The organism is Streptomyces sp. NPDC054841 (assembly GCF_053611045.1).
Window position 1 is genome coordinate 1 of sequence record NZ_JBSGZO010000009.1, and the last position, 51,354, is coordinate 51,354.

The window sequence follows — 51,354 nt, forward strand, 5'->3', positions numbered from 1 at the left end:
CATCAGCCCCGGCCCTCGGCGTACCGGTTGTAACGGTTGTACCAGCTTCAAGCGCCGGCCCCGGCGTACCCGGGTGTCGGCGCGTACCCGGGTTTCGGGGGTTTCGGCCGCCCCGCGGCGCCGCTGGAACCTCAGCTCCGGGCCCTGGCGGAACCTCAGCCTCAGGCCCTGGCGGAGCCTCAGCCCCAGGCCCTGGGCGTACCCCGCACCTCGAACCCCCCGAGCCCCTCGGGCTCCTCCTCCCGCACCTCGACCCCGCTCACCTTCGCCGTCGGCGGCCCCTGCCGAGCCCACCGCACCAGCGTCTCGACGGCGTCCGTCTCCCCCTCGAACACGGCCTCGACATCCCCGTCGGCCAGATTCCGCACCCATCCGGACACCCCGTACTCCAGAGCCACGCGCATGCACGTGTCCCTGTAGAACACGCCCTGGACCAACCCTGAGACGATCACGCGCTTCCGCACCATGACTCCGGATCGTACGAGCCACCGGGCCGACGGCGAGGACGACGCGGCGCGAGCCTCGGGTCTGCCCCGCGTGCTCGTCCGCCGTCAGGCCGCCGTCATGCTGCCGTCAGGGCCAGAGCTTGTACGTCACCTCTTGCGGCGCGTTCGCCGGCTTGCTGTCGGTGGTGAATTCGATGTGCAGCTGGGTGAAACGCAGTTGCTCGGGATGCTTGTCCCAGCGCTCCGGGAGCTCGAGCCTGACGCTCACGGGGTAGGAGTGGAACTTGCCTGCGGCGCAGTAGGGGATGCAGTCATTCACGTAGTTGAGCCCGCTGCCCGTGGCGGTGGTCTCCCCCCACTTCGACCACTTGAGAGCGGTGAGGCCGTTGTTGCCGTCCCCGCAGGCGATCAAGTACGCACCTGGTCGCACTTGCGGCTTCGAGAAGCAGTCGACGACCACCACAACGTTTGCACGTGGCTGTGACCCTGCGGACGGGGAAGCGGAAGTGGAAGCGGATGCCGGCGCAACGGCCACTGCGAGCGCCGTAGCGGCATAGATCAGGACCGCTGCCTTCAGCTTGTGTCTCTGCATGTCTGCTCCCAGCCGTCTCTCCGAGCCCACATGGCCCTGCGTATAGACCTTGACCCGCCGCGCCGCGCGGCGCCCTGCGATCTGCGCACCCGGAGGCGCGCTCCGGACGGGCGCTGTCGACCTCCTCCCACCGGTTGCTCCTGTATCGACGCTACGACCGCGCCGGGGGACACACCAACCGCAAAGGTGACAACTTCACAGGGCAACACATACCCACCCGCATTCGTTCAGCAGCGTCAGGCGGGGGTGATCGTCCGGGCCCGTTCGTACAACGCTCCCGCTTGCTGGTTTCGCAGGTGGGGACGGACCGCGGCCATCATTGACCGGTACTGGTCATCACAGCGCCCCGACTGCACGCGTCGGTAGTCGTCGACCGGTCTGCGCGGCGGCGTGCGCCTGCTGCCCCGCTAGGAAGGCCCGCATCCTTGGCCCTGGCGACTGCGGCGAGGCGGCTGCCGCGGCGTCGGCGAGTTCCAGGGCTTTCGCCCCATGCCCGGGGTCGACGGCCTGCATACTCATCCGGCGCAGCGTGGTGCAGTGAGGCGGTTGGGCTGGGTTCACCGTTTCGAGTCGGTGAGCGTGGCATGGGTGGCGGCGCGTGTCAGCTCGGGTCGGCTGAGGACGTCGGTGCTGTCGATGAACTGATCGACGGCCCCGATCACCGGGAGGGCGCCAATGGTGGGGTCGGTGATGCGGGCGGTCAGGGCGGCGGTGAAGCGTTCGGCGTGCAGGACCTGGAAGGGGCGGCTGTGATAGGGCCGTGTGGCCGGGGCGACGGGGTCGGTGAGGGCGAGCTGGTTGTGCAGGGCCGCGATGGTTTCGTAGGCGTGGCAGAGGTGCTCTTCGCGGGTGTGCCAGTCGGTGGCCGCGAGGGCGGCGGTGAACTGCGGGGTGAGTTCGGGCGCCTGTGGGGTGCGGGCGAAGGCGCTGCCGAGCCATTTGCTGTAGGGCGGGTAGCGGCGGTTCATCAGTAGGCAGATCCGCATCAGGTCGCGCACCAGCCGTGCCGCGACGACGGCGGAGCCGAGTTCGTCGCCCACTTCGCCGCAGCGGCCGACGAAGGCTTCTTCTTGGGAGATGCGCTGCCACTGGCAGGCCAGCAGGTAGAGCCAGAGATCGTGGGGATACCAGTCGAGGTTGGCGCGGGCCGGGGCGAGCTGTCCGAGCCCGTCGTGGAAGACGGCGCCGGCGGTGACCTCGGCGAGGAGCTGGGTGGGAGTGGCCAGCCAGTCTGCCAGGGTGATGTCCTCGCGCGGGTCGAAGCCCAGTTGCGCGGTGAACCAGGCGGCCGGATCGGTGATGTCGACGCGGTGGTGGACGGGCCCGTCGGTCTCCTGCATGATCCCGATGCCCGCCTCGCTGGTCGGGGCGAAATGGGTCGGGTAGCCGCAGATGGTCTTCGGCAGACGGTCGGCGAGCAGTGCGCTGAGCCGCTCGCCGTGGCGGATGGCATCCTGCCGTGTCAGGAAGATCTGCAGGCGGGGACCCCACTCGTGGTCCGCGGAGCGGGCGGTGTCGAATCCGAGGACTTCCGAGCCGCTGCCGAGACGGGCGGCGGAGTGCACCACCCCGGGGGCTGCCTCGTCCAGCAGGGGGCGTACGGCTTCGAGGTAGAAGCGGCGGGAGAGCTCCAGGCCCGGGATGAAGACGGGTGTGGTCATGCCAGGGAGGGTGCCGGATCGACACGTGGCTGGTCGAAGACTTTTCCCCGGCCCGGCAGGTCAGCGGTTCAGCCGGGTGATCAAGTCGCGGTTGGTGGCGCGTGCGGCCTGCAGTTCCTCGGTGCGTTCCTCCAACTGCAGCTTCAGGTCGACGACTTGTTGTTTCAGGGTGGTGATGCGGAGCTTGAGTTGCTCGACGTCGTCCGGGGCACCGAGCCCTGGCTCGCGCCAGGCTTGCTCACGGAGGAGCTGGGAGAGTTTGTGGGGTCCTGGAGATCGGTACCGGCAGTCTTCGAAGGCCCCGACACCGGAGACATCCTCATCCAGGGCGACGAGGTCACCGACCCGGACGACCGCGCGCGGATGTATGGCTACCGTGAGGGCGAGACCCTGGTCCGGCAACGCGGATCACCTCTGACCCTGACGCTGCCCGCGCCTTCATCAAGAAGCACGAGCCAGTGATCTACAAGCCGCTGTCGACGCCGCTGTATCGGGTGAACGGCGTGTCGTGCACGGTTGAGATCGGCGATGTCACTGCCGACGAGGTCGACGGCGGGGTGTCCGGCACGGCCCACCTGTTCCAACGCCGCATCGACAAGATCGCGGACGTACGCGTGACCGTCATCGGAGACCAGGTCTTCAGCGTCCGGATCGACTCGGGGCTGCTGGACTGGCGTACCGATTACGGCCGGCTCACGTACACCGTCATGGACCCTCCACCCGGCATCACCGAAGCCCTGCACCGCTATCTCACCTTCTTCGGTCTGGTCTTCGGAGCATTCGACTTCGCCGTCGACAGCGACGGTGGATGGTGGTTCCTGGAATGCAACCCGTCCGGTCAGTGGGCATGGCTGGAGCCGGAAACCGGACTGCCCATGGTCGCGGCCATGGCCGACCTACTGGAACGGAAACACCGATGAGCGACGACAAGACCCTTCGCGAGGACCTGGTCAATCGCCTGGCCGCCAGCGGTGACCTGCGATCGCCGCAATGGCGACAGGCTGTGCTCGACATCCCCCGCCACGAGTTCCCGCGAGGCGGCTTCTTCCAACGGGTGGACGGCAACGGCCCGACAGGCTGGGAGCCGGTCGTGCCCGACGCCGCCGCGTGGCTACCAGCCTGCTACTCGGACGAATCGCTGGTGACCCAGATCGCGGGCACCGTCGTCCCAGCCGACATCCAAGGCCGGATCCTGCGCCCGCCGACCAGCTCCAGCACCCTGCCCAGCCTCGTCGTTCGAATGCTTGAGGAACTCCGCGTCGAGGACGGGATGCGGGTCCTGGAGATCGGTACCGGCACGGGCTACTCCACCGCGCTCATGTGCCACCGGCTCGGCGATGACCATGTGACCTCGGTCGAGGTCGACGAGGACGTGTCGAGCCGCGCCCGAGCTTCACTCGGCGCGGTCGGCCATATGCCCGAACTCGTCGTACGCGACGGCCTGACCGGCTACGAGGCAGGCGCTCCGTACGATCGGATCATCGCGACCTGCGGCGTCCTCGACATCCCCGCGGACTGGTTCGCGCAGACCCGGCCCGGGGGCCAAATCCTCGCCACGGTGTGCGGCTGGCTGTACTCCTCCGAACTCGCCCGCTTGACCGTGCACGAGGACGGCACCGCCACCGGCCGCCTCCTCGGTGGACAGATCTCCTTCATGCTCGCCCGCCCTCAGCTCCCGCCGCCGCTCGGGATGCTGCCCGACATGAACGCCGGCGACGAGCGCGAAGCGGTCCTCGGCGCGGACGCCCTCGACGACTGGACCGCCCGCTTCGTAGCCCAGCTCGCAGCCCCGAGAGCCCAACGCGTCCAGATGTCGTTCGACGGCGGCTACACAGCGGACGTGCTGCTGGACGTGGAGGCCGGCTCGTGGGCGGCGCTGCACCGAGAGGGCCTCCGCTGGCTCGTACGGCAAGGCGGCCCGGGCCGTGTGTGGGACGAGGTCGAGGACTATGTCGCCCGCTGGCGCCGGGACGGCGCACCTGGCCTCGATCAGTTCCTCATCACGGCCACCCCAGACCGGCAGACCATCAGTTGGGCAACCTGACCTGCTAAATCAGCTGATCTCACCGTCACGTACGGCACCAGTGAAGATGTTCCAGACGTGCGCGGGGAACGCGAGCAGTGGCCCTCGGGGATCCTTACTGTCCCGAACGGCGGTTCGCCCAGCCACGCGTGCAGCCTCCACGCACTCGGTGCCGCTGCCGCCGCTGTACGAGGACTTGAACCACTGGACGGCGTCGCGATCCATTACAGCTCCCTGCAAGCCTGATCAAGACGACCTCGCCCGTCGGCAGCTAGGCCGGGTTGCTGTTCGGTGCGCCATCGTGCAGAAACCCGAGGAAGCGGCTCCACGACGTCTCCTCGAAGCGGAGACGCGGTCCGAAGGGCCTCTTGGAGTCACGCACGAGTACAGGCGCCGCATCGACGGCGACTTCGACGCACTCGCCGCCCATGCCGTTGCTGTAGCTGCTCCTTCGCCACGTGGTGGTGGGGGCCGTCATGAGAAGTGCTCCTCCAGAACTCTCTTGATCAGCAAGGTCGATCGCTGAGGGCTGAGGGCAAGTGCCCTGAGGTGGTCGAATGCCCTCGTGTACAGAGTCACGTCCGTGTGGTCCTCGAGGTATACAGAGTCGGTCAGTCCCTCCCGGTAGACCACGTCGAGGTCCCCCTGTTCCGGGAAGCCGAGGACGGTGAACGGGCCGGTGGTGGGGTAGGCGCCCGCGTCGAAAGGCAGGACCTGGACCGTCACGTTTCTCAACTTCGCCATTTCCAGCATACGTTCGAGTTGTGCGGTCATGACCTGACGGTTTCCGACGACATGCATCAGGGCGCTCTGGTGCACGACGATCCAGAGATCCGGAGCAGTGTCACTCATCAGCAACTCCTGGCGCTTCATCCGCACATCCACCATGCGCGCAATGCTCTCCGCGGTGTGATCGACCCAGGCGCGGCTCAGCTCCGTCGCGTACTCCGGGGTCTGCAGTAGGCCGGGAATGAACTCGCCTTGATAGTTACGCAGAGTTGAAGCAGCCTGCTCCAGGCCGACGTACACGGAGAACCAGGCGGGGACAGCGTCTCCATGGGCATGCCACCAGCCTTTCGTCTTCGACTCCTTGGCCAGAGATTTGAGGAGATCGCGGAGTTCATCCGAGGTTCCGTAGAAGCGACACAAGGCATCGACGTCTGACGGCTGGACGCGCCCTTGACCGGTCTCCATGCGGTTGACCTTGGAGCTGCTCCAGTCCAGTTCCTTGCCTACCTGGATGCAGGTGAGGCTGTGGTCCTCTCGGAGCTTCTTGAGCTCGATCGCCAGTCGACGGCGCCGAGCAGTAGGGGAGCCTGCCATGTCAACTCCTTGTGCCGTAGCGGGTGTTCCATCCCATCGGAAGTCGCGAGAAAGACCAATCACCCGATGGAGGGAATCCCTTCATGCACGTTGCAGGGAGGGATAGGCGCTGCAATTCTCTTACTGGGAGTGATGGAGGGTCACTCAGTGCATGGAGAGAGTGCAGGAGGTCGATCGAAGTGATCCATGACAAGGCTTGCGTCAAGCGGACGCCGTGGAATCTGCCGTTCTCCGCCGAATTCGGCGAGATCGCAGGGCTACGCCGAGTGTTGAAGCTATACCTGACGCTCTGGGGCTTGCCCGAGCTGGTTCATGCGGCACAGGTCTGCGTGACGGAGCTGGTGTCGAACGTCGTCGAGCACGTGGGCGCATGTACGCCAGCGACGCTCGCCGTCTCCATGAGCGGCACGTACCTCCGCATCGAGCTCCACGACCCGGACACCCGGGCGCTGCCCACCCTCCTCAACGCAGAGCACGAGGCGGAGTCGGGCCGCGGAATGGTGCTCGTGGACGTGGTCTCCGACAGATGGGGAGTGATCCTCCGAGCCGACTCCAAGGTGGTCTGGTGCGAATTGGCCACGGACCTCGCTGACCCGAACGGGCACACCGGCGGCCCGCGGGCGGCGCGCGTCGAGGAGTACCTGACGCTCTACGGCACGGCTCGACACCCGCAGGCGAACGGACCCGGCCGGCTGGGAGTGGCTGTCGCGGAGGAAGCGGCGATCGACATGATCGCGGACCTCCTACACTGGCTACGGGCGCACGGCTGTGATCCGGACGACGCATTGGACCGGGCCCAGATGCACTTCGAGGCCGAAGCCGGGGCGCCGATCCAGTGCTGACGAATGTGTGACGGCGGCAGCGGGCGCCTGCCGGATATGCCTCAGGGCGACATCCCACTGCTCGCTTCACCACCGCAGGCGTGAGGGAACTGCATGCACGCTGCATCGGCGAGGACTGGGAATGGAGCGTCAGCTACCGTGCCAGTCCCCGCCCTCAATGTCAGTCGCCCAGTATCTGTGCGAAGAAGCCCAGGTGAGGATCTTCCGGGGTACCGACGAGCAGAGCGCGGTCGAGCAGGATGTTGTTGTGCTCGCAGCTCGTTTCGGGGAGCATCACGCAGGCGTGGCAGGCGGCGAGGTTGGTGCCGCTGGTGCCGGACGACTCGGACTCCATGCAGAGGGGGTCGGACGAGCACCACTCGGCGCGGCGAACTGCCGAACGCAGCGTGCCGTCGAGAAGCTCTGGTTCGCCCTGCGCGACGAGACCGCCGAGGCTGCCCGCCGAGTCGCTCGTCGCTGTGTAGATGAGCAGCCCGGCCATGTCGTCGGCGGCGTAGAGGCGCTCGCGCAGGGAAGCGGCCGGGTAGCCGGCTTCCAGACTCCACTCGTTGATGAGGACGTGGGCGAGGGTGTGTAGCAGCACCATGCGAGGGGTGGCCGGCGAAGGGACGGCTCGGCTCGGGTCGTCGGCGCGCTGCTCCAGCACGCGCCCATGAGCGGTACGTATCCGCTCGACCCGGGCTGCCACCGCCGGGCCCTTCTCCCAGGCGGCGAGTCGGTCCTCGTCCAGGCGGAGGAAGACTCCCTCGCCACGCACCTCCATGGCCGGGAGCCATCGCAGGGGACGTTGGGAGAGCGGCATCTCCTTGGAGTCGGTCGTCGACTCGGCGTCGATGAGCCGGGTGAACGCCTTCAGGGCACGCACCTCGCGGAGCTTCTTGACCAGCATCGGGCCGGTGACGCCGAGCGGGCCGAGCACGCTCTGGTCGCCCAGCGGGGTCTCGCAGACAAACTGCTCGTCCCGGGTGTGCTCGCTTTCGTCGTTGCCCGAACGGAGACGCTCGTACTCCTTGTTACGCAGGGCGCGATAGCGGTGGTCGAAGGTGTCGGCCGCCTCGCTGCCTGGATCCTCTTCGCGCTCCGCGGCGAGCAGCGCCATCACCTCATCCAAGGGCACAGGACATTCGCCGCCCTTGAAAGCTCCCTTGAGGTAGATCTCGACGTGCTCCCGAGTGTCGTACTGGCGGAGCGCGTCCCAGTGCTCGGCGAGAGGATCCGCGCGGCCGCTGCTCCACGGCGGGATGGAGAGCGCCGACTTCAGAACCGGCTGCCACACCGAGGAAGAACCGCGCTGGAGCGTGCGCAGGGGGAGGCCGCACTCCTGAGCCGGGGCTGACGTGCCGAGCCACGGGCGGGGGCCTCGGCACTTGAGACCCAGGTCCTTGAGCGCGTTCCTGCGGAAGGAGCCCTCCATGGAGACCTCGGATGCCCGTCCACAGGTGCAGGACACGAGGATCGAGCGGAGCGAGGACGTACGCCCGGACGAGCGCAGTTTCAACCTGCCTCCGCATTGTCCGATCGGGGTGGCATCGCGCTCGGTGGAGCGGTGCACCCACTGCCAGTACGGGAACTCGCCGAGATGTCCGGACTCGCAGGCTACGACGAAACGGGAAGGGACAAGGTCGACCTCGCATGTGCCGCAGATGCTTCGTCCGACGGGCGGGTTGAAGTCGCCGTGTCGCTGCAGTTCGGTGCACTCGGGGCAGGAGTGCATCAAGGGGAAGCGGCGGACCCGGAGACCGTCCTTGCTGGTGTCGCCGGACGCGGGCGGCAGACGGAAGTAATCGACGCCCAGCACCCGGGCCAGGCGGCGTTCGTGGATCTGCGGAGACTCGTCACCCCTCCAGCTCTGTTCAGCCTCGTCCAGTCCGGAGACGATGAAAGACTCCTGGTCGACGGCTATGAGCGATCCGACGCCGTACGTGGTGATCGCCTGGGCGCGACGTACAGCACCGCGCCGCGGAAGATTGTGGGCGGGGGTACCGCCCCTTGCTGCGGCCCGGCGACGACGGGCGGGGGGCGGGGTCATCGGGTTCCCTCCATGAACAGGGCGGTCTCGGCGTCGACGTCACGCAGACTCCACAGCGTGGAGTACGCCTCGCGCTCGGACTCGTCGTCGTACGGCTTGAGGAGCGAGGGGGCACGGCCCCCCTTCGGTTCGAAAAGCAAGCCACTGTGATTGCTGGCTTCCTTGCGCCACCACTCGACGAACTCGTCGAAGTCCCGCGACACTGCCTCGGCCTCCTCCGGGGCGACCGCGCTCACACGGCCCATGAGCACGGACCTGATAGGGCCCTTGAGGATGTCTGCGTAGGACTCGACCTTGCCGGCGCTCTCGTTGGATCGGGCAGCCGGGATCATGATGCGGGCGAGGGCGACAATCACCGCGTGCAGGCCCCGTTCGCTGGCGCGTGCGGAGAAGGGAGTGACGGAGGTTGACTCGACCTCGCGGTAAAGAGCCGAGTGGAAGTGCTGGAAGCTCTCGTAATGGGAACGGTCGCGGGGACGCGAGGAGTTGAGCATGACCGCGACCAGGCCCGGATGCGCCCGGCCGACCCGGCTGGTGGCCTGGATGTATTCGGCGGTCGTCTGCGGCTGACCCATCACGGCCATGAGACCCAGGCGATCCACGTCCACGCCCACCGCGATCATGTTGGTGGCGAGCAGGACGTCCACGGTGTCATCGTCGGGGAGCTTTTTCTCGATGCCCTTGAGTCGTGTCGGGATCTCGCTGGCGTCGATCCGGCTTGTCAGCTCCGAGTAGTTGTCGACCGATCGCACCTCCACGCCCTCCCGCTCCGCGAGCAGTTCCAGGTAGGCCACCACGTCGTCATGGACCTGGAGTTCGGCCGCGGAGAGCAGCCTGAGGCTGTTGAAGTAGCCGACGAGACTCCAGTACGCGTCGCGCACCTTGTCCTCGGTGTCTGCGTGCATGGTCCGATGCAGCAACGTGGCGTATGTGCGGATGAGCAGAGTGGATTGGCTGGTGCCGGGGGCCAGGAGGCCGACATAGCGGCGACTCGCCTTCGCCTCCCGCGGAGTCTCCACGGCGAACCACGAGTCGCGGGAGTCCAGGCCGGCGGGCGGGAACTGCCGTACGTCACGGGCGAAGAGGCGAAGCCCCTGATCGGCGGCGCGACGGATGGTCGCCGTGGAGGCGATCACCTTGGGACCATCGGCCAGGGCGTCTACGGCGGTCTCGTAGAGGCCGGTGAGGGTGCCCAGCGGACCCGAGATCAGATGGAGCTCGTCCTGGACGATCAGTTCCGGGGGAGGGGTTCCGTCGTTCGGATCGTCGAGGTTGAAGAGTGCCGAGGTCGCCGGACGCCACGGCATCGAGGCGAACTTGTCGACGGTGGCGATCACCAGGGTCGGTCGGGCGTCGTACACCGCCTCGTCGATCAGGTGGACCGGCAGGCCGTCGGTGAAGTCGCACTTCGCGCCGGGGCAGCGGACGTGCATCCGCTTGGCGTCCTCGTCGACCTCGTAGTCCCGGGCATCGAGGCGGGTACCGCACCAAGGACAGGAGTGCAATTGGACGGGATTCTCGGTGGCGAGCCGCTTGCCGAGGTTCGCACGCAACTCGTCGAGTTTGGCGTCGGCCTCGGCCAGCAGGTTGGGGGTGGCGGAGCGCCCCACCCACATGCCTACGGAGAACTCCTCATCACCGAGTTCAGGAGTGTGACGCCTCAGACGCTCCATGGCACAGAGCAGCGTCGCGGCCCGCTCGAACTGCTGAAGAGTGAGCAGCCGCAGCGTGTAGCGCATGAGGACGGTGACACCGCCACCGTCCGCGCCCTTGCGAATGCGACGCAGAAAGGACGTCAGGGCGATCAGACCGAGGTAGGCCTCGGTCTTTCCACCACCCGTGGGGAACCACAACAGGTCGGAGATCTTCCGGTCGGGGTGCTCGCGGTCGTCGATGCCGGCCATGCAAAGCAGCACGAAGGCGATCTGGAACGGGCGCCACTCGCCGGCCGCCGGGTCGGGAGTGCCGACGCGTCCGTCCTTCACCCACTTGCTGCGGGCGCGCTGATCGGCCATCGCACGGTTGGCAAGCCGGAACGCCAGCATGAGGTCGGGCTTGTCCCGCAGCAGCTCGATGCCCTCACGGATCCGGCCGAGTGCCTCGCCGCAGGCCTTCACCTGGCTCCGCGCGGGCTTCTCGTGGATGCCGCCTGTCAGAGCGTCCGCCTCGGCCGCCTTCCGGGCTATCCAGCGTTCGTAACCCGTGGCGAGACCCTCCAGAGCGGCCAGGACCTCGGCGTCGGAGCCATCGGCCAGCCCCAGCATGGACAGCGTCGAGTTGTCGATCTCCGGGTTGGAATCGGTGAGCAGCACCTCCACGCCGGGCACGAACTCGCTCCGCACCTCGGGCACGGCGGCCTCATCGACGGTGTCGGTCACGCCGATCGGCGGCGGGGTCCAGTCCCACGCGGCGGAGCAGCCGTGTCCGATGGCGAAAGTCGGGGCGTGACGGTGCAGCAGCCGACTCGTCGCGATCTCGGGATCGTGGGCGAAGGACGGTGCGGAGCGCTCGACGAACGCGGTTGAACCGTCGGCGGCCCGGACGGTCAGCCCGCACTGGAACAGGGAGAAGGCGTCCTGGAGGTCCCATTCGCCGACCTTCTGAGTGTTGATCAAAGTGATGGTGACTGTGATCGTGCCGGTGGTCCGGTCGAGGCGTCGGACGACGACGTGCAGTGCGACCTTCCCGGGGACGAGTACGAGCGGTTCGGTCGGAGTGAGCGCGGTCACGTCGAAGTGCTGGTCCGGCAGCAGGAGTTCCTTACGTCGCCACTGCTCCCGCTGCTCGGCGGTGGTGCGGGCCTCGGCACGGCGGGCCTCGATCGGGTTGCCGTCAGCGTCGGTGGGTTCGTAGATGGCGGCGCGGGACGAGACGACGATCGACTCGCTTATGGTCGGGTCGACCGCGAAGGTCAGCCCGATGGAAGAGGGGCGCCTGTCCCCGGACGCCCCGACATCCGGGGCGGTGCCGGACTCCTCGGCGTCGTCGCGGGAAGGCACGGACGTGGTGTCCTGACCGTCCTGTTCGGCGGCCATCTCGACCTTTCGCTCCTTCGAGGCCTGCGGATACAGCACGCCGGTGAGGTAGCGGTCGATGGGCGCGTCCTGGGTGAGGACTTCGTCCCGGTCGTGGGGTGCGGCATCCTCGGCGGGGCCGAGCAATTCACGGCGGAGCCCGACCAGGAGCTCCTCGTCGCGAACCCTGTAGTGCTCGGAGTGTCGGCCTGCCACCTGCGTCATGCGCGCTGCTCCTCGTTCTTGTCGGCTCTCCGGTACCGGCCGATGCCGGTTATCCGCGGGACGATCCACACGCCTCGCTCACCCAGTCCGGCGTTGGCGCCGGCGGCCGTGCTGCCCGTCACGGTCTCCAGGGTGTCGATCCGCAGGCCGCGGATCTCGTCGGGCCACCAGGGGTCCCAGGTGCGGTTCACCTTCTGCACCTGGAACAGCTCCTCGCGGAACCGCCGTGACGCCTCGCCGATCTCTTGCCCGCCGTGCAGCAGGGCGTACGGCGGGCTCTGTGTCTCGCCCATCGGCAGGTCGTGGCGCCTGCGCAGCACCACTTCCTGGCCGGAGCGGACCTGTTCCAGGAGGTACCTCTGGGTGGCGACGGCCTCCGTCCCAATGCCGGGCGGATTGTCGCGGCACACGTCGCCCGCCTCGGCCACGATCCCGTACCTGTCGTACGACCGCCACGACCCGAGATAGCGGCGGCCTCCGCGCCGGTGTCCAGCCCTCCTGAAGTGAGGCAGTTCGGGAGGGGCCATGTGGTAGAGGTCTTGTCGGGTGCGTGTCATGGCCACGTACAGGGCGCGGGCCTCGGCGGGGAGGTCCAGCTCGTCCTGGTACCGCTTGTGAAGGGCGGCAACGGTCGGCGGGGTCAGCACGATCACCCGGTCGAACTCGAGGCCCTTGGCACGGTGCACGGTCGAGACGACGATCCGGGCGGTCTCCGGATCGGCCGCATCGTCGGGGAACCTTCCGTCGGCGACCGCGCGGCGCAGCCGGTCCACGTCGAGCACACCGCGCCCCGGCCCGCGCGCGACCCGACGCAGCACCGTGTGAAGAGCGCCGGCGTTCGGCTCGTACGGCAGAGGGATCCTCGACAGGAGGGAGCGGAACCGGTCCTCGGTCAGGCCGGCCGCCTCCGTGCTGCGGAGCAACTCGGCCACCCAGTAGGGCACGGGACGCTCTTCGAGCGGGCGCCGCAGCCGGTGCTCGACGCCGTGTGCGTGCAGCAGGCCCGAGACCACGAGGGCCTCCTGGTTGTCACGTGTGAGAACGGCGCACGTGTCGGTCAGGCCCCGCAGGCCGTCCAGGGTGTACTTGTCGGTGAGGTCACCCATGCTGTTCTCCGGGTCCAGGAGAAGGTTGCGCAGTTCGTCGTATAGCGATCCGGCCTCGTCCGGGTCGGTGAGCTGCTGGAGGCGGGGGCCGTGTGCCAGCGCGATCCGAGCCTCGGTGGTGGTGGCCCGGAAGTTCCCGGTGAGGCGCAGCTCCACCAGGTCGTCGGGGTACGAGAAGCGCAGCCAGTCGAAGAACCGGCCGGTCTCGTCGGCACGTTCGTTCGGGTCCGCGATCTGGAAGCCGTAGACGGACTGGGCGGCGTCCCCGACGACGGTGAAGCCGCAGCTGTCCTGGTACCGGTCGAGCAGCGTCTCCACCAGCTCGCGGCGCCCGCCCAGCAGGTCTTGAACCTCATCGATCACAACATGAGCGGGCGGGACGCCGTCGCCGATTTCCAGCGCGCCCTTCTCGATCGCGCGGGTTGCGGCGGCGATCCGCTCGTCGAAGCCGACTGCTCCCCACTCGCCGTCGGGATGCGCCTGGAGGAGCACATCGTAGGCCCACGCGTCGAAGGTCCGGGCGCGTACCCGGTGGGCTCGTTCTCCGTGCCGGGAGATCCGTTCGCGCAGTTCGCGGGCTGCTGCTCGCGAGAAGGTGAGCACCAGGATCTCAGCGGCCTTCAGCGCCTCCTCCGGGTCCTCGTGCCCGCACAGCGCATCGAGCCGGCGCACCAGCGTGTGGGTCTTGCCGGCCCCCGCGCCGGCGGTCACCAAGACGCGGGCGCCCCAGGGTTGCTCCACCACGGCCCGCTGCTCCTCGCTGAGCGGAGGACTGTCGAGGTAGACGTCGGTCACGAACGGCTCCAGAGGTGCTCGAACTGGGTGAAGGCGAGCTTGGTGTCGAAGTTCTCGATGTTGTCGCTGACGTTGAGGATCAGGCAGCTGTCCTTGCCGCCGTTCCTGGGGCCGCGCAGGCCGCGACCGATCATCTGTTGGTACACGTTGGTGCTGTAGACCGGCCTGGCCACGACGACGGCACGCGTGGCCGGCGCGTCGAAGCCCTGGGTGAGAACACCGTAGTTGGTGAGCACACGAATGCGGCCGTTTCGGAAATTCTCGATGCGGGTGCGACGGTCCTGGGCGCTGGTGGTCGAGTCGACGGCGGCGGCTCGGATGCCGCGGTCGTTGAGCATCGCCGCAAGGTACTTGGCGTGGTCCACGGAGGTGGCGAACAGCAGGGTCGGCCAGTCGTCCGGCAGAGCGGCCACCTCGTCGACGATGCGACGGCTTCGCTCGTGGTCGTCGGCGAGTCGCTGCTCGGCGGAGCGAGACAGCATCGCCATGCGGTCGGCGTGGGTCTTCTCGTCCCGGGTCAGCTCGATCTTGCCGCCCTTGAGAGTGCGGTGCTCGACCTGGGCCAGCATCTCCCAATCCTGCAGGTCACGGTAGGGGTCCCCGGACGGGAAGACACCCTCGTCGAGACGGCGGTTGCCGAAGCGGTTGACCAGGCGGCGGGTCTCCTCCTCGTTGGTGTTGCGGAACGGGGTTGCCGTCAGGCCGAGCAGATGGCGTCCGGTCTCGTACTGAGTGAGTCCCAACTGTCCCAAGATCTCGGTGTACCGCTTGGAGATGGCGGTGTGCGCCTCGTCCACGACCACCAGCGCGGCCTGCCGCAGCCAGGCGTACTGGTCGGTGCTCAGGCACCGCTCCAGCTTGGCATCGGTGGCGACCACCAGGTGGGGGTGGTCGACGACGTTCCCGACCTCGTTGCTGCTCCACAGCCGGCTGATGGTGAGCGGGCGCTCCGCTCCGAACTTGTTCCAGACGAACTTCCAGCTCTGGACGGCCTGTTCACACAACTCCTCGGTCTGCGCGATCCACAGCAGCGGCCCCTTGAGGTCGCCGAACCGCTTGACCCAGCGGATCACGGCCTCGGCGGTGACACGGGTCTTGCCGGCGCCGGTGGGAAGGGACAGCATGCCGCGCTGGGGGACAAGCCGGTCGAGCATGGTGGAGATGTTCCGGACCAGGTCCTCCTGGTAGTCGTGGAGGCTCGGGAAGTCCCGCGGGCCCTCGACGGTCTCGAACGGAGGGGGGACCGGAGCCCTCGAACCGGCGAACGCGATGGGCAGCTTCAGCTCCGACACGAAGGCGATGGCGGCCGACGAACCCGTGTAACCGACCGGCGCGTTGGGGAAACGTGCCTGGATGTCCCGGGCGTGCTGCTGGAGCACCCCGTCGCCGTGCGAGTTGAACGCCATTTGCGCGATCCGCCGCCCGGAAGGCTCCACACCTTCGGTCGCGTGCAGCTCGGCCTCCATCAATCCTTCAGGGAGCCCGGCACGTAGCGCCTCCGCCCCGATCAGGAGCTCGATCTTGGCGACCACGTCCTCGGCCTCGCGCACGGCCTTCCGTGCGGCCTGCATCGCGCTGTCCCGCGCCATGCGGTCCTGGTGTTCCAGGACGGCCCGGCACCCGGCCGCTCCGAGACCCAGCCCGAGTTCGTGGTCGATCAGGATCAGCATCGGCTCGGGGGGCAGAGGGACGCGGACCTTGACGATGCCGTTCTGACTGACCGCCTTGAGCTGGGTGGCGTGTGTGCCATTGGGTGTGCGGGTGATCTCCTCCAGCTCGGTGCAGCGCTGCACCAGGCTGTTACGGTTCCCGCTGTTCAGACGCTGGCGCAGGGCTGGGTACAGCTCGACGAGCGGTACGGGGTCCCCCTCGGCCACCTCGCGGGTCTCCCGGCTGATCACGTCGGCATAGCGGAGCATGCCCCACTTCTCGACCATCAGCTCGGCGTCCTCGACGGTCGGCACGAGCAGCGCGGGCAGTTGCTCGGCACGGAGCGCCCGGTACTCGGCGGCATTCACAGCGAGAGTGATCTCGTCGTCGGGGCGGGTGTCCCAGGTGTCGCCGATCCGGCAACGGGTCAGGGAGTCCTCGGGGAAGTCGGCACCGAAGCGGGTCAGCATCACGTAGGTGGCGCCGACGAAGGAGTCGTCTTCGTTACGGGACACCTCTTCGATGAGCGCGTCCCAGCGATCGGGTGGAACCTCGTCGACGGTGGTCGGGAGCCGCAGTTTGCGGGCCTTCTCGGGGGAGATGTCGGCGACCGGCAGCACGTCGCGGTAGGCGGCGAGCTGGGGGCCGACCGCTTCGCCGAGCGACTTGACGCCCTGTGAGGTGGAGACGGTTCCGTACTTCCTGAGCATCCAGCGGATCGGCGACATCACGGCCTGTCGGGTGCTTGACTGCGCGCCGATCTGGCACGTCCAGCTGTCCACCACGGCGTCGTCCGGCAGCGCCTTCAGAAAGGCCGCTCGGGACTCCTCGGAGAGCGACCGGAAGAGGTGCAGCGGACCGCCGATCGGGGAACCCTCCACCTTCATGCGGTTGAGAGCCGGGCGCGGAGCCCGCTGCTCCAGGCTCCGCAGATAGGCGGCGTGGACCGCTTCCCGATACTCCTCGAACCAGCTTTCGCCCTCCGGACGCACGGAGGGCGACGGCCGTTCCCGCAGGCCGATCTCGCGGAAGAAGGCGAGATCGTCGGAGTGGAACTTGGTGTCGACGGCGATGCTCGGGTCACGCTCCGCGTCGACCACCGCGCCCGGCAGCATGCAGTCGCTCACCGGGTGGAACCGCCCGTCTGCCGTCCGCACGCGCAGGGTTTCCCGGGCGTTCGGCAGGTGGTGGAGCACGGTGTGGGTCAGGCGGCGCCCGCCAGCTTGGCGGAACAGGTCCCAGAAACGCCCCCATTCGGCACTTCCGTAGCCGCTGAAGCCCTGGTCGAGGACACTGATGAACCTGCCTTCGACGTCCGCCTCGCGGATGCCGAGGAGGTTCAGCGCGGAGGCGAGCTTCTGGTCCCGCGCGATCTCGCCGACCACGTACACCAGCGACTCGCGCAACCCGTCCTCGGCGGCGCGGCGGAACACCTGACCGGGGACAGGGGGGACGAACCCGTGCTCCTCCGTGAGCACGACCTTCGCCTTGCGCGCCTCCACGGCGAAGGGCGACCGGGCATCGACCATGTCGGCGAGGATGCGTATCGCGGTCGCGGACGCCTCGGCGGTACCGCACTCGACGAGGGCCTCCAGCCACGCATGCACGTCGCACCGCTTGTGCCCGGCGGTACTGAGGACGTGCTCGACCTTGCCCGAACGCAGCGCGTCAGCCTCGGCGTTGGGGTGGAGCCAGTCGGAAGGGCGGCCGGGTGTCTCGTGCCACATCCGCAGCCAGCCGGCATGCCGGTCCTTGTCGAGACGCGGCGGGACGCGCAGCTCGGTCGGGACGCGCAGCACACCCTCCTGGTCGGGCAGCGACGGACGGACCGCCGCCCGCTCCCAGATCTCCCGGGTCAGGAACTCGTCGGCCCAGCTGATCGCCTCCTTCACACGGCCGGGCAGCAGCGGGAGGTACGCGGCGGGGTCCTCGGCGGGCGCCAGATCGGGAAGGGACTCGACCACCAACTCCGCCGAGACCCTGATCATCTCCTCGTTGAACGCGGAGGAGTCGAGCAGGTTCTGGCGGTCCTCGTTCGTCTTCCAGGCACCGTTGAGGATGCCGCTCAGGGACATCTCGTACTTGGTCGGGAAGAAGGACCAGAAGCGGCCTCGCCCCCGCGATTGTGGGCTGACGTGCAGCCCGGTCTTCTGGTCCTTCTCCAGTGCGGGCACCGCCCACGCGAGGTCGAGCGTGAAACGGTCGTGCAGTTCGCCGGCGTCGGATCGGGCCGCGGGACCAGGTTCGTGCGTCTTGGAGAAGACCCTCCAACGGGCGCTGACAGGCGGCCTATTCGTGCGCTCCTCGGTCACCGTGTGAAGGTCCCCGGACTGCTCGGCGGTGAGCACGCGGCGAAGGGTCGGACGGGGCCTGCGGTCATCGAGGACGACCCTCGCCACGTGGGGGGAGAGCAGTTGGAACCCCAGCGGGAACTCCTCGCGGGTCGATCCGGCGGTCGTCCGCCCGCCGTGCATGTCCGACGCCAGCCTGCCTGCAGCGCCGTCGAGCAGCGGAAGGCGGACGACGGTCGTGGCCCAGCGCAGCAACTCGTCGAGAACGGGGTCCTGCGCACGCTCGGCGTCCGCGTCGAGGGGACGAGCCATGCGCAGGACCGGCGCCTCGAACCGATCGCCCAGGCGCTCTCGCACACCAGGGACCGAACGGATCTTCTCGAATGCCCATTCGCGGTCGAATCCGAAGGAGCCGGAACTGCTGAAGAACTGCGGGGTGTCGGTGACGACCAGAACGGATTTCACGCCTACTCCGAAACGCCCGATCTGGCCACCTCGCTTGCGCGACATACTCATTCGGAGAATGGTTTCGGCGCCCTCGGCCGTCACCGGTTCGCCCTCGTTGGCACAGTAGAGGTGCCTCTCGGTGAGAACGACCTGGACGGAACCTCCGGGCTCGGTAGAAATCTCGTCGGCTGCGTTCTGTACCAGTTCGAAGAGTTGGCGGTCGCCGTATCCGCCCTGGGTGATACGGCGTTCTCCGTTGGCGTGTTCAGGAATGAGGCCGGGATCGACCTCGTAGGTCTGCAGGACGCGAGAGGACTGTTCGATGACGGTGGGAATGACCGGCGGCGGGGAAGCGGGCATTGCTTCTTCACGGCTCCTGCGATGGAAGGCTGACGTGATACTGACGACGAATTCGGGCGTGGAGCGGTTCCTGGCCCGCTTGACCTGTGGCGATGCGGTTCTGCGGCCCGTGATCTCGCTGATCGAGCGCCGACGCGAGCATGGGCCGACCCGGGTCAGCCGTCGTCGGGACCGGTGGATCCGTAACGGTGTTCGAAGAGCTCGCTGAATTCCTCGATCGTCATGCCGAACGAGTGGAGAATCTGCTTGCGTTCCACTTCGGAGCTGGCCAAGGAAATCTGCAAGTGTACGGAGTGAATTTCGCGCTGTGAATGAGGGAAGGGGGAGTACTGAGATTCCGCATCTCCCTCCTCGGGAGGGTCTTCCATGGGCTTTGCTTCCTCCGATCCTGATGGTCGAGGATCCCCGCATCGCAGGCGCGTTCGGGGTCGTGCAAATGTAAGAGGGCACAACTCACCCGTTGTCACACGGGAGTTCCCGAGTGAGGCGGACACCGCCGCCGTTGCCGATCCTAGAGTGCTTCACTCGTTCGTGTCATCCCCAATTCCCCGACGACTCACCGGAGTTGACGTCTCCGCTTTGCGGCGGTGCGTTCGCATCCGGGATTCGCCGATCGACCCTTCGCGGCTTCGCCCACCCGGGCGGCGATCTGGGCCAAGTGCTCGAATCGGGCAAATAGTGTGAACTGGATTAGTGGTCATCGCCGGGTCGATCGCGGTGATGTCAAACATCAGTTGACGCGTGTCGCGGTGTCAAATTAGCCTGTCCATGACGGAAGCACAACGACATAACAGCGGGGAGTGGGTGGCCACATGGAGGCCGGTGAGGACTTCGGGCCCTGGCTGGCTCGTCAGCTCAGGATCGCGAACAAGACGCAGGCGGAGCTGGCGGAGGAGCTGGGGCTGACCCGGGCCGCGGTCTCGGCGTGGATCACCAAGCGTTCGGTCCCGCGTCCGACCGTCATGGGGGAGATCGCCAAGGCTCTCGGTACGGACCTCGGCACGGTGCACACCCGCACCACCGATACGCAGGCAGGCCTCCCGGTCACCTGGTACCACCGGCCCGGCTATCAGGACGGCGGGCGCGATGGGGGCAACGCTGCGGCTTTTGCCTTCGATGCCGACGTCCAGGTGCTCGCGCGTGAGACCTGCCAGAACAGCCTCGACGAGCGCATTGTGAAGAACGGCCGCCCGGTTCGAGTGCGGTACACCATCCATGAACTCACCGGTGAGGCGTTGGAGGCGTTCCGCGCCGCCGTCCTCTGGGACGATCTCCAGCCCCACTACCAGGCGGTTTCCGAGTCCGCCGCAGATCAAAAGGTCGGACGTGTCGTGGACGCCGGCGTGCGGGACATGTTCGAGAAGGGCCGCCTGATCCTCCTGCGGATCGACGATTACAACGCCTCAGGGCTTACAGGTGACGACTACGACGACGGCAAGTTCGCGGCCGTCGTCCGCCGACAGTTGGAGAGTCTCAAGTCGGGCCGAGGAGCGGGCGGTTCCTACGGGCTCGGCAAGGCGACGCTCTGGGCGACCAGCGCGCTCGGCATGGTGCTGATCAACTCCACGCTCTCCGACCCTCATGAGGGTCGCACCGTACGCCGTGTCATCGGACGACTGGAGCTGCCGTGGCGTTTCGTCGACGGCAGCCCGTATGCAGGGCCGGCCTGGCTCGGTCGGCCTGACCCGGAGACGACCGGCGCGGAGGTGGTCCGTTCCTGGTGGGCGGACGAGGAGACGGTCGAACGCCTTCACCTCACCCGCGACAGTGACGAGCCGGGCACTTCCTTCCTCATCGTCGGTGCTCACGACGTGGCGAGCCTCGATCAGAGCGGACCGGACCCTGCAGCCGACGAGGACGAGAACGGAAGCGACGACGACGGCACCCGCGACATCTGTGCCATGCACCGTCGCCTTGTCGAGGCCCTGGGTCGGGACTTCTGGGCTGCCATGACCGGAGGCGGCAGCAGGCTTCCGCTGTTGGAGACCTCGGTGCGCACGCTGCGCAACGGCGAGGTCGTCATCGAGGAGGAGAAGGTCGACCCGTCCGACAAGCAACCCTCGCGAACCCGGGCGCTGCGCGCCTTCTACGAGGGGACGACCGTGGACCGGCTCACCCAGGCCGGACAGGTGGCGCTCCGCAACGTTCCGTTGCGGCTGCCTCTGTCCGGAGGAGGCCGCGGCACGCTGGGCATCCACCCCGGCGTGCTCCTGGTCACGGCGGCGGAGGATGACGACGGCGTGCCCAATCAGGTCCACTCGCTGCGCGGCAACCGGATGACCATCAGGAAGTCCGGCGTCTCCGGCTTGCCGTTGGGCGTCAATCCGTTCCAGGCGGTCCTTCTGGTGGGGCGCGCAGCCGGGGACTCCGCGACCTTCGCGGAGGAGGCCGAGGAGTTCCTACGTGCCGCCGAACCGCCCGAACACGACCGCTGGGGGCAGACCGAGGAGCTGACCCTCCGCTGGTCGCATACCGCGCACCACCGCATCTCCAGGTTGATCACCGAGGTCAACGCCGCTGTGAAGGGTCTGGTGGTACGGCCGAGAAGCGCCGGCGCACAGGAGAGTGCCAAGCTGCGCAAGAAGCTCACCGTCCCCCGCAAGGGCGCCGCGCCGAAGCGTGCCTCCGGGCCGGGCCGGCCGGAACTGGACGGGCTGGACGCCGAGATCGGCGCCGGGGGGGAATGGCGGATCACCGCCGAGGTGAAGCTGCCACGCGTCGACGAACTGCCCGCCATGACCCCGGTCGTCCTCTTGGACGTCCGGTCGGGCAGCCGCCCCAGGCTCGACTGGGCGGAACTCGTCGCCGTGGAGGGCTGTGAGGTCGACGACGGAATGCTCCGCTTCACGCCACGAGCGCGCCGAGCAGTCTTCCGAGGTTCCACCGACGCCACGAGCCATCCAGTCCGCACCGAACTCACGCGACTCGTACTCGAACTCCGTGCCGGTACAGGGGAGTGAGGCATGAAGTTCTATCCGTACAAGCGACTCAACCGCCCGATCACCTTGAGAGTGACCTCGGCGTCCCTGAAGCTGCCAGGAGGCACTCGCGATCACCTGGACACCTCGGCGTACTCCACCCCCCAGCGGACCGTGGCCCTGGGTGTGGCGCAGCAGGAGGAGTGGATCTCGGCCAGGATCGGTCTGTCCGCCACCCTGCCGCCCGGTGCCACCGATCCCGACGCCCCCTGGAGCGGTGTGCGAGTCCTGGCGGTCCTGACCGACGGTGATACGAACGTGCGCACCACCGTCGATCTTCGGCAGGACGCGCCGGGGAGCAAAGAGTGGTCCGGCGAGATCGAGGTGCTCCGCGACGACCATGTGGGGCGCGTCGGCCTCGCGGTCCACGCGGTTGCCACGGTCGACGGCGTACCGGGCCGGTCGATCACCGAGTCCGACGCCGACTGGACCATCGACGTGACGGCCGAGGAGCCACTCGGAGGCCTGCGCCTCGACGTGAAACAAGCGAGTTTCTCCAAGAGTGCGCGGGAATGGCTGCGGCCCTACGCCGATGCGCCCTGGGCCGTCGATGCCTCGGGCCGGCTGCCCCTGGTGGTGATCAACACTGACGTCGAGGGAATCGCCGATCTCCTCGGTGGCGAGAGCGGGGGGATCGAGAACAAGGTCCACGAGCTGTTGGTCTCCCAGATGGCCACAGATGTGTGGACGGCGGTGTTCCACAGCGCCGTGGGCGACTTGGAGGTCGAACCCGACGGCTCGCCCGTGTTCCCCACCGACTGGCGAGGGGAAGTGCTGCGGGAGATGCTCCCCGACGTCGTGCCAGGCCTTCGCGTCGAGGAGGCGCTCCGTCGGGTGCACCGCCGTCGGACGGGCGATTCGGGATGGGTGGAGCTCCAGACCCGCGTCCATTACGCCGCCGTGCGCCGCGCCGGTGCGAGCAGGGCGCTGGCCAACGTCCTGCGCGCCTTGCAACAGATGAACCGAGAGGACAGCGTGTGATCGAGAAGCCGCATCACATTCCCGAGCGGCTCGGCCTGCTCTCCGCGACGGCTGCCGATCCCTTCCTCACTGAGGACCTTCTCAAGGGAGTCCAGGGGCACGGAGGGGTAGACCTGGCCAAGGTTGTCGAACCTCTACCGGAGGACGATGCCCGGTGGGTGGTCGAGCCCCTCAGAGATCTTGTGGACGACGCGCTGCACCAGTTCAGGGACAACCGGACAGATGCAGACGGCTGGTTGGCACCCCGGTTGCACGCGGCTCTCCGTCTCACCAGGCGGGAAGCCGCGGACAAGAGGATCTGGAACCATCTCGCGCTCGCCGTCGCGCCGGACTACGTGGCGTGGCGACACGCCCCCGGTGCCGCACAGGGTCGGAACGAGTCCCGCATCAACCCGGCCCGCTTCAAGGGTGCTCCCGACCGTCAGTGCTTCTCGCGCCTGTGGTGGGCGGCGGAGATGTTCCGCAACGGTGACGACTACGCACCGGTGGTGGCGGCCTGCGCCAACCAGGACCTCATCCACAACGCGCTGCGCATGGACCTGGTCGACCATCGCCCCACCGCCCAGGCCCTCGTCCGCGTCCTGGAACGAGGGATCGCCGGCACCGGCCGTGAGCTCAACGGCCTCATGGCGGCCATCAACACCGCCGGCGCCACCCTGGTCTACGACGCCCTCGGCCCGGACGAGTCGCGTGACCCCGATGCGCTCCGCCGCTGGATCGCGGAGGCCGAGTCCGCGCCCCCGGTGCCGCGACACCACCTGCCGAAGGGACCCGACGAAGAGCCGGTCCCGGAGCAGTCGGTGGCGGCGCTCACCGACTACTTCACGGAGCTCTTCGAGACGGCCCCGGTCAGGGGCCGGACGCTTCAGGTGTGAGCGGGAGAGGGCATCTGCCCGTGAGCGGGTGCCCCTTCAGATCGCGGTGCCGGCGGATCTCCACCGGTACGGCGGGCCGTTTCCAGGCCAAGAGATCCTCGACGGCCCGCTCCATCCGGGCCTCGGTCTCGGCACGGCTCAGTTCGGGTTCGAGCACGTGTCGCAGTACGTGCAGGGCCAGCCTGGGCGGCACGGCATTGCCGATCTGCTGCGACACGTCGTTGCCCCGCCAGGGGTAGTCGACAGGGAACGTCTGCAGCACGCCTGCTTCGGCAGGGGTAAAGCGGTCGAACTCGGCAAGGTCTTCGTCGGTGCCCTTGAGGACCAGGCGGTTGCGCGACACCTTCCCGGTGATCGTGGCCGAAGGGGCGTCGTGGTCGCGTCGGCCACGTGCCTCCGGGTCTCCACCGGTCCCGTAGTTCGAGACCACGGTGAAAGCTGGCCGTTCGGGCAGGTCCTCCTTGATCTTGCGTGCCGACTGGAGGGCCTTCTCCATGGAGATGCAGGCGTCTTTCCGATCTCCCAAAGGGAGGGTCTCTGCATGGCCCACCTTCGACGGCCGTGCGGACGGGCCCCCTGGCTGGTACCGCTCGTGGGTCTCGGGCACGAGGGTGAGCAGGTCGGTGCGGAGCCCGTTCGGGTGGGCGGTCCGATCGAGACGGGCCATCAGGACCGCTCGTCGTCGGGTCTGCGGGACACCAAACTCCTCAGTGTGCATGAGCTGTCTGCCGGTCCGATATCCGAGGGAGGCGAGTACCTTGGCGTACTCCTTCCACACCGGCATCACCGCAGGCACCTGCTCGAGGACGACGGCCTCGTAGGGTTCCGAGCCGGGCCGTTTGCACCGCTCGATCACCCACCACAGCGGTTGCAGGACCAATCCAGTCCGCTCGTCGCCCAATTCTTCGAGCTTGTCCTTGAGCTTGTTCAACTCGTCGTTCAGCTCGCTGAACTCCTTGAGCAGACCCATGAATTCGTTATCGGGGAAGTCGAGGCCTTGCGGTGCCCTGAGTTGTTTCAGGACCTTCTTGACCGCGTCCGTCGAGTTCCCCAGGTGCGCAAGTCGGTCCTTCATGGCCTTGCGCTTGATGGCCCTGAACTCCTCGACCTTCCGCTTCTCGGCCCTGACCTCCTTGGCCTCGACCTCCTTCAGCCTGAGCTCCTCGGAGATCTTTCGCCAGGTCCGGAAGATCTGCTGCCAGTCGTGGTTGTTCTCGGGCAGCACAGCCGCATGCAAGCGTTCGATGTATCGCACCACCTGGTCCAGCGCCCTGCGGCCGGCTCCGTGCCCGGCGACGGTGAAGGTCTGGCAGGGCGGCCCACCGGTCAGCACCTGAGCACGAGGGAAGAACGCTGCGCGGTAGTGCCGGACATCGCCACGGAAAGTGTCCATCCCTGCAGCGCTGCGGGTGGCGCATGCGCCTGCGTCCCATTCGATCCCGGTGACCTCATACCCCAGGACATGTGCTGCCACATCCAGCCCACCAGGGCCCGCAAATAGGTCCAAAATTCGGAAATCTGCAGGTGAGAAGTCTTCCCTGTGGATGTGGCTCATGGGCTGGAAGTGTAGCCGGCGATCGAGGGGGCCGGGTCCCGTAACGCATTGACCACCGCCCTACCGAGCGCCTCGCCCACTGCCGGTGGCACCGCGTTGCCCACCTGGCGGTAGCGGGCTGTCTTGCCGCCGGCGAAGTGCCAGTCCTCGGGGAAGCCCTGGAGGATGGCCGTCTGATCTACGGTGATCCGTACCAGTCCGTCGTCGCCCAGGGACGGATCCCATCGGAAGTCGGGACCGGGCGGCTCGTTCCCGAACGACTTCGTATAGACGCCCATCCGCCGCCACCTGGCCTTGGTACCGCTCGGTCCGAAGTCCGGGCCACCGTGAACCTTGGACCCGCCGACCAATGTCGGCGCCACACTCGTGGCCTGGGCCGCCCAGCGGTCGGCGTCCGGCCAGCCGCGGGAACGCATGGAGGGCCCAAGCGCCTCGCCGACCGACACGTACTCGTGGACGGTGGGGCGAGGCGGCCGGAAAGCGCTCGACCACCGGTGCTTGACGGCCACGAGGATGCCCTGCTTGCGGTCTTGGGGGACTCCAAAGGCGGAGGCGTTCAGGACGAACCAGATCAGCTCGTAACCGAGGTGCTCCAACTCCTTGTGGAGGAAATCCCGTATCGGTGAGAAGGAGTCCTCCTCGACCAGCGTCGGCACGTTCTCGACGATCAGCGCACGTGGCTGGACGGCGTGGACCAGATAGGCAGTCGCCTCGATGAGGCGGATCTCGGTGTCCGACGATTGGCGTGTGACCGTTGCGCTCGACTTCACGCGGGGGAGGCCGGCCGCCAGCAGATCGACGTCGTACGCCTCCGGATGGTCCACAGGGTCGAAGTCGAGAAGATCCGCCTCCAACACGTTCCAGTGCGGCCGGTTGGCCTTGAGTGTGTCGCAGGCGTGCCGCTCGATGTCCAGCAGGAGTCTGGGGCTGAAGCCTGCCTGTTCCAGTCCCAGAGCCAGGCCACCCGCTCCCGAGCACACATCGACGAACGTCAGCCCGCTCATCGATTTGATCCCCGTCCCCGTTGTGTCCTCCGACGCGTCACCGCCGCCGCGATACGCAGGGCCACATCCTCTGGCGCTTCATGCTCCCAGAAACGCAGGACCTCCCACCCGGCAGTCACGAGGTGGTCCGTGGTCTCCAGGTCCCGCGCCATGTTCCGGTCCAGCTTCTGCCGCCACCACTCCGCGTTCGACTTCGGTTGCGTCGCGTGTTCGGGGCAGCCGTGCCAGAAGCACCCGTCGATCAGTACGGCCACCTTGACCGAGGTGAAGGCCACGTCGATCCGGCGTCGGGCCATGCCCGGCACCGGGTACTCCACGCGGTAGCGCAGCCCGGCCGCGTGCAGCAGGCGACGGACCGCCAGTTCGACGGCCGTGTCCTTGCTGAGTTGTCTGCTCATGCGTGCAGAGACGGCAGGCGACGACGGCTTCATCGTGCTCAAAGCGGCTGTGCCTCACGATCGTGGCTCGGTCCGTTCGATTGACCGCCATGTCCACCCGGCCCGAGTCGATCGAGCCGTTGGACTCCGGACAGTGACTGCGGTATCGATTCCATCACGGGAGCGAGCCCAATCACACCGGATCTCGGGGCAGGCCTTCAGGCCCCCGGGGTCCCGTGACACTCCCTGTACGCCACCCCCGACCCGCACCAGCACCCCGCCCCCTTCGCCGGCGGCCAAGCCACAGCCTTCCCCCGGGCCGCCAGGGTCGTCGCGTACTGCGGCAGCAGGTTCGGGTCGGACGGGGACGCGGACTCGGAGGCTGCGAAGGCCTCGTACGACGGGACCGTGCCGGTGACGATGCCCAGGTTGCCCGTGCCCGTGGAGGAGAGGTCGCGGAGGGCGGACTCGATGGCCGTGAGGTGGGTCTCGTGGGTGGGGTACTCCGCAGCCAGTGAGGGGTACGCGGTCAGGAGTTCGGTGAGTTCCGGGGCCGGCCAGTGGAGGACCGCGACCGGGAAGGGGCGGGAGAGGGCCGCGCGGTAGGTGCCGAGTTCGGTGCGGAGGCGGGCGATTTCGGCGCGGAGTTCGGTGGGGTCCGAGGAGCCGAGGGCCCAGAGGCGCTTGGGGTCGTGGAGCTCGTCGAGGGGGACGGCCGCGGTGTGGAGGCGGTCCGCCAGGGAGTCCCAGGCGTCGTGGGGCAGGGCCAGCAGGCGGCGGACGCGGTGGCGGCCGGTGAGGAGGGACTGGGACGGGTACGGGATCTCGTCGTCCGGGTCGACGAGCAGGGTCACCGCCGTGGTGAACGTGGAGTGGGCCGCGTCGAGCTCGTCGTGGGCCTCGAGGGTCTCGGCGACGATCTCCCACGCGGCCGCGTCGTCCGGGGCGGCCGCGCGGATGCCCTCGATGATCGCGCGAGCCTCCGCGTCGTGGCCGTACTCCCACAGGTTCGCCGCCTGGAGCGCCTTGATCAGGTGCGGGTTCTCCGGGGCGTCGGAGAGGAGACGGTCGTACAGGCCGGTCGCGTGGTCGCGGTCGCCGGCCAGCTCCAGATGGGCCGCGGCCTGCAGCAGAAGTGGTTCTCGGTCCTCCGGATACTGCTCCGCTGTGCGCAGCAGACGCTCGGCTTCGGCGGTGTGGTCGGCAGGCGTGTCGGGGCGCATGCAGCACACCGTACTGCTGTACGGGGCTCCTCAGGGGCCTGGTTACTTGGAGGGGCTGCCCTTATCGTGCGGGCCGTGCGGGAGCGGATGCCCGGGCGGAGAGCCGGGCGAAGATCTGAGCGGAGTTCCGAGCGGATTCCTGTGGTCGTACAGGGGCGGCGGACCCGGGGCGGCCGGGTGCGCGGCACGGTGCGCGGCCGGGTCACGCTCGCCCGCGGGCTGTGGGTCGGAGCCGAGTTCACGGTGACCTTGGGTGTGGTGGTGCTGCTGCTCGTCGTTCATCAGCTCTGGTGGACCAATCGGCAGGCCAAGGAGGGTGCCGGCCGTCAGGTCCAGGCCCTGGAGCGGGAGTGGGGGGAGGCCGCCCCGGAGGCCCCTGAGACCGGCGCCGACGGCGCTGATGCGGACCCGGCGCCGGATGCCGAGGGGAGCGCGTCGGGGACGGGGGAGGGGGCTGGTGGCGGGGCAGGTGGCCAGGCGGCCCGGCAGAGCACGCCCCGCTGGGACCAGGCCTACGCCGTCCTCCGCATCCCCCGGCTCGGGGTCGTCGCCCCCGTCGCGCAGGGCATCGCGAAACGGGGTGTTCTCGACAAGGGGTACGTGGGGCACTATCCACAGACCGCGCAGCCCGGGCAGCCCGGCAACTTCGCGGTCGCCGGGCACCGCAATACGCACGGCGAGCCGTTCCGGTACATCAACCGGCTGCGGAACGGGGACAGGGTCGTGGTCGAGACGCGGGCAGGGGTTTTCACCTATGTGGTGGACAAGGGGCTGCCTCAGACATCCGCGCGCGACGGCGGGGTGATCGCGGCCGTGCCGCGGAGTGTGGTGAAACCGGGGTACGGGTACAACGAGCCCGGCTATTACGTGACGTTGACGACCTGCACGCCCGAGTACACGTCCAAGTACCGGTTGGTGGTGTGGGGGAAGCTCGCCTCGATGAAGCCTCGATGAGGCCCCGATGCGGCTCGGTGGGGCCCCGATGAGGCCGCTATAGGCGGTCACCGGTGGACCGTCCCGTCGTCGGTCGGCGTGCCGGTCGGCACATCTCAGCTCATGCCGGTGATCCGTCACTTGTTCATGCCTACCCGCAGGGGCGGGTAGTTGTCATGATCCAGGCATGAGTAGCAGCACCAGCAGCAAAGCGCCCGTATACGAGGCGCGGTACGGGTTCGACCGTCGGACCGTCGCGGTCCTGGGTGGTTCCGCCCTGTTCTGTGCGTGCCTGCTGATACCGGGGGTCGGCTTCTCCTGGGGACAGCGGATCGCGGTCGTGGTCCTGTTCGGCGGCGGAGGGTTGCTCATGGCCGCGGGGGCGCTGACCCGGAAAGTGGCGTTCCGCGTCGACGAGTCGGGCGTACTCCTCGGCGGAAGCCCCCTCCGCTACCGGGCCACCACCGTCCATGTGCCCTGGGAGGACATCACGGCCGTGGTCCTCTGGCAGCAGCACGTGCAGCATGCGACCATCCCGTGGATCGGCGTGGCTCGCCCTGAGGGCGCGCCCCCGCTGCCGGGCCCCGGGCAGGGGCGGCTCGCTCGCGCCGTGGGCGGGGCGCTCGCGCCCGTACCGGTCGACCTGCTCCTGGCGTCCAGAGCCGTGAACGGTTGGCGCCTCGACAAGGGCCGGCTCGGTGCCGCCGTTGCGCACTTCGCGCCGGGCATGCAGATCGTCGACGGCCACTAGCGGGGGGCAGTTGGAACTGCGCGTCCGGGCCGGAACGCCAGCACCGCAGCCGTGCCCAGCAGCGACAGCCCGGCCGAGACGATCAGCGCCGCGTTCGTACCGGCCGCGGAGACCGCGATCATCAGGGCCACGCCCGCGGCCGAACCGATGTAGCGGGCCGTGTTGTTGGCGCCCGAGCCCATCGCCGCGCGTTCCGGTGGTACGGATTCGACGGCGAGGTGGGGGAGCGCGGCGTTGAGCAGGCCGCTGCCCACTCCGGCCACGACCAGGCCGGGCAGCAGACGTACCCAGCTGCCCGTTCCGGACACCGCGCCGAGCATCGCGAGCACCCCCGCCGCCGACAGGGCAAAGCCCAGGGCCAGTTGGTGCCGGGCGGCGACACGGCCCGCCAGTCGCTTCGTCTGGAGGGCGACCAGGAAGGCCGTACCCGACCAGAGCAGGAACAACCATGCGGTGCCGAGCGGGGACATCCCCGCAGCCCGCTGGAGCAGCGTCGGGAGGTAGCTGAACAGGCCGATCACGGCGAGGCCCGTGAACAGCCCGCCCGACGAAGCGGCAAGGAAGAGCGGGCGCCGGAACAGCCCGAGGTCGATCATAGGGGTCGTGGTCCTGCGCTCGACCAGCACGAACAACGCGAGCAGGGCCACGGACGCGGCCGTCAGCAGCCCGACCGGCGCGCGCAGCCAGCCGTCGCGGCCCAGGGTCAAGGCCGTGAGCAGCGCGGTCAGCGACAAGCCGAGGGACAGCGCGCCGGGCAGATCGGGGCGGCCGCCGCGTGGTGCGCGGGATTCGGCCAGGATGCGGAAGGCCGCGGCGCCGGTCGCGAGAGCGACGACCGCGAGGACGTCGTACACGAGCCGCCAGTCGAGCGTGCCGAGGGCGCCGGCCAGCAGTGGCCCGAGTGCGATCCCCGCGCTGACGAACGCTCCCCACACGCCGGTCGCCCTGATCCGCGCGGAACCGGCCGGGAAGGCGTGGACGAGCAGGCCGAGGCTGCTGGCGAGGATCGCCGCGCTCGCGGCGCCCTGGGCGATACGGGCGAGGGTGAAGGTCAGGGTCGAGCCGGCGAACGCGCCGAGCCCGGTCGTGAGACCGAGCGCGAGCGTGCCGGCGACGAACACGCGGCGCCGGCCGTAGTCGTCCGCGAGGCTGCCTGCGACGAGGAGGAGGGCGGCGAGGCCGAGCGGGGTGCCGTTGAGCAGCCATGCCTGCGCGGAGGGTGGGGTTCCGAATGCCGCCGTCATGTTGGGGAGCGTGAGCATCGGCGCGGTGTAGTTCATGAGCGCGACGGCCGTCGCGACGCTGGTGACGGCGAGCGTCGCACCGGGGCGGGGACCGGGGTGGGGGCTGGGCCGGTAGCCGGTGGTCGGGTGGGCTTCCCCGGTCGCGTACGGCGCTGCAGACTGGGGCTCTGCGGACCGCTGCTCGTTGGACTGCTGCTCTGCGGGCCGCTGCCCGGTGGACCGAGGCCGCGCGGTGTGTGTGGGCCGTGCCGGGTGTGCCATGTGCTCCCCAAGTCGAGTCGAGTCGAGTCGTGCGGCTGGGCAGGGCCTGGCCCGGATCCGGCCGGGCAAGGTTCGGTGAATGAACCTGGCGCCTGTTCCGACCGTAACATGCTTGGTTCGGTCAATGAACCTTCAGCGGTTACGCTGGGGTCATGGCTCTGGGTAAGGACTACGCGGCACAGCAGTGCTCCATCGCCCGCGCGCTCGAGGTCATCGGTGAACGGTGGACACTCCTCGTTGTGCGCGACGCATTCTTCGGCGTGCGCCGTTACAACGACTTCCTCATCCACCTCGGCGCCCCGCGCGCCGTGCTGGCCGGGCGGCTGCAGGCACTCACCCGGGCCGGGGTGCTGGAGAAGCGCCGCTACCAGGAGTCCCCGCCGCGCGACGAGTACGTCCTCACCGAGCACGGGCTGGCGCTGTGGCCGACCGTCCGATCGCTCGGGGCGTGGGGTCAGGGCCTTCCGGGCGCTCGGCAGATGCGGATCTTTCGCCATGCGGCGTGCGGTACGGAACTGGGTGCCTACGGCGAATGCCCTGCCTGTGGGGTCGGGGTACCGCCCGCCGATATCGAGATGCGCCCGGGGCCCGGCCTCGATCAGGACCCCGCGGACCCGGTCAGCCGTGCGCTGCTCAAGCCGCGCCGACTCCTGGAGCCGCTCGAAGCGGAGCGCGTGTGAGCGCACTGTGCGGGTTATCCACAGGGAACCCGGAGCGGATTTTGCTCGTGTATAACGAATGAAGGTTCGTATCGCCCGTACGGGATCGCTCCGTACGAGGAAGGGCGAGGAAGAGCACAGAGCACAGAGCAGTGAGCAGTGAGCAGTGAGCGCAGAGCAGGGAGCTCTGTGCGAAGAAGGCGTAGAGGGAAGAGAGAGGAGGCGCTCGTGACCGGACAGATGCTGCGTGCCCTGCGGCCGATCGCTTTGCTGCTCTTCGTTCTCGTCGAAGTCTTCGTGGCCGAAGGCATCGGACTCTCCGTCGCCGTCGCGCTTGCCGCCACCGCCGCGGCGGGCGCCGCGCTCGTCGCCTGTGCGTTGGTCCTCTCGCGGTCCGTTCCGCGGGTGCCGCGCACGCGAATACGGACAGCGATACGTGACCGCGAGCGGCGTACGGCTTTCCTGCCACAGCGCGATCCCGACGCATCGGGCCGCACCAGGCCCCGAGCCCCGGGCCGTCCCTGCACGACGGCCGCGTAGGGGCACCCTCACTTCATCCGCGCATCTGCTCATCCAGGCGTCCCGGCATCCGGGCATCCGGGCATCTGCGCATCTGCCCAGCCGCGTACTTTCCGGTACCCCTTCGCGGGTCGTCATGCCGACATGTCTGTTTGTTTCCGGCACGACGAGACCCGGAGGGCCTCCATGTCCGCTTTCGCCTCTTTCACTCCCGTTTTCGCTTCGCTGGTCGAGCGGCTCGCCGATGTGGTCCAGCCGCTCTTCCAGGGCTCTGCCACCGCCGCGGCGATCATCCTGTTCACCGCGCTGATACGGCTCGCCGTCCATCCCCTCTCGCGTGCGGCCGCGCGCGGGCAGAAGGCTCGCACCCGGCTCGCGCCGCAGGTCGCCGAGCTGCGCAGGAAGCACGGCAAGGACCCGGAGCGACTGCAGAAGGCGGTTCTGGAGCTGCATGCCAGGGAGAAGGTCTCGCCGCTGTCGGGGTGTCTGCCCAGCCTGATGCAGCTGCCGGCGTTCTTCCTCATGTACCACCTCTTCTCCAGCTCGGAGATCGGTGGCGAGGCGAACGGGCTGCTCGGGCACAGCCTGCTCGCCGCCCCGCTCGGCAGCAGGTGGGCGGACGCGCTCGGGGATGGTGGGGTGTTCGGGCCGGCCGGGCTGGTGTACGTCGCGCTGTTCGGGATCGTCGCCGCCGTGGCCACGTTCAACTACGTCCGCACCAAGCGTCAGCTGGCGGCCGCCGGTCCGCTGGATCAGGGGCAGCAGCTGCCGGGGATGGGGGCCATGACGAAGGTGATGCCGCTGCTCTCGTTCGCCACGCTCGTCACCGTCGCCGTGGTTCCGCTCGCCGCCGCGCTCTATGTCGTCACCAGCACCACCTGGAGCGCGGTGGAGAGGGTGTTCCTCTACCGGGACACGCCGGTGGCCGGTGCCCTGGCTACCGCTGGGTAACGGTCCAGGTTGTGAACGGGGTCTTGCAGGCTGGTCCGATGTCTTGGAGGATCGACCAATCCTCCAATGAGCCGCACAGTGCCCCTGCCTTACGGCGGGGGACCCTCAGCCGGGGCTACCTCGACCACAGGGAGAAGAAACATGAAGCTGCTGCGTGTCGGTGCGGCGGGTTCTGAACGTCCGGCGCTGCTCGACCAGGACGGGACGACGCTGCGGGATCTGTCCGGGCTGGTGGCGGACATCGACGGCGAGCTGCTCGCCGACGATGCCGCGCTCGGCCGGATCCGGGAGGCGGCCGAGGCGGGTGAGCTGCCCGTGCTCGACGCGACCGGGCTGCGCATAGGCCCGCCGCTGGCGCGCATCGGCAAGGTCGTGTGCATCGGGCTGAACTACCACGACCACGCGGCGGAGACCGGTGCGGCGACGCCCGCCGAGCCCGTCGTCTTCTTCAAGGCCGCGGACACGGTCGTCGGCCCGAACGACACCGTGCTCGTACCGCGCAAGAGTGAGAAGACGGACTGGGAGGTCGAGCTCGCGGTGGTCATCGGACGTACCGCGCGGTACCTGGAGTCCCATGAGGAGGCTCTCGCGCATGTCGCGGGGTACGCGGTGGCGCACGACGTCTCGGAGCGGGAGTTCCAGATAGAGCGCGGCGGCACGTGGGACAAGGGCAAGAACTGCGAGACGTTCAACCCGCTGGGCCCCTGGCTGGTGACGCGGGACGAGGTGCCCGACCCGCAGGCGCTGTCGCTCAAGCTCTGGGTCAACGGTGAGCTGAAGCAGAACGGTTCCACCGCGGACCAGATCTTCCCGGTGGCCGAAGTGGTGCGGTACGTGAGCCAGTTCATGACCCTGTACCCGGGCGATGTCATCAACACCGGTACGCCGGCGGGTGTGGCGCTGGGGCAGCCCGAGCCCAAGCCGTTCCTGCGGTCCGGGGACGTCGTCGAGCTGGAGGTCGAGGGGCTCGGCCGGCAGCGGCAGGAGCTGAAGGACGCGTAACACCTCCCGGCGGTGGTCCCGGCCCGGTGGTCCCGGCCCGGGGCCCGGTCAGGTGGTCCGGTCAGGTGGTCCGAGCGTGGCCAGGCCAGGTGGTCTTGGCCAAGTGGTCCCGGGTCGGTGGTCCCGGGCCGGCTCGGCTCTGCGCGGGGCCGACGGGCGCCGCGGCTCTGTGCCCTCAGCAGATGCCCGTGTCGCACCGGACGGTCACGTCCGTGTACGTGCCGGGCGAGACGGTCACGCCGATCGGGTGACAGCCAGGGCCTCGGCGGGCGGCGTGGACGAAGGGGCCGCGGAGGGGGTGCGGGGGATTCACCCCCTCCGCGGGCTCAGGTGGAGATGAGGCGCTCCAGCGCCTCCACCACCATCGCGTGGTCCTCGGCCTGGGGGAGGCCGGAGACCGTGACTGTGCCGACGACGCCCGCGCCGTGGACGCGGATCGGGAACGAGCCGCCGTGCGCCGCGTACCGGTCGGGGTCCAGGCGGGACGACTCCTCGAACGTCGTGCCCTTGGCCCGGAAACGGCTGCCGACGAGGAGGGAGGACTCGCCGTAGCGTTCGACGACCCGCCGCTTGCGGTCGATCCACGCGTCGTTGTCCGCCGACGAGCCGGGCAGCGCGCAGTGGAAGAGCTGCTGCGGGCCGCGCCGGATGTCGATCGCGACCGGCGCGTGCCGCTCGCGCGCGAGCTCGACGAGCATCGAGCCGAGCGTCCAGGCGTCGTCGTAGGTGAACTGGCGCAGCGTCAGCTGTCGTTCCTGGGCTTCGAGTGTGGCGATGCCGGCGGTGTCGCTCATGCGCCGAGCTCCACGGTGATGCCCTCGCGGGCGGAGCGGCGGGCCGCCTCCAGGACGTCGAGGGCGTCGGCGGCCTCGTGGGCGGTGACCGGCGGCGGGGTGCCGTCGCGCAGGGCGGCGGCGATGCCCGCGTAGTACGCCGGGTAGTCGCCGGGCAGGGTCCTCAGCGGGCCCCCGCCGCCGGTCAGCGGCGACTCCCCTGAGCCGACGCGGCCCCACAGCGACTCCGGCTCCACGCCCCACGGCTGTACGGGAGACGGGCGGTTGCCGTCGCGCAGGGCTGCTTCCTGCGGGTCGAGGCCGTACTTCACGTAGCCGGCGGACGAGCCGAGGACCCGGAAGCGCGGGCCGAGCTGGGCGGTGGTGGCGCTCATGTACAGATGCGAGCGCACGCCGTTGGCGTGGGTGATGGCGATGAAGGTGTCGTCGTCGGTCTCGGCGCCGGGGCGGCGTACGTCGGACTCCGCGTACACCCGGACCGCCGGTCCGAAGAGGACCAGGGCCTGGTCGACGACGTGGCTGCCCAGATCGTAGAGGAGGCCGCCGATCTCCTCCGGGGCCCCGGACTCGCGCCAGCCGCCCTTGAGCTGGGGGCGCCAGCGCTCGAACCGGGACTCGAAGCGCTGGATGTCGCCCAGTTCACCGTCCGCGAGGAGCCCGCGGAGGGTGAGGAAGTCGTTGTCCCAGCGGCGGTTCTGGAAGACGGAGAGCAGCAGGCCGCGCTTCTCGGCGAGGGCGGCGAGCTCGCGCGCGGCGGCGGCGGTTCCGGCGACCGGCTTGTCCACGACGACGGGGAGACCGGCCTGGAGGGCGGCGGTGGCGACCGGGACGTGGGTCTTGTTCGGCGAGGCGATCACGACGAGATCGAGCTCGCCGGCACGCTCCCACAGCTCCTCGGGCGTGGCCGCGAAACGCACGCCGGGGTACTCGGCGCGGGCCTGCTCCCGGCGCTCCTCGTTCGACGTCACGATCGTGTCGAGGGTGAGGCCCTCGGTGGTGGCGATGAGCGGGGCGTGGAAAACAGAGCCCGCGAGGCCGTAGCCGACGAGTCCGACGCGGAAGGGGGAGCCGGTGCCAGTGCCAGTCATGCGTTCCACTTAAGCAACGGTGTTGCCAAAGCGCAAGCGCGGCGGAGAATGGCGGGGTGAAGAGGACTAACGCGGGTGCGAATCTGCCGGTGCTGCGCAGCCACAACGCGGCGCTGGTGCTGGATCTGCTGCGGACGGCGGGCGGTCCCGGCGGTCCCGGCGGCGCGGGCGGTGCGGGCGGCGCGGGTGGTGCGGGCGGCCGCGCCGGTGCGGGTGGTGCGGTCGAGGCGGGGATCAGTCGGCTGGAGATCGCCGAGCGTACGGGGCTCACCCCCCAGGCCGTCAGCAAGATCACGGCGCGGCTGCGTGCGGAAGGGCTGGCCACGGAGGCGGGCCGCCGTGCCTCGACCGGCGGCAAGCCGCGTACGGTCCTGCGTCTGGTCCCCTCCGCCGCCCACGCCGTGGGCCTGCACCTCGACCGTGACGAGCTGACCGCGGTGCTGGTCGACCTCGCCGGCACGGTCGTCGCGTCCCGCACCCGAGCGCTGGACCTGGGCGGTCCGGTGCCGGACGTCCTCGCGACGGCGGCGGACGAGGTGACGGCTCTGCTGTCGCAGGGATCCGGACCGGTGGAGCGGGTGCTCGGCGTCGGCGTCGGGATGCCGGGGCCGTTGGATCACTGGACCGGGGTGCTGGGGCGGGTGACCGGGGCGCCGGGGTGGGAGGGCGTGCCGCTCCAGGAGGAGCTCACGGAGCGGATCGGGCTGCCGGTCGTGCTCGACAAGGACACCAATGCCGCCGCGCTCGGGCTCGCACTGCGCGGGAGGCCCGACAGCTCCGTCTCCGGCGAAGTTCCCGGTCCCGCTCCCGCTCCCGGTCCTGGCTCCGGCTCCGGCTCCGGCTCCGATTCCGACTTCGACCGCGGCCGCGACCTCGACCTCGACCCCGGTTCCGGCCCAGGCCCCGTCCCCGGTTCCGACCCCGGTTCCGGCTCAGGCCACGGTCCCGGCGCCGGTTCCGCTCCCGCCGGTTCCGGTTCCGGTTCCGGTGCCGGTACCGGATCCGGGGAGTCGTTCGCGTATCTCCATCTGGGTACGGGCCTGGGTGCCGGGCTCGTGCTCGGCGGGGTGCTCCACCGGGGTGCCCGCACGGGCGCGGGGGAGTTCGGGCACCAGGTCATCCAGCTCGACGGGCCCGTCTGCGGCTGCGGCAACCGCGGCTGCATCGAGGCGCTGTGCCTCGCCGCCGTCGCCCGCGGGGACCTCGGCGAGGCCGCGCGGGTGCTCGGCACCGGCGCCGCCAATCTCGTCCGGCTGCTCGACATCGACCAGGTCCTGCTCGGCGGGCGGACGGTCGTCGCGGCCGGGGAGACGTTCGTACGTGGCGTCCGCGCCGCGATCGGCGACGACGCCGTGCCCGTCGCCCTGGCCGACGTCGGCGCGTACCCGGTCGCCGAAGGCGCCGCGCAGCTCGTCCTCGCCCCCCTCTTCGGCCGCATGGATGGCGGCCAACTCGGCCGATAGAGCGTATTTGTGTGATTGTTCGGCTGTCCGGAGGCGTGTGTACCGGGGCGGCGGCCCGCCGCATGGCAGCGTCGGGGGCTACGACCGTCCTCGCCCGCGATCAGCAGAGGTCCCTCATGCGACTGCGCACCGCCCTCGCCGCCGGAGCCGCCACGGCCGCCATCGCGCCGGCCGTCCTCGCGGGTCCGGCCTCCGCGAACGACGCGGAGCCGATGCCGCCCGAGCCGGCGGCCCCGCGATCCGCCGGTGCACTCCCCGAACCGGGCGGCGCGCCCGTCGACCAGCAGCCGGCCTGCGGTGACGTACTTGCCCCCGCCTTCCCGGTCGCCACCCGGATCCTGGCGGGCCCGGCCGAGTACCGGGCGGGATCGGCCGCCGGCGAGTTCTCCATCGAGCTGACCAACACCACCGCCGGGGCCTGCAAGAACATCCATCCCGTAGTGGTGCTCGCAGGCCGGGACCAGGCGCTCACCCCCGATCGGATCCGGATGGAGTACTTCGACCAATCCCCGGGGATCTGGCGTCCCGTCACCTTCGAGTGGACCGATCAGGGGGAGGCCGTCGGCGCGCTGGGGGCCGAGCCGGGCGGTTTCGCGGGCTTCGCCCTGCCCGCCCGCGGCACCGTCACGGTCCGGGTGCGCCTCGCCTTCCCGGCCGGCGCCGTCGCCGACTCCGTCGTCGCCAACGCGGCCGTCGTCCAGCGCCGCGGCGCCGACGGCGACTGGGTGGGGGAGTCCAACGACTACCGCTTCAGCCTGCTGGCCGCCGAGCCCACCGGATCCGGCGACGCTGCCGAGCGGCAACCCGGCAAGGAGCCCGGGACGTACGGGACGGCCACGCCCCGCGCCCATGAGCTCGCCGCTACCGGCACCGCTTACCGGTACGCGATCGGGCTCGCCTCCGCCGTCGGCGCGCTCCTCGTCGGAGCCGTGGCCCTTCGTGCCGGCGCCCGCCGGCTCCGCTCCGGCCGCCACTGACGAGCTGGCTCACTGACGCACTGGCCCACTGACGTACTGACCGGCGCAGTGCCCCGCCGGCCTGCCGCCCCGCCGGCCCGCCGCCACGGAGCCAGTCACGGAGCCAGTCACCGAGCCGCTCACGGAGCCGCCCCCCCCACCGAGCCGCCCACCGGGGCCCCCACCGAGCCGCCCGCCGGGGCCGCCCACCGGGCCGTCCATCGGCCGTCCACCGAGCCGTCCACCGGCCCCCCACCGAGCCGCCCACCGAGCCGTTCACCAGCATCTGCGACCATCCCGGCGTGGACTACCCGAACGACCAGGCGCCCGGTGCACCCGTGCGCTCCGGCATCCCCGAGCACGGCCGTATCCCGAAGTACTACGCAGTGAAGGCCCAAGTGGCCGCTCTGCTGGACGAGTTGGGCGAAGGGGGATTGCTGCCCACCGAACGCGATCTCGCCGTACGGTACGAGGTCTCCCGCGAAACCGTGCGCCAGGCGCTGCGCGAACTGCTGCTGGAGGGCCGGCTGCGCCGCCAGGGGCGGGGCACCGTGGTCGCGGGCGCCAAGCTGGAGCAGCCGCTCTCCCTCGCGAGCTACACCGAAGGCGTACGGCGTCAGGGCCGTACGCCCGGCCGTAACCTCATCTCCCTCGACCGTTTCCCGTGCCCGCCGGTTCTCGCCGACGAGACCGGACTGGAGCGTGGCGAGCCCGTCTGGCACATGGAGCGTCTGCTGCTCGCCGACGACGAGCGGGTCGGCCTGGAGAGCACGTACGTCTCCGCCGCTCGCGTACCCCGGCTGGACACCGACTTCAACCCCGACTCGTCCTTCTACGCCTACCTCCGCGACCGGCTCGGGATCGAGTTCGGCGACGCGGACGAGCGGATCGAGACGGTGCTGGCGACCCCCCGCGAGGCACTCCTCATCGGCACTCCGCCGGCCCTCCCCATGCTGCTGATCCACCGCGTCTCGCGGGATACGGCAAAGCAGCCCCTGGAGCGCGTGCGCACCCTCTACCGAGGCGACCGCTTCAGCTTCTCGGCGCACTTGGGTTCCTGAGTCCGAGGGTCGGCTCGGGTCTGCCTCCCTGCCGGGGGTTCGGGGGTTCGGGGGTTCGAGGGTTGTCCCTCGGGAGATGCGGTTCGGCGCACCTCAGCGGCTGACCGGCCACCTCCGGAGCCCATCGCAACCGATGGACGGCCTGACGACGAAGCTTGATAACGGAAGGGTAACGGGTCTAGGCCAACCTTGATGGCCCGTTCACCGTCCCGTTGCCGACCGGCCCCCGATGGGTCACCCACCGCGAGGACCGTTGCCGTCATGCGAGTCATCGTCGTAGGAGCCGGCGTGGTGGGAACCATGCACGCCTGGCACGCAGTGGAACGCGGCCACGAGGTCGTACAGATCGAGCGGGAGGCCGAGGCCCGCGGGGCGAGCCTCCGCAACTTCGGCCAGATCTGGGTCAGCGGCCGCGCCGGCGGCGAGGAGCTGGAGACCGCGCTCCGGGCGCGTGAGTTGTGGGAGGGCATCGGAGCCCGGGTCCCCGAGCTCGGCTTCCGGGCCGTCGGCTCGCTGACTCCCGTACGGAACGACCTGGAGCTGGCGGTCGCCGAGGCGGCCGTGGCCCGGCCCGACGCCGCCGCCCGCGGCTACAAGCTGGTCACCGCGGACGAGGCGCGTGCCATCAACCCGGCCCTGCGCGGTGAGTTCGTGTCGGCCCTCCACTGCGAGCGGGACGCGGCCGTCGAACCCCGCACCGCCCAGCTCGCGCTGCGCCGGGCGCTCCTCGCCTCGGGCCGGTACACCTTCCTCCCCGGGCGCGAGGTCCGCGAGGTCATCGGCCGGAACGCGGTCCGCGACGACCACGGCGACGTGCACAGCGGCGACGCCGTCGTCCTGTGCACCGGCGCCTGGCTCGGCGGGCTCGTCCGCGAGGTCGCCGGTGACATCCCGGTACGTCGCGTACGCCTCCAGATGGCGCAGACCGACCCGCTCGGCGAGACGCTCACGACCTCCGTCGCCGACGCCGACTCCTTCCGCTACTACCCGGCGTACGCGTCCGAGGCGCTGGAGGCCCTCAACGCCGGCCAGGCGCAGCAGCCCGCGGCCGCCGCGCACAAGATGCAGCTGCTGATGGTGCAGCGCCGCGACGGCGGACTGACCATCGGCGACACCCACGAGTACGAGCACCCCTTCGCCTTCGACACCCTCGAAGACCCCTACGAGCACCTCACGCAGGTCGTCGAGGGCTTCCTCGGCCGGCCGCTGCCGAAGATCCGCCGCCGCTGGGCCGGGGTGTACGCGCAGTGCACCGACACCTCCCGCGTCGTTCACCGCCAGCAGGTGCGCGACGGCGTGTGGCTGGTGACAGGACCGGGCGGGCGCGGAATGACGTGCTCGCCCGCCATCGCCGAGACAACCGCCGACGAACTGGGCTGGTGAACCACCACATGACCATGAACATCGAGAACGCGAAGACCCCGAAGAACACCGAGACCGCGAACACCGAGAGCGTGAAGACCGAGAGCGCGAAGACCGAGAGTACGAAGACCGAGACCCCGAAGGACACCGAGACCGCGAACACCGAGACCGCGAACACCGAGAACGCCAACACCGAGACCACGAACGCGCCGAACCTCAACCTCGTCGTCCTCGACATGGCCGGCACCACCGTCGCCGACGGCGGCCTCGTCGAGCAGGCCTTCTCCGCCGCCGCGCTGCGCCTCGGCGTCGAGCCCGGCACCCCCGACCACGCCGAGAAGCTGGACTACGTACGCGCCACCATGGGCGAGTCCAAGATCTCCGTCTTCCGCCATCTCTTCGGCGACGAGGCCAAGGCCCAGGCGGCCAACAAGGCCTTCGAGGAGGCGTACGGCGAACTCGTCGACAGCGGACACATCGCCGAGATCCCCGGCGCCCGCGCCGCCATCGAGGAGCTGAAGGCCCAGGGGCGCACCGTCGTCCTCACCACCGGCTTCGCCCGCGTCACCCAGGACGCGATCCTCGACGCACTCGGCTGGCAGGGCCTGGCCGACCTCACCCTCTGCCCCGCCGACGCGGGTGGCCGCGGCCGCCCGTTCCCCGACATGGTCCTCGCCGCCTTCCTCCGCACGGGCGCGGTCGACGGCGTACAGCAGATCGCGGTCGTCGGCGACACCTCGTACGACATGCTCAGCGGCGTACGCTCCGGGGCGCGCGTCGTGGCGGGTGTGCTGACCGGCGCGCACGACAGGACCGGGCTGACGGCCAACGGCGCCACGCACGTCCTCGGTTCGGTCGCCGAACTGCCCGTCCTCCTCCTCGCGGAGGAGGACATATGAGCCGCAGTGGCATCCGGTTCGACCGGGTATCCGTCGCGTACAGCGGCAACACCGTCCTGGACGCGCTCGACCTGACCGTCGAACCCGGCGAGGTCATGGCACTCCTCGGCCCCTCCGGCTCGGGCAAGACCACCGCGCTGCGCGCCGTCGCCGGCTTCGTACGGCCCTTCTCCGGGCGGGTGTTCATCGGCGACCAGGACGTCACCGATCTGCCCCCGCACCGGCGCGGCATCGGCATGGTGGTCCAGCAGTACGCCCTGTTCCCGCACATGCGCGTCGAGGACAACGTCGCCTTCGGACTGAAGGCGCAGGGCACGAAGAAGACGCCGAAGAGCGAGATCCCGGGGCGGGTCGCCGAGGCGCTGGAGATGACCGGCATGGCGGCGTACGCCAAGCGGTATCCGCGGGAGCTGTCCGGCGGGCAGCAGCAGCGCGTCGCGATCGCCCGCGCGCTCGCGATCCGGCCGGACGTCCTGCTCCTCGACGAGCCGCTCTCCGCGCTCGACGCGCAGCTTCGTTCCGGGATGCTGGCCGAACTGGCGCGACTGCACCGGGAGTTGCCGGACGTCTCGATCCTCTACGTCACCCACGACCAGGTCGAGGCGCTCACCCTCGCCGACCGGATCGCCGTCATGGACAAGGCCCGGCTCCAGGACTGCGGCACGCCGCAGGACCTGTACCGCAAGCCGCGAACGGAGTTCACGGCATCGTTCGTCGGCAACGCGAATCTGCTGCCGGTGACGGTCGGCTCGGACGCCGTGACCTTCGCCGGCCAGGAGCTGAAGGTCCCCACCACCGACGTGGTCCCGGGCGCGCAGGCCACGCTCTGTGTACGGCCGCACCTCGTCGGGCTCGGGGACGGGCCCAACGCGCTGCGCGGGCGCGTCGCCGAGGTGCAGTGGCGGGGGGCGACGCACCGGCTGTACGTCGACGTCGACGGGCACCGCGTCAAGGCGGACCTGCGGGAGCTGCGGCTGCCTCCGGCCCTGGGCGAGGAAGTGACGGTGCACTTCGCACCCGAGGACGCGGTGCTGCTGGCCGCAGGGGTGACCGATGGCTAGTCCCGGTGAACGCCTCATGGAACGGCACCCGGCACCGGGGGTTGTGCCCACCGGTTCCGCCCGGGGGCACCTCCCAGGCGGAGCTCCGGGGGAGGAACGACTGCCCACAACCCCTCGCTGGGTATGGGCCCTGCCGCCCGTCGCCGTCCTCGGGCTGGTGTTCCTCTACCCCCTCGCCCTCGTCGTCCAGGAGTCCCTCGCCCCCGGCGCCTACGCCGACGTCTTCGCGTCCGAGGCCTTTCGCGAGGCGCTCACCACCACCGTGTGGCTGGCGGTCGGATCGACCGTCGGGTGTCTCGTCCTCGGGTTCACGCTCGCGCTGATCATCGCGTTCGTGCCGTTCCCCGGCGGGAAGGCGGTCGCGAAGTTCATCGACGTCTTCCTCTCCTTCCCCTCTTTCCTCATCACGCTCGCGCTGCTGTTCATCTACGGCACGGTCGGCATGGCGAACGGAGTGTGGACGGACCTCACCGGCGCGGAGAGCGGTCCGTTCCACTTCCTGACGACGCCCTGGGGCGTGCTCCTCGCGGAGATCACCTACTTCACGCCGTTCGTGATGCGGCCGCTGCTCGCCGCGTTCTCGCAGCTGGACACGGCGCAGCTGGAGGTCGCCTCCTCGCTGGGCGCGCGGCCGGCCCGGATCGTCCGGCAGGTGATCCTGCCCGAGGCCCTCCCGGCTCTGGCCGCCGGCGGCAGCCTCGTCCTCGTCATGTGCCTCAACGAGTTCGGCATCGTGCTCTTCACCGGCGCCAAGGGCGTCACGACGCTCCCGATGCTCGTCTACAGCAAGGCGATCCTCGAATCCGACTACGCGGCAGCCTGCGTGGTCGCCGTCGTCAACATCGCGATCTCCGTGGGGCTCTACGGGATCTACCGGGTGGTGAGCCGTCGTGCTGGTGCATAGCCGTACGGGCAAATGGGCCACCTGGGTCCTCTTCCTCGCCCTCTTCCTGCCGCTCTTCGCGCTGCCGCTCCTCGTCGTCGTCGCGGCGTCGCTCTCCACCAACTGGTCCGGGGCGTTCCCCTCCGGCCCGACCGCCGAGCACTACACGGCGGCCGTACGCGGCGAGTCGCTCCAGGCCCTGACCACCAGCCTCGTCACGGCGGTCACCGCGAGCCTCCTCGCACTCGCCATCGGCACCTGGGCCGCACTCGCCGCCGCCTCCCTCGGCAAGCGCGGACGCCGCTTCCTCGACGCGCTGTTCATGCTGCCGGTGGCCGTCCCGTCCGTGGCCGTCGGCCTCGCCGTACTCGTCGCCTTCTCGCAGCCGCCGGTGCTCCTCAACGGCACGCGCTGGATCGTGATCCTGGCGCACACCGTTCTTGTCACGGCGTTTGCCCACCAGTCGGTTTCGGCGGCGATCCTGCGTCTCGACCCTGTGTACGAACAGGCGGCGGCCAGCCTCGGCGCCCGTCCCTCGTACGTCCTGTGGCGAGTGAAGCTGCCGCTGCTGCTGCCGTCCCTGAACGCGGCGGCGGGGCTCTGCTTCGCCCTGTCCATGGGCGAGTTGAGCGCCACGATGATGCTCTACCCCCCGGACTGGATGCCCCTGCCGGTGCTGATCTTCACGGCCACCGACCGTGGCTCCCTCTTCACCGGCTCCGCCGTCGCCGCGGTCCTCATGGCCACGACGCTGCTCGTCCTGCTCGCCGTCTCCCGTATCCGCACCAGAGCCGGCTACCGCTGACGCGGTAGGTCCGCTCGTTCCGCAAGGAGTTGTTCATCGTCATGCGCCGCAACCTCATCACGCTCACCGCCGCCCTCACCGGCAGCCTCGCACTCGCCGCCACCCTCACCGCCTGCGGAGGCGACTCCGCCGCCTCCGACGAGAAGGTCGTCACCGTCTACAGCGCCGACGGCCTCAAGGGCGAGAACGGCGACGGCTGGTACGACCAGGTCTTCAAGGACTTCGAGAAGGAGACCGGGATCAAGGTCAAGTACGTCGAGGGCGGCTCCGGCGAGATGGTGCAGCGCGCCGCTCGCGAGAAGAGCAACACGCAGGCCGACGTGCTCGTCACACTTCCCCCGTTCATCCAGCAGGCCGACTCCAAGGGGCTGCTCCAGGCGTACGAGCCGGCCGGCGCCGACAAGGTCAACGGCGCCGACAAGTCGGGCGACGGCAAGTGGACCTCGGTCGTCAACAACTACTTCGGCTTCATATACAACAAGAAGGAGCTGACGGAGGCCCCGAAGACCTGGGAGGAGCTCCTGGACGCGAAGTACAAGGACAAGCTCCAGTACTCCACCCCGGGCGTCGCGGGCGACGGAACCGCCGTCGTCATCAAGGCCATGCACGACTTCGGCGGCGAGGAGCCGGCGATGGCGTACCTGAAGAAGCTCCAGGCCAACAACGTCGGCCCCTCCTCCTCCACCTCCAAGCTCGCCCCCAAGGTCGACAAGGGCGAGATCCTCGTCGCCAACGGCGATGTCCAGATGAACTTCGCCCAGTCCAAGTCCATGCCGAACCTCGGCATCTGGTTCCCGGCCAAGGAGGGCGGCAAGCCCACCACGTTCGCGCTCCCGTACGCCGCGGGCCTCGTCAACGATGCCCCGCACACCGAGAACGGCAAGAAGCTCCTCGACTACCTGCTGAGCGACAAGGCCCAGAAGCAGGTCAGCGAGATCGGCGGCGGCTTCTCCGCGCGCAGCGACGTCAAGGCCACCGACGCCAACGCGATCGAGCTGACGAAGATCCTGGAGGGCGTCCAGGTCTTCGAGCCGAACTGGAAGGACGTCGACAGCAACCTCCAGAAGTACGTGGACTCGTGGAAGTCCGCCACCGGAAGCTGACTCGAAGCCAGGAGTTCACCGTACGTCCGTGGTGACCCACGGACTATCGCGGAAAGATAACGGGTATGGACCAACGCCCCCGCTTCGGCGGGGGCGTTGCTCTGGGCGCGACTTCCCATCACGTCATCACTCTCCGACGGAGGACCCCACGATGCCGATGACACCCGGCATTCCCCGCCGTACCGTGCTCGCCGCCGGCGCCGCGACCGCTGCGGTCGCCGCCGCCACCACCGCAACGACCCTCGCGGCCGCACCCGCCGCCCACGCCGCGGCCCCGACCCTCCCGAACGGCGCCAGCAAGGACAAGGTGCTCGTCATCGGCATGGACGGGCTCCGCCACGACCGCATCGACGCGGCCAACGCCCCGCACCTGAAGTCGATGATGGCGAACGGCACGTACGGCCTGTCGCTGCTCTACGCCAACCCGATGGCCGCGACCTCCTCAGGGCCCGGCTGGTCGACCATCTCCACCGGCGTCTGGCCCGACAAGCACGGCGTCAAGGACAACTCCTTCATCGGCAAGAACTACGGCAGGTACCCCGGCTTCCTGGCCCGTCTCGCACAGGTGCGGCCCGAGCTGTCCACGTACGCGGCCGTCGACTGGAAGCCGCTGGACACCCAGGGCACGGTCACCCCCGGGGCCGACGCCAAGCTGGTCCTCGACGGTGACGCGCAGGGCTATCCGGGCCACGACGCCACCATCGCCGCCGACACCGAGTCGATCCTGCGCAACCAGAACCCGGACGTCCTCTTCGTCTACTTCGGCAACACGGACGTCGTCGCGCACGCGAACGGCACCGGCCAGAAGTACCTCGACGCCATCGCCGTCCAGGACGGCTACGTCGGCCGGCTGGGGGCGGCCATCAAGGCCCGGCCCTCGTACGCCACTGAGCGCTGGACCGTCATCGTCGCCACCGACCACGGCCATGTCGACGCCGGCGGCCACGGCGGCAGCTCCATCGAGGAGCGCCGGACCTTCGTCCTGGCGCAGGGCCCCGGGATCGCCGCCGGTGCCCGGCCCCTCGACACCCGACTCGTCGATGTCGCCGCCACCGTCTTCAAGCAACTCGGCATCACCCCCGACCCCGCCTGGGGCCTGGACGGCAAGCCCGTCCAGGAGCGGTCCACGGACTCCTTCGACGCACTCCAGTCGTCCCTGACCGCCCGCGTCGACGAGACCGGCATCCCGGCCTCGGTCCTCGGCTTCACCCACACCGCGCCCAGCGGCTGGTCAGTCATCAACAACGCGATGGGCACGGGCGGCGTCACCGAGTGGCGTGGCTGGTCCTTCGCCACCGACGAGTTCTGGTCCCGCACCCAGCGCGACCAGTGGCGCGAGCTCAATGTCCGCTCGCGAGGCGTCTTCGCCGTCGCCGACTCCGACGAGTGGGACGACAAGGCGAACTCCGGCGGTTACGACTCCACGCTGGTCAGCCCCGCGTACAGCGTCTCCGGCAAGACCACGGTCACGCTCGATTTCACCACCTTCTACCGCCAGGAGGGCAGCCAGAGCGCCCAGATCCTGGCCTCCTTCAACGGTGGCACGCCCACCGTCGTGAAGAGCTACACCTCGGACGTGGTCTCGCAGCCGCAGAGGGTCTCCGTCGCCGTCCCGGCCGGAGCGTCCAGCGTGAGCTTCCGCTTCCGTTACACCGGTGCCAACAACTGGTACTGGGTGATCGACGGGGTCAAGGTCTCGGCTTCCTGACTAGGCTGGGGGGCGCCGGTACATCGTCGTGGCGGCGCCCCGTCAGCACACCGCACATCGCACTACGCGTACGGCAGGAGTCCGCTTCATGGCAGAGCGCAAGCCGATCGAGTCCTGGCTCACCGACATGGACGGTGTCCTCATCCACGAAGGTGTCCCGATTCCCGGCGCGGACGCCTTCATCAAGAAGCTCAGGGAGACCGGGAAGCCCTTCCTGGTCCTCACGAACAATTCCATCTACACCGCCCGCGACCTGCACGCCCGGCTCGCCCGGATGGGTCTGGACGTGCCCGTGGAGAACATCTGGACGTCGGCCCTGGCCACCGCCAGATTCCTGGACGACCAGCGCCCCGGCGGCACGGCGTACGTGATCGGCGAAGCCGGGCTGACCACGGCCCTGCACGACATCGGGTACGTCCTCACCGACCACGAGCCGGACTATGTCGTCCTGGGCGAGACCCGTACCTACAGCTTCGAGGCCCTCACCAAGGCCATCCGGCTGATCAACGAGGGAGCCCGCTTCATCGGCACCAACCCGGACGAGACCGGTCCGAGTCCGGAGGGCCCGCTGCCCGCCACCGGCTCGGTCGCCGCGCTGATAACGAAGGCCACCGGCAAGGACCCGTACTTCGCGGGCAAGCCCAACCCGCTGATGATGCGCACGGGCCTGAACGCGATCGGGGCGCACTCGGAGACCAGCGCGATGATCGGCGACCGGATGGACACCGATGTGCTCGCCGGCCTGGAAGCGGGCATGCAGACCTTCCTGGTGCTCACGGGTCTGACGACACCGGACGACATCGACCGGTATCCGTTCCGTCCGTCGAAGGTCGTCGACTCGATCGCCGACCTCGTCGACCGGATCTGACCCGGATCTGACCCGGATCTGAATCGGATCTGAATCGGAACTGACCCGGATTTGACCCATCTGGGTCTGCTGGAGATGCGGAAACGGGCGGAACGCGTGAATCTTCTGGTACCAGGAGGTTCACAATGCGTTCTGTTCCGATTGCTCTCCGTGTACTGGGGGCGGTCTCCGGTGCACTGCTGCTGACGCCGCCCGGAGTCTCGTACGCCGAAGAAGGCGGACAGGTCAAAGTCACCTTCCAGCCCGCCACGGTCAAGCCCGGGGGCGAGGTGGAGCTGCGGGTCACCGGCTGCGCCGGAGGCCGGGGCTCCGCCACGTCCCAGGCGTTCGCCTCGGACGCGGCGCTGTCCGGCCCCGCGGGCGCGAGGAGCTCGCTCTCCGGGGAGACGACGGTCAAGCCCGGCGTCGACCCGGGTTCGTACGCCATCAGCGTCAGCTGTGACGGTCATGATCACCGGGGAGTGGACAGCTTCCAGGTCGCGATGCCCAACCCGGAGCCGTCCCGCCTGCTCGGCCAGGGCGGACAGGAACAAAAGCGGGACGAGGACGAGAAACGGGACGAGGGCGACAAGCGGGACCAGGGTCACGAGAAGCAGGACGAGGACAAGAAGCGCGACGAGGACAAGAAGAAGGACGAGGACAAGAAGCGCGACGAGGAGAAGAAGAAGGACGAGGAGAAGAAGGATCAGGAGAAGAAGAAGGACGAGGACAAGAAGCGGGACGAGGACAAGAAGCGCGACGAGGGCGACAAGCGGGACCAGGGCCACGAGAAGCAGGACGAGGACAAGAAGCGGGACCACGGTCACGAGAAGCACGACCAGGGCGAGGACGGGGACGAGGGCGAGGACGACGAGCAGGACGCGCTCCAGGACCCGGACACGGACCACACCCCGGTCGCTCCGGTACGGGCCGGTGGTGGCGGCGCCGCCACCGCTCTGGCTGCCGAGGGAGCCAAGTCCGCCGACACCCAGGGCCCCGGGACTCCGCACACCGTGATCGGGCTGGTCCTGGCCGCTGTGGCCGCGGTGGCGGTCGCCTTCCGCAGTGCCCGTCGCCGCCGTGCGGGTACGACGGACGAGGACTGACCGCCATGCGTTCCGGTGAAGGTACCTCCGGTGAACGCCCGTCGGGCACCGGTCGGCTGCTGACGGGTGTGGCCTGGGCGGTCATGCTGCTGGGCCTGTGGCTGTGGGGTCACGAGGCGACCGAGGGCTCCGGCGCCAGCTCCGCCCCCACGACCGGCGACGTGGCCGCGGTCGGCCGCCCCCTCGGCGTACCCCTGCCGCCCGCCCGCGCCCCGCTGCGGCCCGCCGAACCGAGCAAGGTGGAGATTCCGTCCATAGGCGTCACCGCCCCGGTCGTGTCCCGCGGCCTGGACGCGACGGGAGCGGTCGATCCGCCGCCGTACGCCACGCCGGGCACCGTCGGCTGGTTCGGCAGCGGCATCCAGCCCGGAGCCGTGGGCGCGGCGCTGTTCGTCGGTCATGTCGACACCAAGACCAGACCGGCCGTCTTCTACGGCCTCAGCGCGGCCCGCCCCGGCGAGAAGGTCCGGGTCACCCGGGGGGACGGCTCGGTCGCCGAATTCACCATCGACGACGTCCAGGTCTTCAGCCGGGACCGGTTCGACGCCCGGGAGGTCTACGGGGCACGTCAGCCGGGCCGCGCGGAACTCCGTCTGATCACGTGCGGCGGAACCTTCGACAAGAAGACCCACTCGTACACGGCGAACGTGGTGGTGTCGGCGTATCTGACGGACGCCCGGGGCATCTGACACCCTGCGGCTTCATTGGACGCCCGGCATGCGGTCGTCCGGACCGAACCGAACCGGACCAGGCTGGACCGGCCCGGCCCTGCCTGGAAGGCTCGTTGCCTCGTGGCCGCCCGGAGCCGTGTGTCAGGATGGATTCGGCCGGTCTTGTCCGGGAGCGGGGCGCCTTGGGGGGACGGCCCTGACACGGCAGAACAGTGCACCAAGGGGGAGTGGATGTACGGCAGTTATGTCGGGCGTGCCCGCTGGGCAGCGGTCGCGGTGGGGGCCGCGCTGCTGGTGGCGGGGTGTTCCACCCCGGACGGTGACGGGAACAGGTCGGTGGCCCAGCAGCCCAAGGGGACGGACCCGTACTGGGTCAACCCCGAGGGGAGCGCGTCGAAGCAGGTGGCCACGTACCTCGACGACGGTGACGACAAGAACGCCGAGCTGATCAAGAAGATCGCCCAGCAGCCGATGGGCCAGTGGATCGGCCCGGAGAATCCGGAGGACGAGGCGAAGGGGTACACGGAGGCGGCGGCCAAAGCCGACCGGGACGCCCTGCTGGTCCTCTACAACATTCCGCACCGGGACTGCGGCCAGTTCTCCAAGGGCGGCGCCGCGGACGGCAACGCGTACCGGGAGTGGATCGACAAGGTCGCCAAGGGCATCGGCGACCGCCGGGCCACGGTCATCCTGGAGCCCGACGCCGTACTGCACCTGGTGGACGGATGCACGCCGGGCGAGTTCCACGAGGAGCGGTTCGACCTGCTGAAGGGCGCCATCGAGCGGCTCAGGCAGCAGCCCGCGACGAAGGTCTATCTGGACGCGGGCAACGCCGGCTGGGCCAACCCCGACTCCCTGCCCGAGCCGCTCGCCCGGGCGGGCATCGGGAAGGCCGACGGATTCGCGGTCAACGTCTCCAACTTCCAGACCACCCAGGCCAGCAAGGACTTCGGCCACAAGCTCTCGCCGAAGGTCGGCGGCAAGCACTTCGTGATCGACACCAGCCGCAACGGCAACGGGCCGTACACGCAGGGCGATCCGAAGGAGAACTGGTGCAACCCGCCGGGCCGAGCGCTCGGTGAGGCGCCCACGACGAAGACCGGCGATCCGCTCGTCGACGCGTATCTGTGGGTGAAGCGGCCGGGGGAGTCGGACGGCGACTGCAAGGGTGGCCCGAAGGCCGGCGACTGGTACCCGGAGTACGCGCTGGAGCTCGCCCGCAACACGAAGTAGACGTCTGGGCGCCTGCGGCGGGCCCACGCGGCGGAGCCACATAGTGGATGCTGCCCCTCCCCGCCCCTTCCCGGCTGTGTCGATGTGCGGCTCCGCCGCGTGGGGGGCGAGCCCCAGACCCCCGGTACGGCCTCTGGCCGTGTCCTCAATCTCCCCCAGAGCTTCGCCTGGGGGGACCCCCAGACGGGCTCCAATGG

Annotated in this window: 43 protein-coding genes and 3 pseudogenes; 26 read left to right on the top strand and 20 right to left on the bottom strand. The window is 69.4% G+C overall.

Features of this window, described 5'->3' with window-relative positions:
• Nucleotides 1–179: 179 nt before the first annotated feature.
• The 5 genes and pseudogenes from ACWGI8_RS02585 to ACWGI8_RS02605 form a co-directional block, all read right to left on the bottom strand.
• A complete protein-coding gene (locus tag ACWGI8_RS02585) occupies nucleotides 180–467 on the bottom strand; it encodes an acylphosphatase (protein ID WP_453657945.1) in 288 nt (95 codons plus the stop codon).
• A 106-nt stretch (nucleotides 468–573) separates the two neighbouring features.
• Nucleotides 574–858 (bottom strand): hypothetical protein, encoded by a 285-nt coding sequence (locus ACWGI8_RS02590; RefSeq protein ID WP_453657947.1) that lies wholly within the window; start codon nucleotides 856–858, stop codon nucleotides 574–576.
• A 546-nt stretch (nucleotides 859–1,404) separates the two neighbouring features.
• Nucleotides 1,405–1,578 (bottom strand): annotated as a pseudogene (locus ACWGI8_RS02595) (tetratricopeptide repeat protein); the annotation flags it as partial.
• Between the two features lie 17 nt (nucleotides 1,579–1,595).
• A complete protein-coding gene (locus ACWGI8_RS02600; RefSeq protein WP_453657949.1) occupies nucleotides 1,596–2,699 on the bottom strand; it encodes a DUF4037 domain-containing protein in 1,104 nt (367 codons plus the stop codon).
• A gap of 60 nt (nucleotides 2,700–2,759) precedes the next feature.
• Nucleotides 2,760–3,101: a hypothetical protein gene (locus tag ACWGI8_RS02605; protein WP_453657951.1), complete on the bottom strand. Its 342-nt coding sequence runs from the start codon at nucleotides 3,099–3,101 to the stop codon at nucleotides 2,760–2,762.
• On the opposite strand from ACWGI8_RS02605, the pseudogene ACWGI8_RS02610 reads away from it, so the two are divergent.
• Both ACWGI8_RS02610 and tgmC read left to right on the top strand, forming a co-directional pair.
• Nucleotides 3,095–3,619: pseudogene (locus tag ACWGI8_RS02610) on the top strand (ATP-grasp ribosomal peptide maturase); the annotation flags it as partial. The gene ACWGI8_RS02605 and the pseudogene ACWGI8_RS02610 overlap by 7 nt on opposite strands.
• Nucleotides 3,616–4,743: an ATP-grasp peptide maturase system methyltransferase gene (gene tgmC, locus ACWGI8_RS02615; RefSeq protein ID WP_453657953.1), complete on the top strand. Its 1,128-nt coding sequence runs from the start codon at nucleotides 3,616–3,618 to the stop codon at nucleotides 4,741–4,743. The pseudogene ACWGI8_RS02610 and the gene tgmC, both read left to right, overlap by 4 nt.
• Before the next feature lie 9 nt (nucleotides 4,744–4,752).
• Here tgmC and ACWGI8_RS02620 read toward each other — a convergent pair whose 3' ends face one another.
• From ACWGI8_RS02620 to ACWGI8_RS02630, 3 genes are read right to left on the bottom strand one after another with little or no spacing between them, the layout of a single operon-like run.
• On the bottom strand, nucleotides 4,753–4,947 hold the full coding sequence (locus ACWGI8_RS02620; protein WP_453657955.1) for a DUF397 domain-containing protein: 195 nt from the start codon (nucleotides 4,945–4,947) through the stop codon (nucleotides 4,753–4,755).
• A gap of 46 nt (nucleotides 4,948–4,993) precedes the next feature.
• Nucleotides 4,994–5,200, bottom strand: coding sequence for a DUF397 domain-containing protein (locus ACWGI8_RS02625; protein WP_453657957.1), 207 nt, complete (start codon nucleotides 5,198–5,200; stop codon nucleotides 4,994–4,996).
• Entirely contained in the window at nucleotides 5,197–6,045 is an 849-nt protein-coding gene (locus ACWGI8_RS02630) for a helix-turn-helix domain-containing protein (RefSeq protein WP_453657959.1), read from the bottom strand. Before ACWGI8_RS02630 ends, ACWGI8_RS02625 begins: the two co-directional genes overlap by 4 nt.
• A gap of 179 nt (nucleotides 6,046–6,224) precedes the next feature.
• Here ACWGI8_RS02630 and ACWGI8_RS02635 point away from each other — a divergent pair, with 179 nt between their 5' ends.
• Complete coding sequence (locus tag ACWGI8_RS02635) at nucleotides 6,225–6,887, top strand: ATP-binding protein (protein ID WP_453657961.1); 663 nt, start codon at nucleotides 6,225–6,227, stop codon at nucleotides 6,885–6,887.
• A 160-nt stretch (nucleotides 6,888–7,047) separates the two neighbouring features.
• Here the strand turns inward: ACWGI8_RS02635 and drmB are convergent, their stop codons facing one another.
• The 5 genes from drmB to ACWGI8_RS02660 all read right to left on the bottom strand — a co-directional run bounded on the left by drmB (nucleotide 7,048) and on the right by ACWGI8_RS02660 (nucleotide 19,088).
• Nucleotides 7,048–8,916, bottom strand: a complete 1,869-nt coding sequence (gene drmB / locus ACWGI8_RS02640; RefSeq protein ID WP_453657963.1) for a DrmB family protein — start codon at nucleotides 8,914–8,916, stop codon at nucleotides 7,048–7,050.
• A complete protein-coding gene (locus ACWGI8_RS02645) occupies nucleotides 8,913–12,155 on the bottom strand; it encodes a helicase-related protein (RefSeq protein WP_453657965.1) in 3,243 nt (1,080 codons plus the stop codon). The genes drmB and ACWGI8_RS02645 overlap by 4 nt, the downstream gene beginning before the upstream one ends.
• Nucleotides 12,152–14,056 carry a UvrD-helicase domain-containing protein gene (locus ACWGI8_RS02650; RefSeq protein WP_453657967.1) on the bottom strand — a complete coding sequence of 635 codons (1,905 nt, stop codon included), beginning with the start codon at nucleotides 14,054–14,056 and terminating at the stop codon, nucleotides 12,152–12,154. The genes ACWGI8_RS02645 and ACWGI8_RS02650 overlap by 4 nt, the downstream gene beginning before the upstream one ends.
• Nucleotides 14,053–18,804: a DEAD/DEAH box helicase gene (locus ACWGI8_RS02655; RefSeq protein WP_453657969.1), complete on the bottom strand. Its 4,752-nt coding sequence runs from the start codon at nucleotides 18,802–18,804 to the stop codon at nucleotides 14,053–14,055. The genes ACWGI8_RS02650 and ACWGI8_RS02655 overlap by 4 nt, the downstream gene beginning before the upstream one ends.
• Before the next feature lie 155 nt (nucleotides 18,805–18,959).
• Nucleotides 18,960–19,088, bottom strand: a complete 129-nt coding sequence (locus tag ACWGI8_RS02660) for a hypothetical protein (RefSeq protein ID WP_453657971.1) — start codon at nucleotides 19,086–19,088, stop codon at nucleotides 18,960–18,962.
• A gap of 528 nt (nucleotides 19,089–19,616) precedes the next feature.
• Between ACWGI8_RS02660 and ACWGI8_RS02665 the strand changes: the two genes are divergently transcribed.
• Genes ACWGI8_RS02665 through ACWGI8_RS02675 form a run of 3 tightly spaced genes read left to right on the top strand, consistent with a single transcriptional unit; the run spans nucleotide 19,617 to nucleotide 23,638 of the window.
• Entirely contained in the window at nucleotides 19,617–21,764 is a 2,148-nt protein-coding gene (locus tag ACWGI8_RS02665) for a helix-turn-helix transcriptional regulator (protein ID WP_453657973.1), read from the top strand.
• Nucleotides 21,765–21,767: 3 nt separating this feature from the next.
• Entirely contained in the window at nucleotides 21,768–22,763 is a 996-nt protein-coding gene (locus ACWGI8_RS02670) for a hypothetical protein (RefSeq protein ID WP_453657975.1), read from the top strand.
• A complete protein-coding gene (locus ACWGI8_RS02675) occupies nucleotides 22,760–23,638 on the top strand; it encodes a DUF6339 family protein (protein WP_453657977.1) in 879 nt (292 codons plus the stop codon). Before ACWGI8_RS02670 ends, ACWGI8_RS02675 begins: the two co-directional genes overlap by 4 nt.
• Here ACWGI8_RS02675 and ACWGI8_RS02680 read toward each other — a convergent pair.
• The 4 genes from ACWGI8_RS02680 to ACWGI8_RS02695 all read right to left on the bottom strand — a co-directional run bounded on the left by ACWGI8_RS02680 (nucleotide 23,613) and on the right by ACWGI8_RS02695 (nucleotide 27,797).
• Entirely contained in the window at nucleotides 23,613–25,193 is a 1,581-nt protein-coding gene (locus ACWGI8_RS02680) for a DNA cytosine methyltransferase (RefSeq protein WP_453657979.1), read from the bottom strand. The genes ACWGI8_RS02675 and ACWGI8_RS02680 overlap by 26 nt on opposite strands.
• The gene (locus tag ACWGI8_RS02685) at nucleotides 25,190–26,197 is read right to left on the bottom strand and encodes a DNA cytosine methyltransferase (RefSeq protein ID WP_453657981.1); all 1,008 of its coding nucleotides are present in this window, start codon (nucleotides 26,195–26,197) and stop codon (nucleotides 25,190–25,192) included. The genes ACWGI8_RS02680 and ACWGI8_RS02685 overlap by 4 nt, the downstream gene beginning before the upstream one ends.
• Nucleotides 26,194–26,595 (bottom strand): very short patch repair endonuclease, encoded by a 402-nt coding sequence (locus tag ACWGI8_RS02690; protein ID WP_453657983.1) that lies wholly within the window; start codon nucleotides 26,593–26,595, stop codon nucleotides 26,194–26,196. Before ACWGI8_RS02690 ends, ACWGI8_RS02685 begins: the two co-directional genes overlap by 4 nt.
• Before the next feature lie 197 nt (nucleotides 26,596–26,792).
• Nucleotides 26,793–27,797 (bottom strand): SEC-C metal-binding domain-containing protein, encoded by a 1,005-nt coding sequence (locus ACWGI8_RS02695; RefSeq protein WP_453657985.1) that lies wholly within the window; start codon nucleotides 27,795–27,797, stop codon nucleotides 26,793–26,795.
• Between the two features lie 87 nt (nucleotides 27,798–27,884).
• Between ACWGI8_RS02695 and ACWGI8_RS02700 the strand changes: the two genes are divergently transcribed.
• Nucleotides 27,885–28,751 (top strand): class E sortase, encoded by an 867-nt coding sequence (locus tag ACWGI8_RS02700; protein ID WP_453658022.1) that lies wholly within the window; start codon nucleotides 27,885–27,887, stop codon nucleotides 28,749–28,751.
• 166 nt (nucleotides 28,752–28,917) lie between these two features.
• Nucleotides 28,918–29,481 carry a hypothetical protein gene (locus ACWGI8_RS02705; RefSeq protein ID WP_453657987.1) on the top strand — a complete coding sequence of 188 codons (564 nt, stop codon included), beginning with the start codon at nucleotides 28,918–28,920 and terminating at the stop codon, nucleotides 29,479–29,481.
• Here ACWGI8_RS02705 and ACWGI8_RS02710 read toward each other — a convergent pair.
• The gene (locus ACWGI8_RS02710) at nucleotides 29,478–30,986 is read right to left on the bottom strand and encodes an MFS transporter (RefSeq protein ID WP_453657989.1); all 1,509 of its coding nucleotides are present in this window, start codon (nucleotides 30,984–30,986) and stop codon (nucleotides 29,478–29,480) included. The two genes, ACWGI8_RS02705 and ACWGI8_RS02710, sit on opposite strands and share 4 nt — an antisense overlap.
• Before the next feature lie 152 nt (nucleotides 30,987–31,138).
• On the opposite strand from ACWGI8_RS02710, the gene ACWGI8_RS02715 reads away from it, so the two are divergent.
• The 4 genes from ACWGI8_RS02715 to ACWGI8_RS02730 all read left to right on the top strand — a co-directional run bounded on the left by ACWGI8_RS02715 (nucleotide 31,139) and on the right by ACWGI8_RS02730 (nucleotide 34,117).
• Complete coding sequence (locus ACWGI8_RS02715; RefSeq protein WP_453657991.1) at nucleotides 31,139–31,666, top strand: winged helix-turn-helix transcriptional regulator; 528 nt, start codon at nucleotides 31,139–31,141, stop codon at nucleotides 31,664–31,666.
• Nucleotides 31,667–31,885: 219 nt separating this feature from the next.
• Entirely contained in the window at nucleotides 31,886–32,185 is a 300-nt protein-coding gene (locus ACWGI8_RS02720; protein WP_453658024.1) for a DUF6412 domain-containing protein, read from the top strand.
• A 165-nt stretch (nucleotides 32,186–32,350) separates the two neighbouring features.
• On the top strand, nucleotides 32,351–33,115 hold the full coding sequence (locus tag ACWGI8_RS02725; RefSeq protein WP_453657993.1) for a YidC/Oxa1 family membrane protein insertase: 765 nt from the start codon (nucleotides 32,351–32,353) through the stop codon (nucleotides 33,113–33,115).
• Between the two features lie 141 nt (nucleotides 33,116–33,256).
• A complete protein-coding gene (locus tag ACWGI8_RS02730) occupies nucleotides 33,257–34,117 on the top strand; it encodes a fumarylacetoacetate hydrolase family protein (protein ID WP_453657994.1) in 861 nt (286 codons plus the stop codon).
• 326 nt (nucleotides 34,118–34,443) lie between these two features.
• Here ACWGI8_RS02730 and ACWGI8_RS02735 read toward each other — a convergent pair whose 3' ends face one another.
• Nucleotides 34,444–34,911 carry a heme-degrading domain-containing protein gene (locus ACWGI8_RS02735; RefSeq protein WP_453657995.1) on the bottom strand — a complete coding sequence of 156 codons (468 nt, stop codon included), beginning with the start codon at nucleotides 34,909–34,911 and terminating at the stop codon, nucleotides 34,444–34,446.
• On the bottom strand, nucleotides 34,908–35,999 hold the full coding sequence (locus tag ACWGI8_RS02740) for a Gfo/Idh/MocA family protein (RefSeq protein ID WP_453657996.1): 1,092 nt from the start codon (nucleotides 35,997–35,999) through the stop codon (nucleotides 34,908–34,910). The genes ACWGI8_RS02735 and ACWGI8_RS02740 overlap by 4 nt, the downstream gene beginning before the upstream one ends.
• 56 nt (nucleotides 36,000–36,055) lie before the next feature.
• Here ACWGI8_RS02740 and ACWGI8_RS02745 point away from each other — a divergent pair, with 56 nt between their 5' ends.
• The 14 genes and pseudogenes from ACWGI8_RS02745 (at nucleotide 36,056) to ACWGI8_RS02810 (ending at nucleotide 51,157) form a co-directional block, all read left to right on the top strand.
• The gene (locus ACWGI8_RS02745) at nucleotides 36,056–37,462 is read left to right on the top strand and encodes an ROK family transcriptional regulator (RefSeq protein ID WP_453657998.1); all 1,407 of its coding nucleotides are present in this window, start codon (nucleotides 36,056–36,058) and stop codon (nucleotides 37,460–37,462) included.
• 116 nt (nucleotides 37,463–37,578) lie between these two features.
• Nucleotides 37,579–38,439 carry a hypothetical protein gene (locus ACWGI8_RS02750; RefSeq protein ID WP_453658000.1) on the top strand — a complete coding sequence of 287 codons (861 nt, stop codon included), beginning with the start codon at nucleotides 37,579–37,581 and terminating at the stop codon, nucleotides 38,437–38,439.
• Between the two features lie 281 nt (nucleotides 38,440–38,720).
• Nucleotides 38,721–39,479, top strand: a complete 759-nt coding sequence (locus ACWGI8_RS02755) for a GntR family transcriptional regulator (RefSeq protein ID WP_453658002.1) — start codon at nucleotides 38,721–38,723, stop codon at nucleotides 39,477–39,479.
• 261 nt (nucleotides 39,480–39,740) lie between these two features.
• Nucleotides 39,741–40,862, top strand: a complete 1,122-nt coding sequence (locus ACWGI8_RS02760; RefSeq protein WP_453658004.1) for a TIGR03364 family FAD-dependent oxidoreductase — start codon at nucleotides 39,741–39,743, stop codon at nucleotides 40,860–40,862.
• 14 nt (nucleotides 40,863–40,876) lie between these two features.
• Entirely contained in the window at nucleotides 40,877–41,740 is an 864-nt protein-coding gene (locus ACWGI8_RS02765; protein WP_453658006.1) for a phosphonatase-like hydrolase, read from the top strand.
• Nucleotides 41,737–42,801, top strand: coding sequence for an ABC transporter ATP-binding protein (locus ACWGI8_RS02770; protein WP_453658008.1), 1,065 nt, complete (start codon nucleotides 41,737–41,739; stop codon nucleotides 42,799–42,801). Before ACWGI8_RS02765 ends, ACWGI8_RS02770 begins: the two co-directional genes overlap by 4 nt.
• Nucleotides 42,802–42,817: 16 nt before the next feature.
• Nucleotides 42,818–43,705: a 2-aminoethylphosphonate ABC transporter permease subunit gene (locus ACWGI8_RS02775; protein ID WP_453658026.1), complete on the top strand. Its 888-nt coding sequence runs from the start codon at nucleotides 42,818–42,820 to the stop codon at nucleotides 43,703–43,705.
• A complete protein-coding gene (locus ACWGI8_RS02780; RefSeq protein WP_453658010.1) occupies nucleotides 43,692–44,489 on the top strand; it encodes an ABC transporter permease in 798 nt (265 codons plus the stop codon). The genes ACWGI8_RS02775 and ACWGI8_RS02780 overlap by 14 nt, the downstream gene beginning before the upstream one ends.
• Before the next feature lie 41 nt (nucleotides 44,490–44,530).
• Nucleotides 44,531–45,592: a 2-aminoethylphosphonate ABC transporter substrate-binding protein gene (locus ACWGI8_RS02785; RefSeq protein ID WP_453658012.1), complete on the top strand. Its 1,062-nt coding sequence runs from the start codon at nucleotides 44,531–44,533 to the stop codon at nucleotides 45,590–45,592.
• A 151-nt stretch (nucleotides 45,593–45,743) separates the two neighbouring features.
• Complete coding sequence (locus ACWGI8_RS02790; RefSeq protein WP_453658014.1) at nucleotides 45,744–47,300, top strand: alkaline phosphatase family protein; 1,557 nt, start codon at nucleotides 45,744–45,746, stop codon at nucleotides 47,298–47,300.
• An 88-nt stretch (nucleotides 47,301–47,388) separates the two neighbouring features.
• Nucleotides 47,389–48,168 carry an HAD-IIA family hydrolase gene (locus ACWGI8_RS02795; protein ID WP_453658016.1) on the top strand — a complete coding sequence of 260 codons (780 nt, stop codon included), beginning with the start codon at nucleotides 47,389–47,391 and terminating at the stop codon, nucleotides 48,166–48,168.
• 887 nt (nucleotides 48,169–49,055) lie between these two features.
• A pseudogene (locus ACWGI8_RS02800) lies at nucleotides 49,056–49,253 on the top strand (hypothetical protein); the annotation flags it as partial.
• Between the two features lie 5 nt (nucleotides 49,254–49,258).
• Nucleotides 49,259–49,942: a class F sortase gene (locus ACWGI8_RS02805; protein ID WP_453658018.1), complete on the top strand. Its 684-nt coding sequence runs from the start codon at nucleotides 49,259–49,261 to the stop codon at nucleotides 49,940–49,942.
• A gap of 213 nt (nucleotides 49,943–50,155) precedes the next feature.
• The gene (locus ACWGI8_RS02810; RefSeq protein ID WP_453658020.1) at nucleotides 50,156–51,157 is read left to right on the top strand and encodes a glycoside hydrolase family 6 protein; all 1,002 of its coding nucleotides are present in this window, start codon (nucleotides 50,156–50,158) and stop codon (nucleotides 51,155–51,157) included.
• The last annotated feature ends 197 nt before the right edge of the window (nucleotides 51,158–51,354 follow it).

Coding starts and splice junctions, on each gene's coding strand:
- ACWGI8_RS02585 (WP_453657945.1), bottom strand. CDS start 467: ATGGTGCGGAAGCGCGTGATCGTCTCAGGGTTGGTCCAGGGCGTGTTC.
- ACWGI8_RS02600 (WP_453657949.1), bottom strand. CDS start 2,699: ATGACCACACCCGTCTTCATCCCGGGCCTGGAGCTCTCCCGCCGCTTC.
- tgmC (WP_453657953.1), top strand. CDS start 3,616: ATGAGCGACGACAAGACCCTTCGCGAGGACCTGGTCAATCGCCTGGCC.
- ACWGI8_RS02620 (WP_453657955.1), bottom strand. CDS start 4,947: ATGGATCGCGACGCCGTCCAGTGGTTCAAGTCCTCGTACAGCGGCGGC.
- ACWGI8_RS02625 (WP_453657957.1), bottom strand. CDS start 5,200: ATGACGGCCCCCACCACCACGTGGCGAAGGAGCAGCTACAGCAACGGC.
- ACWGI8_RS02630 (WP_453657959.1), bottom strand. CDS start 6,045: ATGGCAGGCTCCCCTACTGCTCGGCGCCGTCGACTGGCGATCGAGCTC.
- drmB (WP_453657963.1), bottom strand. CDS start 8,916: ATGACCCCGCCCCCCGCCCGTCGTCGCCGGGCCGCAGCAAGGGGCGGT.
- ACWGI8_RS02645 (WP_453657965.1), bottom strand. CDS start 12,155: ATGACGCAGGTGGCAGGCCGACACTCCGAGCACTACAGGGTTCGCGAC.
- ACWGI8_RS02655 (WP_453657969.1), bottom strand. CDS start 18,804: ATGCCCGCTTCCCCGCCGCCGGTCATTCCCACCGTCATCGAACAGTCC.
- ACWGI8_RS02665 (WP_453657973.1), top strand. CDS start 19,617: ATGGAGGCCGGTGAGGACTTCGGGCCCTGGCTGGCTCGTCAGCTCAGG.
- ACWGI8_RS02670 (WP_453657975.1), top strand. CDS start 21,768: ATGAAGTTCTATCCGTACAAGCGACTCAACCGCCCGATCACCTTGAGA.
- ACWGI8_RS02680 (WP_453657979.1), bottom strand. CDS start 25,193: ATGAGCCACATCCACAGGGAAGACTTCTCACCTGCAGATTTCCGAATT.
- ACWGI8_RS02685 (WP_453657981.1), bottom strand. CDS start 26,197: ATGAGCGGGCTGACGTTCGTCGATGTGTGCTCGGGAGCGGGTGGCCTG.
- ACWGI8_RS02690 (WP_453657983.1), bottom strand. CDS start 26,595: ATGAGCAGACAACTCAGCAAGGACACGGCCGTCGAACTGGCGGTCCGT.
- ACWGI8_RS02695 (WP_453657985.1), bottom strand. CDS start 27,797: ATGCGCCCCGACACGCCTGCCGACCACACCGCCGAAGCCGAGCGTCTG.
- ACWGI8_RS02700 (WP_453658022.1), top strand. CDS start 27,885: ATGCCCGGGCGGAGAGCCGGGCGAAGATCTGAGCGGAGTTCCGAGCGG.
- ACWGI8_RS02705 (WP_453657987.1), top strand. CDS start 28,918: ATGAGTAGCAGCACCAGCAGCAAAGCGCCCGTATACGAGGCGCGGTAC.
- ACWGI8_RS02710 (WP_453657989.1), bottom strand. CDS start 30,986: ATGGCACACCCGGCACGGCCCACACACACCGCGCGGCCTCGGTCCACC.
- ACWGI8_RS02715 (WP_453657991.1), top strand. CDS start 31,139: ATGGCTCTGGGTAAGGACTACGCGGCACAGCAGTGCTCCATCGCCCGC.
- ACWGI8_RS02720 (WP_453658024.1), top strand. CDS start 31,886: ATGCTGCGTGCCCTGCGGCCGATCGCTTTGCTGCTCTTCGTTCTCGTC.
- ACWGI8_RS02725 (WP_453657993.1), top strand. CDS start 32,351: ATGTCCGCTTTCGCCTCTTTCACTCCCGTTTTCGCTTCGCTGGTCGAG.
- ACWGI8_RS02730 (WP_453657994.1), top strand. CDS start 33,257: ATGAAGCTGCTGCGTGTCGGTGCGGCGGGTTCTGAACGTCCGGCGCTG.
- ACWGI8_RS02735 (WP_453657995.1), bottom strand. CDS start 34,911: ATGAGCGACACCGCCGGCATCGCCACACTCGAAGCCCAGGAACGACAG.
- ACWGI8_RS02740 (WP_453657996.1), bottom strand. CDS start 35,999: ATGACTGGCACTGGCACCGGCTCCCCCTTCCGCGTCGGACTCGTCGGC.
- ACWGI8_RS02750 (WP_453658000.1), top strand. CDS start 37,579: ATGCGACTGCGCACCGCCCTCGCCGCCGGAGCCGCCACGGCCGCCATC.
- ACWGI8_RS02760 (WP_453658004.1), top strand. CDS start 39,741: ATGCGAGTCATCGTCGTAGGAGCCGGCGTGGTGGGAACCATGCACGCC.
- ACWGI8_RS02765 (WP_453658006.1), top strand. CDS start 40,877: ATGAACATCGAGAACGCGAAGACCCCGAAGAACACCGAGACCGCGAAC.
- ACWGI8_RS02770 (WP_453658008.1), top strand. CDS start 41,737: ATGAGCCGCAGTGGCATCCGGTTCGACCGGGTATCCGTCGCGTACAGC.
- ACWGI8_RS02775 (WP_453658026.1), top strand. CDS start 42,818: ATGGAACGGCACCCGGCACCGGGGGTTGTGCCCACCGGTTCCGCCCGG.
- ACWGI8_RS02785 (WP_453658012.1), top strand. CDS start 44,531: ATGCGCCGCAACCTCATCACGCTCACCGCCGCCCTCACCGGCAGCCTC.
- ACWGI8_RS02790 (WP_453658014.1), top strand. CDS start 45,744: ATGCCGATGACACCCGGCATTCCCCGCCGTACCGTGCTCGCCGCCGGC.
- ACWGI8_RS02795 (WP_453658016.1), top strand. CDS start 47,389: ATGGCAGAGCGCAAGCCGATCGAGTCCTGGCTCACCGACATGGACGGT.
- ACWGI8_RS02805 (WP_453658018.1), top strand. CDS start 49,259: ATGCGTTCCGGTGAAGGTACCTCCGGTGAACGCCCGTCGGGCACCGGT.
- ACWGI8_RS02810 (WP_453658020.1), top strand. CDS start 50,156: ATGTACGGCAGTTATGTCGGGCGTGCCCGCTGGGCAGCGGTCGCGGTG.